General features: G+C 56.5%; 38 protein-coding genes. 10 read left to right on the forward strand and 28 right to left on the reverse strand.

Annotated elements, in window-relative coordinates; all coding sequences use genetic code 11:
• Together DWV16_RS19665 and DWV16_RS14955 are read right to left on the reverse strand one after the other, a co-directional pair.
• The coding region (locus DWV16_RS19665) for an amidohydrolase family protein (RefSeq protein WP_243007338.1) at positions 1 to 446 on the reverse strand (446 nt) is incomplete at its 3' end.
• A 78-nt stretch (positions 447 to 524) separates the two neighbouring features.
• Entirely contained in the window at positions 525 to 1727 is a 1203-nt protein-coding gene (locus DWV16_RS14955) for an acetate/propionate family kinase (protein ID WP_118480020.1), read from the reverse strand.
• Between the two features lie 128 nt (positions 1728 to 1855).
• Between DWV16_RS14955 and DWV16_RS14960 the strand changes: the two genes are divergently transcribed.
• Positions 1856 to 3061 carry a nucleotidyltransferase family protein gene (locus DWV16_RS14960; RefSeq protein WP_158572928.1) on the forward strand — a complete coding sequence of 402 codons (1206 nt, stop codon included), beginning with the start codon at positions 1856 to 1858 and terminating at the stop codon, positions 3059 to 3061.
• Between the two features lie 131 nt (positions 3062 to 3192).
• Positions 3193 to 3837 (forward strand): orotate phosphoribosyltransferase, encoded by a 645-nt coding sequence (locus tag DWV16_RS14965; protein ID WP_066453191.1) that lies wholly within the window; start codon positions 3193 to 3195, stop codon positions 3835 to 3837.
• Positions 3838 to 3875: 38 nt separating this feature from the next.
• On the opposite strand, the gene DWV16_RS14970 is transcribed toward DWV16_RS14965, so the two are convergent.
• From DWV16_RS14970 to DWV16_RS14980, 3 genes are read right to left on the reverse strand one after another with little or no spacing between them, the layout of a single operon-like run.
• Positions 3876 to 4499, reverse strand: a complete 624-nt coding sequence (locus tag DWV16_RS14970; protein ID WP_118480024.1) for an ABC-2 transporter permease — start codon at positions 4497 to 4499, stop codon at positions 3876 to 3878.
• The gene (locus tag DWV16_RS14975) at positions 4499 to 5371 is read right to left on the reverse strand and encodes an ABC transporter ATP-binding protein (protein ID WP_118480026.1); all 873 of its coding nucleotides are present in this window, start codon (positions 5369 to 5371) and stop codon (positions 4499 to 4501) included. Before DWV16_RS14975 ends, DWV16_RS14970 begins: the two co-directional genes overlap by 1 nt.
• A gap of 3 nt (positions 5372 to 5374) precedes the next feature.
• Positions 5375 to 5752 (reverse strand): GntR family transcriptional regulator, encoded by a 378-nt coding sequence (locus DWV16_RS14980; RefSeq protein ID WP_066453185.1) that lies wholly within the window; start codon positions 5750 to 5752, stop codon positions 5375 to 5377.
• A gap of 270 nt (positions 5753 to 6022) precedes the next feature.
• Here DWV16_RS14980 and DWV16_RS19145 point away from each other — a divergent pair, with 270 nt between their 5' ends.
• Complete coding sequence (locus DWV16_RS19145) at positions 6023 to 6199, forward strand: hypothetical protein (RefSeq protein ID WP_158572929.1); 177 nt, start codon at positions 6023 to 6025, stop codon at positions 6197 to 6199.
• A gap of 376 nt (positions 6200 to 6575) precedes the next feature.
• Here DWV16_RS19145 and carB read toward each other — a convergent pair whose 3' ends face one another.
• The 19 genes from carB to DWV16_RS15075 form a co-directional block, all read right to left on the reverse strand.
• Positions 6576 to 9782 carry a carbamoyl-phosphate synthase large subunit gene (carB, locus tag DWV16_RS14985; RefSeq protein ID WP_118480028.1) on the reverse strand — a complete coding sequence of 1069 codons (3207 nt, stop codon included), beginning with the start codon at positions 9780 to 9782 and terminating at the stop codon, positions 6576 to 6578.
• Between the two features lies 1 nt (position 9783).
• Positions 9784 to 10896, reverse strand: coding sequence for a carbamoyl phosphate synthase small subunit (locus tag DWV16_RS14990; RefSeq protein ID WP_066453177.1), 1113 nt, complete (start codon positions 10894 to 10896; stop codon positions 9784 to 9786).
• Positions 10897 to 10960: 64 nt separating this feature from the next.
• On the reverse strand, positions 10961 to 11884 hold the full coding sequence (pyrF, locus tag DWV16_RS14995) for an orotidine-5'-phosphate decarboxylase (protein ID WP_066453174.1): 924 nt from the start codon (positions 11882 to 11884) through the stop codon (positions 10961 to 10963).
• Position 11885: 1 nt separating this feature from the next.
• Positions 11886 to 13178: a dihydroorotase gene (locus DWV16_RS15000; RefSeq protein ID WP_118480030.1), complete on the reverse strand. Its 1293-nt coding sequence runs from the start codon at positions 13176 to 13178 to the stop codon at positions 11886 to 11888.
• A gap of 277 nt (positions 13179 to 13455) precedes the next feature.
• Positions 13456 to 14103: a hypothetical protein gene (locus DWV16_RS15005; RefSeq protein WP_066453167.1), complete on the reverse strand. Its 648-nt coding sequence runs from the start codon at positions 14101 to 14103 to the stop codon at positions 13456 to 13458.
• Positions 14104 to 14202: 99 nt separating this feature from the next.
• Positions 14203 to 15717: a lysine--tRNA ligase gene (gene lysS / locus DWV16_RS15010; RefSeq protein ID WP_066453164.1), complete on the reverse strand. Its 1515-nt coding sequence runs from the start codon at positions 15715 to 15717 to the stop codon at positions 14203 to 14205.
• 120 nt (positions 15718 to 15837) lie between these two features.
• The gene (gene greA, locus DWV16_RS15015) at positions 15838 to 16311 is read right to left on the reverse strand and encodes a transcription elongation factor GreA (protein WP_118480032.1); all 474 of its coding nucleotides are present in this window, start codon (positions 16309 to 16311) and stop codon (positions 15838 to 15840) included.
• A 313-nt stretch (positions 16312 to 16624) separates the two neighbouring features.
• Positions 16625 to 18079, reverse strand: a complete 1455-nt coding sequence (locus DWV16_RS15020) for a S41 family peptidase (protein ID WP_118480034.1) — start codon at positions 18077 to 18079, stop codon at positions 16625 to 16627.
• 48 nt (positions 18080 to 18127) lie between these two features.
• Complete coding sequence (locus DWV16_RS15025) at positions 18128 to 19324, reverse strand: murein hydrolase activator EnvC (RefSeq protein WP_066453157.1); 1197 nt, start codon at positions 19322 to 19324, stop codon at positions 18128 to 18130.
• Positions 19325 to 19404: 80 nt separating this feature from the next.
• On the reverse strand, positions 19405 to 20670 hold the full coding sequence (locus DWV16_RS15030) for a murein hydrolase activator EnvC (protein WP_066453149.1): 1266 nt from the start codon (positions 20668 to 20670) through the stop codon (positions 19405 to 19407).
• A 42-nt stretch (positions 20671 to 20712) separates the two neighbouring features.
• Positions 20713 to 21618, reverse strand: coding sequence for a permease-like cell division protein FtsX (ftsX, locus tag DWV16_RS15035; protein ID WP_066453146.1), 906 nt, complete (start codon positions 21616 to 21618; stop codon positions 20713 to 20715).
• Positions 21615 to 22298: a cell division ATP-binding protein FtsE gene (ftsE, locus tag DWV16_RS15040; protein ID WP_066453143.1), complete on the reverse strand. Its 684-nt coding sequence runs from the start codon at positions 22296 to 22298 to the stop codon at positions 21615 to 21617. The genes ftsX and ftsE overlap by 4 nt, the downstream gene beginning before the upstream one ends.
• Before the next feature lie 153 nt (positions 22299 to 22451).
• Complete coding sequence (locus DWV16_RS15045) at positions 22452 to 23537, reverse strand: CdaR family transcriptional regulator (RefSeq protein ID WP_066453137.1); 1086 nt, start codon at positions 23535 to 23537, stop codon at positions 22452 to 22454.
• A gap of 366 nt (positions 23538 to 23903) precedes the next feature.
• Positions 23904 to 24671 (reverse strand): pseudouridine synthase, encoded by a 768-nt coding sequence (locus DWV16_RS15050; RefSeq protein WP_118480048.1) that lies wholly within the window; start codon positions 24669 to 24671, stop codon positions 23904 to 23906.
• Between the two features lie 142 nt (positions 24672 to 24813).
• Positions 24814 to 25314: a DUF4830 domain-containing protein gene (locus DWV16_RS15055; protein WP_066453135.1), complete on the reverse strand. Its 501-nt coding sequence runs from the start codon at positions 25312 to 25314 to the stop codon at positions 24814 to 24816.
• 142 nt (positions 25315 to 25456) lie between these two features.
• Positions 25457 to 27532 carry an elongation factor G gene (locus DWV16_RS15060; protein WP_066453133.1) on the reverse strand — a complete coding sequence of 692 codons (2076 nt, stop codon included), beginning with the start codon at positions 27530 to 27532 and terminating at the stop codon, positions 25457 to 25459.
• 246 nt (positions 27533 to 27778) lie between these two features.
• A complete protein-coding gene (locus tag DWV16_RS15065) occupies positions 27779 to 30520 on the reverse strand; it encodes a hypothetical protein (RefSeq protein WP_118480036.1) in 2742 nt (913 codons plus the stop codon).
• A 60-nt stretch (positions 30521 to 30580) separates the two neighbouring features.
• Positions 30581 to 31345: a 23S rRNA (guanosine(2251)-2'-O)-methyltransferase RlmB gene (gene rlmB, locus DWV16_RS15070; RefSeq protein WP_066453121.1), complete on the reverse strand. Its 765-nt coding sequence runs from the start codon at positions 31343 to 31345 to the stop codon at positions 30581 to 30583.
• 143 nt (positions 31346 to 31488) lie between these two features.
• On the reverse strand, positions 31489 to 31752 hold the full coding sequence (locus tag DWV16_RS15075) for a hypothetical protein (protein ID WP_066453119.1): 264 nt from the start codon (positions 31750 to 31752) through the stop codon (positions 31489 to 31491).
• Between the two features lie 424 nt (positions 31753 to 32176).
• On the opposite strand from DWV16_RS15075, the gene DWV16_RS15080 reads away from it, so the two are divergent.
• Both DWV16_RS15080 and DWV16_RS15085 read left to right on the forward strand, forming a co-directional pair.
• Positions 32177 to 33025: a DNA-3-methyladenine glycosylase gene (locus tag DWV16_RS15080; protein WP_079988004.1), complete on the forward strand. Its 849-nt coding sequence runs from the start codon at positions 32177 to 32179 to the stop codon at positions 33023 to 33025.
• 127 nt (positions 33026 to 33152) lie between these two features.
• Entirely contained in the window at positions 33153 to 33941 is a 789-nt protein-coding gene (locus tag DWV16_RS15085) for a hypothetical protein (RefSeq protein WP_066453111.1), read from the forward strand.
• Positions 33942 to 34015: 74 nt separating this feature from the next.
• Here the strand turns inward: DWV16_RS15085 and DWV16_RS15090 are convergent, their stop codons facing one another.
• Positions 34016 to 36385 (reverse strand): SpoIIE family protein phosphatase, encoded by a 2370-nt coding sequence (locus DWV16_RS15090; protein ID WP_118480038.1) that lies wholly within the window; start codon positions 36383 to 36385, stop codon positions 34016 to 34018.
• A gap of 223 nt (positions 36386 to 36608) precedes the next feature.
• Here DWV16_RS15090 and DWV16_RS15095 point away from each other — a divergent pair, with 223 nt between their 5' ends.
• From DWV16_RS15095 to DWV16_RS15115, 5 genes are all read left to right on the forward strand, one after another.
• On the forward strand, positions 36609 to 37115 hold the full coding sequence (locus tag DWV16_RS15095) for a pyridoxamine 5'-phosphate oxidase family protein (protein WP_118480040.1): 507 nt from the start codon (positions 36609 to 36611) through the stop codon (positions 37113 to 37115).
• Positions 37116 to 37262: 147 nt separating this feature from the next.
• Positions 37263 to 37577 (forward strand): hypothetical protein, encoded by a 315-nt coding sequence (locus DWV16_RS15100; protein ID WP_118480042.1) that lies wholly within the window; start codon positions 37263 to 37265, stop codon positions 37575 to 37577.
• 206 nt (positions 37578 to 37783) lie between these two features.
• Positions 37784 to 38971 (forward strand): PLP-dependent aminotransferase family protein, encoded by a 1188-nt coding sequence (locus DWV16_RS15105; protein ID WP_066453096.1) that lies wholly within the window; start codon positions 37784 to 37786, stop codon positions 38969 to 38971.
• A gap of 24 nt (positions 38972 to 38995) precedes the next feature.
• Positions 38996 to 40012 (forward strand): tryptophan--tRNA ligase, encoded by a 1017-nt coding sequence (gene trpS, locus DWV16_RS15110; RefSeq protein WP_118480044.1) that lies wholly within the window; start codon positions 38996 to 38998, stop codon positions 40010 to 40012.
• A 64-nt stretch (positions 40013 to 40076) separates the two neighbouring features.
• On the forward strand, positions 40077 to 40439 hold the full coding sequence (locus tag DWV16_RS15115) for an MmcQ/YjbR family DNA-binding protein (protein ID WP_066453094.1): 363 nt from the start codon (positions 40077 to 40079) through the stop codon (positions 40437 to 40439).
• Positions 40440 to 40472: 33 nt separating this feature from the next.
• Here DWV16_RS15115 and DWV16_RS15120 read toward each other — a convergent pair whose 3' ends face one another.
• The 3 genes from DWV16_RS15120 to DWV16_RS15130 form a co-directional block, all read right to left on the reverse strand.
• Positions 40473 to 40694 (reverse strand): helix-turn-helix domain-containing protein, encoded by a 222-nt coding sequence (locus DWV16_RS15120; RefSeq protein WP_195377081.1) that lies wholly within the window; start codon positions 40692 to 40694, stop codon positions 40473 to 40475.
• A 442-nt stretch (positions 40695 to 41136) separates the two neighbouring features.
• Complete coding sequence (locus DWV16_RS15125; RefSeq protein WP_279323659.1) at positions 41137 to 41670, reverse strand: spore maturation protein; 534 nt, start codon at positions 41668 to 41670, stop codon at positions 41137 to 41139.
• A gap of 4 nt (positions 41671 to 41674) precedes the next feature.
• Complete coding sequence (locus DWV16_RS15130) at positions 41675 to 42250, reverse strand: nucleoside recognition domain-containing protein (protein ID WP_066453091.1); 576 nt, start codon at positions 42248 to 42250, stop codon at positions 41675 to 41677.
• Positions 42251 to 42453: the final 203 nt, after the last annotated feature.

Raw genomic sequence — 42453 nt, forward strand, 5'->3', positions numbered from 1 at the left:
AACAGGATCGGCAGGCCCGCCGCTGCGATTGCTTCATACATTGGAAGCGCGGCCGGGTCATCGATGTTGAATTCCTGAAAATCAGGATGCAGCTTGATCCCATGCAGGCCGAGCCCCTTGACCCGTTCGATCTCAGCCTCCATATTTCCATAGCCGGGGTGCATGGTGCCGAAACCGAAAAACTCCGGATGCACCTGGCATTTTTCAGCGACAAAATTGTTGATCATCTCGACCTGTTCCGGCTTGGTCGCGGTCGAACAGACCAGATAACGGCTCACGCCGATCTTCTCGCCGCTTTCGATGAGCAGATGCGAAAGGCCGGTATGCTTCATCGAAATGCCATAAAAATTGCCGATATTTTTGGTCGCTTTTTCAGCGATCTTCTGCGGGAAAATATGCGCGTGCGCATCGATAATTTTCAGTTCCCGCCCATTTTTGTCTTTCATCCCGCAACTCCCCTTGCAAGTGATTTGAAAGAAGCCATCCGCCTGTAAGCGGATGGCTGTCTTTTCATCTGAATCGGCTTATTTCAGGCCGACAAGCTCTTTGGTATCGCGCGCGATCAGCAGTTCTTCATTGGTCGGGAGCACCCAGATCTTGACCTTGCTGTCCGGAGCGCTGACTTCCGCTTCCTTGCCGGAGCATGCAGGATTTTTTTCATCATCGATCTTGATGCCGAGCGCTTCCATCTCGCGGCAGATCATCCAGCGTGCACGGGCGGAATTTTCACCGATACCGCCGGTGAATACAAGCGCGTCAAGGCCGTTCATCGCAGCCATATAGCCACCGATGAATTTCTTGATCTGATATGCGAACATATCGAGCGTGAGGACCGCGCGTTCGTTGCCTTTATCCGCGGCGTCGGAAAGGTCGCGCATGTCGCTCGAGATGCCGGACAGGCCCAGGAAGCCGGATTTTTTATTCATCAGGTCGGACATCTGATCCGGGGTCAGGTGCTCCTTGTTCATCAGGTAGGTCACAACCGACGGATCGATGCCGCCGCTTCTGGTGCCCATGATGAAGCCGTCAAGCGGGGTGAAGCCCATCGAGGTGTCGACAACCGCCCCGTCCTGGATCGCGGCAAGTGAAGAACCATTGCCGAGATGGCAGGTGATGATACGGCTGCCCTTGACCGGGCTGCCGGTAACTTCAAAATACCGTTTGCTGACAAAGCGGTGGCTGGTGCCGTGGAAGCCATAACGGCGAATGCTGTATTTCTCATAATATTCATACGGGACGCCGAACATGTAGGCTTTCGGCGGCATGGTCTGATGGAACGAGGTGTCGAAGATCGCGACCATCGGAGTCTCTTTGCCGAATACTTCCTGGCAGGCCTTCATCGCGGTGGCCTGCGGCGGGTTGTGCAGCGGGCCGAGCTCCGAGAACGAGAAGATGTCGTCGATGACCTGATCGGTGATCAGGGTGGAAGTTTTGTATTTCTCGCTGCCGTGCAGGACGCGGTGTCCGACCGCGGAAATCTCCTTCACCGTGTCGATGACCTTGCCTTCGCCTTCGGTCAGGGTTTTGACCAGCTCGAGAAACGCTTCCTTGTGGGTCGGGAAATCGACATCCCGGTCGATTTTGCGACCGTCCGCAGTCTTGTGGCCAATGTGGCCGCCCGCGCCGATCCGTTCGCAGTTGCCTTTTGCAAGCACGCTTTCATCGGTCATATCGATGAGCTGATATTTGAGCGACGAACTGCCTGCGTTGATAACCAGTACCTTCATTTTTTGTTTGCTCCTTCACCTTTTGTTGAATATGCTTGACAGCTTCACATACGTTTATATATTATTACACTATAATCAAAAATTCAAGTGCGCGTTGTAAAAAAATGCAATTTAGACAGGTGTTTTTCATGAAAGATGCGATTATTGCAGGAATTGTTGCGGAATACAACCCGTTTCACAACGGACACGCCCACCAGATCGAAGCCACCCGCGCCGCCGGGGCAACCCATATCGTCGCTGTGATGAGCGGGAACTTCATCCAGCGCGGCGGGCCTGCCTGCGCGCCAAAGCACGTACGCGCCAACGCTGCCGCCGCCTGCGGCGCCGACCTTGTGCTCGAGCTGCCGCTCCCCTATGCGATGGCCACCGCCGAACGTTTTGCCTGCGGGGCGCTTCAGGTGCTTGGCGGGCTGGGCTGCGTGGATGTACTTTCGTTTGGAAGCGAATGCGGCGACATCGACCTGCTGGTGAAGGCCGCCGAAGCGGTTTCCTCACCCTACTGCGACGAATATACCAAAAACCTGCTCGTTGACGGCATCACCTACGCCCGCGCGCGCCAGAAAGCGGTTGAGACACTTTACGGCCCGGAAGTGGCCGGCGTGCTCGAATCCCCAAACAACACGCTCGCGGTCGAATACCTCGTGCAGATCGGTATGCAGGGGCTGAAGCTCTCTCCGTTTACCGTAATGCGCACCGGGGCGGCGCACGACGCGCAGGCTCCAAGCGGCAGGATTGCCGCGGCTTCCCATCTGCGCAATCTGCTCGATCTCGAGGGGATCGAGGCGATCGCCCCATTCGTACCGCAAGCGGCGTTTGCGGTCTATCGTTCGGCTGCGGCTGCGGGGCTCGCGCCATTCGGTTCCCACAGCCTCAACACCGCTGTTCTTTCCGCACTTCGTGCGATGGAGCCCGAAGCCTTTGCAGCGCTGCCCGACATCTCCGGCGAGGGACTTGACAACCGGCTCCGCGACGCGGTAAAAAACGCGGTCTCGCTCGATGAACTGCTTTCGCTCGTCAAGACCAAGCGCTACCCGCTTTCCCGCATCCGCCGGCTCATCTGGAACGCCTACCTGCGGGTGGATGCGCAGCTGATGCGCACGCCGGTACCCTATCTGCGGGTGCTCTCCTTCAACAAGCGCGGACTGGAAATTCTCTCGGCGGCAAAAGCCGCCATGCTGCCGGTATCCCATTCGCTTGCGAAGCTGGAGGCGCTGGGCGGGGACTGCGAACGGTTCGCAAAACTCGAAGCAAGCGCTGCCGATCTATATACCCTTGGGCTCCCAACCGTACAGCCCTGCGGGAGCGACTACCGGCAGAAAATTTCGGTTCGATGAACATCCGCATAAACAATATATCATGTTTAAAATCGGATCTATTTGTTGAAAATATTTGTGCGATATGGTATAATACAAATACAAGAAGATGACCACGGGATGATTTTACCGACAGATGGGAGGCTTTCGCTATGACTGGTTCTTCGGTGATTCTGCGTTCAACCAACAACCCGGCGCTGGAAATCAGCGCGGTCCCCGGGCATTTTGTGAAGCGTCATTGCCACGTCAACTACTACATAGACGTCACCAACATGCAGCATGATCACATGATGGCCCGTGAGGCGGGCATCGCGCTCGCGGAAATTTATGTCTATGACCGGCCGGTCGACACCATCCTCTGCATGGACGGCAGCGAGGTGATTGCCGCCTTCCTTGCGCAGCGCCTCTCCAAAAATGAGATGCTCTCGATGAACCGCATGAAGGATATCCACATCGTCACACCCGAATCCGACCCGAACGGCCAGATGATTTTCCGTGATAACCTCCAGCCAAAGGTGAATGGTCACAACCTGCTTCTGCTCATCACCACCGTCACCACCGGCCGCACCATCCGCAGGCTGGTCGAATGCGCTAAATATTACGGCGGCAACATCATCGGCGTAGCCGCTATTTTCTCCTCGATCGACGAGATTGACGGTATCCCGGTGCAGCACCTGTTTTCCGCCGCCGACCTTCCCGATTTCGCGGTCTTTTCCCACAGCGAATGCCCGGCCTGCCGGGATAAGGTGCCCATTGACGGGCTGGCAAACAGCTTCGGAATCTCGCGTGTAAACTGAAAACATCCCCCGGCCAAGGCCGGGGGATGTTTTTTTGTTTATTCGGTGAATTGGCGGCGGGAATAGAGCCGCAGCGCCACGAAATAGGAAACAATGAGCAGCCCTGCCGAAACCAGATAGAGCGACGCGGATTGCGGCGGACCCGACACGCCGAAACCGGTTGAGAGGGCCAATACGGTGCCGCCGCCCATAAAAGCGAGCATATAAAGTCCCATAACCCACCAGCGGGCCTTCATGACGCCGAGATAAAGCACCAGCGGCAGGACAACCGCGGCAAAGACCGCGCCGAGCAGAAACAGGACCGGCAGCGCGCCCATGGCGCTTTCCAGCTTCTGTGAAACCGGGAACAGTCCGATCACCAGGTTGATGAGCCCGATCAGGAGATGCGCCGCCAGCAGGACGGCCAGGGCATAGAGGTATTTCGCCTGCACGACCTGTTTGCGGCTGACCGGCAGGGTTCCCAGCAGGTAATTGCCCTTGCTCGCCTCATCGTAGGACATTGGGCCGTACACGCCCATGTACAGAAAGATCATATAGCCGAATGAGATCATCCGCATGTCCGCCGCAACTACCAGCAGGAACAGCAGATACAGGACCAAAACCTTTCCAAGGCTCAAAAGTTTGAGAAAGTCCATTTTGACAAGCTTTTGCACATTTCCCATCAGGACTTCCCCCTTTCCATTTTCGTGTAATTGATAAAGATATCTTCGATCGTGGGTTTTTCATAAATGGCTTCGTCCCCAAGCAGCTCATGGATTTTCCGCGGGCAGTCGCACAGCCCCCGGAACCCAAAGTCAGACCGCTCCACATCGATCATATTTCGCTCAATTTCCGGGGTGAGCAGTTCGATGCGGGCCTTCACCACCCGGTGCGATTCAATCAGGCTGTCTTTGTCCTGGGAAAGGATCAGCCTGCCGCCGTGCAGAAAATGCACATAGTCCGCGATTTTGTCGAGGTCGGAGGTGATATGGGTGGAAAAGAAAACAGTCACGCCTTCCCGCTGCATCTCGTCCGCAAGGATGTCGAGAATCTCCTGCCGCACCAGCGGGTCGAGGTTTGCGGTGGGTTCATCCATCAGGAGCAGACGCGGATGATGGCTGAGTGCAACCGCCAGCGCGAACTGTTTCTGTTTGCCTTTGGAAAGGTCTTTATACTTCTTATTCAAATCGAGCGAGAACCGTTTCGCATAGTTTTCAAACGCGGATTCCTCCCAATCGGAGTAAAACGGAGCGACCATCTTTTTGATGTTTTTAAGCTTTGCCTGGTCAAGATAACCGGGCTGTTCCCCAATATAACTGATCTGTTCCCGGATTTTTTTCCCATCCCGATGGGAGTCGAGCCCGAATACCGAGATGGCGCCTTCATCCGCGTAGATCATATCCATGATCAGTTTGAGCGTGGTGGTCTTGCCCGCGCCGTTTTCCCCAATGAAGCCGGTGACATATCCTTCCTCCACCGCGAATTCCGGCAGGCTGAGGGTAAAGCGGCTTTTGGGAAAGGTTTTGCGCAGAGCGCTGATTTCAATCACATTCATGGTTTATGTTTCCTCCCTGAATAGTGTTTCGGTGATCTCCTGCAGCTCTTCCAGGCGCAGGCCGATCGATTTGGCGGCGTCCACCGCTTCGGACAGCTTCGCTTCAATCTGACTCATGGCCACTTCGCGCAGCCGGTCCAGGTTTGCGAGCGAGACAAAGGTCCCTTTCCCCGGTGTGGTGGTGAGAAAGCCGTCCGCCTCCAGATCGTCGTAGGCGCGCTTTGTTGTGATAATGCTCACCTTGAGCTCTCGCGCGAGATAGCGGATCGAGGGCAACGGCTCGCCCTGCGTGAGATTTCCCGCGAGGATTTCATTTTTGATCTGCTCCTCAATCTGCTCATAAAGCGGCCGCGCGGATGCGTTTGAGATGATGATGTTCAATTGACCGCCTCCATCGTTTTAACTGTATCTATATTATATATACAGTTATATCATTTGTCAATAGGAAAAAAGTAGAACCGCATGCCGAGGGGGTACCCTGCATGCGGTTCTTTTCTTCAGTCCATCAGGGAGACGAACCGGAGTGCCTGTAGTATAGCACAAGCATCCTCCAAAAAATATAACCGCATTTGCAACCAAATGCGGTTATATTTTTCATGCCAGAATACCGGTATAATGGCAGCAGACAACAACGAAGGCCGGAGTGACAGCATGTTTGAGGTAAGCTCGGATTTTCTCAAAGCGAATATGCCGCGCACCATCCGTTTCACCGAAAAGCTCTTCGCGGAGCTCAGCGAGGTCGCGCAGCGGGAGGACGTTTCCTTCAACATGCTCGTACTGCAATGCTGCCGCTACGCGCTCGACCATATGCGTAAAGACGATGAATAGCAAAACGTTCCGAAAAACGCAAGCGTCAAGATGAACGGGCCTGCGGCCCGCGCTTGCCTTTTCCTTCCCGTTTTGCAGCGATACAGACAAGGGCGGAAAGCACCAAAGTGCTTTCCGCCCTTTTAAAATCCGTTTGTCCGCTTTGCGCGCAGCGCATTTTCGCGCCGAGCGCGAAAATATGTCCCGCGCGGTGAGCGCGGCAGGCTTCGTCTTGTCTGCAAGGCGCTGGGCTGGGGGATTTTCAAGGGGGCCGCAGGGGTCCCCTTGAATGCCCTTCTTTGGGTACTTTCTTGGGCAAGCAAGAAAGTACCTCGTCGGCGCGGCGAAACGCGCAAACTCCGGGCGCGCGAAGGGCGCACCCCGCGCCGGGCAGGCGCTAAATCTTCACAATGTCCACCAGATCCACGTCGTCGATCGTCTTTTTCATCATCAGGCAGTTGGCGAGCGCGTTGGCCGTATCGAGCGAGGTCAGGCAGGGGATCGAAAGCTCGACCGCCTTGCGGCGCATCTGCACCGAATGACGTGCGGGCATACGGCCTTTGGCGGAAGTCGAGACGATATAATCGAGCTTTCCGCTTTCGACCAGATCCATCACATGCGGATGATCGCCGTCCATTTTGCGCACTACATTCGTGGCGATCATGTGGCGGTTGAGCACCGATGCGCAGCCCGGCGTCGCATAAAGAGTGAAGCCCAATTTCTCAAATTTCTCAGCGAGCGGGATCATCTCCTGCTGGTCGGAATCCTTAACGGTGAGCAGCACGCCGCCATTTTCAGCAGTTCTCTTGAGCTTATAACCCGCGGCGACCAGCCCTTTGAGCAGTGCTTCCTCAAAGGTTTTGGCGATACCGAGCACCTCGCCGGTGGATTTCATCTCGGGCCCGAGCGCGGTGTCCACGTCATGCAGCTTTTCGAAGGAGAAAACCGGAACCTTAACCGCAACGTAGTCGCCCTCCGGATAGAGGCCGGAACCATAGCCCATCTCACAAAGTTTGTGCCCGAGCAGCAGCTTGGTTGCGATGTCCACCATCGGCACGCCGGTCACTTTGGAGATATATGGGACGGTGCGCGAGGAGCGCGGGTTGACCTCGATGACGTAGACCTCGTTGTTGTAAATGACATACTGGATATTTACAAGACCCACCACCTTGAGCTCCCGCGCGAGCCGGCCGGTGTAATCGATGAGGGTCGCCTTGATCTTCTGCGAAAGGGTCTGCGCCGGATAGACCGAGATTGAATCGCCCGAATGCACGCCCGCGCGCTCAATGTGCTCCATGATGCCCGGGATCAGGTAATCCTGGCCGTCGCAGATCGCGTCGACCTCAATCTCCTTGCCCATCATGTATTTATCGATGAGCACCGGGTTCTCGATGTTGTGGGACATGATGATCCCCATGTATTCGGTCACGTCCGCATCGGAATAGGCGATGATCATGTTCTGGCCGCCAAGCACGTAGGACGGCCGCAGCAACACCGGATAACCGAGGCTGTTCGCGGCGGCGAGCGCCTCCTCGGTGTTCATGACCGTATGCCCCGCCGGACGCGGGATACCGCACCGCTCCAGCACCTGATCGAACCGCTCACGGTCCTCCGCGGCATCGATGCTGTCCGCGCTGGTGCCGAGGATGTTCACACCCTTTTCCACCAGGTGCTTGGTCAGCTTAATGGCGGTCTGGCCGCCGAACTGCACCACAACGCCCCACGGCTTTTCGGTTTCAATGAGGTTGTCGATATCCTCCGGGGTCAGCGGGTCAAAATAGAGCCGGTCGGAGGTGTCAAAGTCAGTAGAAACGGTTTCGGGGTTGTTGTTGGCGATAATCGCCTCGTAACCCTCCTCCTTAAGCGCCCAGACGCAGTGTACCGAGCAGTAGTCGAACTCGATGCCCTGGCCAATGCGGATCGGGCCGGAGCCGATCACCAACACCTTTTTCTTGCCGGTGGGGTGATGCTGGAGGAATTCCGCCGCTTCGTTCTCCTGATCGTAGGTCGAGTAGAAATACGGCGTTTCAGCCGAAAATTCCGCCGCGCAAGTGTCGACCATCTTGTAGGAGGCGAAGCGTTTCCAGGCGGGATCAATTTTGCACCCGGAAAGCTTTTCCGCCGTCTTATCAAGGAAACCGTACTTCTTGGCAATTTTATATTTCTGCTCGGTGAGCGGGCCGTCCGCCAGATAGGATTCGAGATCGACGAGGTTTTTGAGCTTTGCCAGGAACCAGTGGTCAATCATGGTGATTCCATGGATCGTTTCAGCCGGGATACCGCGCACAAGCGCCTCGTAGACCACAAAAATCCGCTCATCGTCGCAGTTATGCAGCAGCGCGACAATCTCATCGTCGGTTTTGTCCTTCAGCTTTTTGTAATCCAGGGTGTCGAGCCCAAGCTCGATTGAGCGGACCGCCTTCATCATCGCCTGTTCAAACGAGGTACCGATGGCCATGACTTCTCCGGTCGCCTTCATCTGGGTGCCGAGCGTCCGTTTGCCGTAGACAAATTTATCAAACGGCCATTTCGGGAATTTGACGACAATATAGTCGATGGTCGGCTCAAAACAGGCATAGGTCTTGCCTGTGACAGCATTGATAATTTCGTCGAGGGTGTAGCCGATCGCAATTTTGGCCGCGACCTTCGCGATCGGATAGCCGGTCGCCTTGGACGCGAGCGCGGACGAACGCGAAACCCGGGGATTCACCTCGATGACCGCGTATTCGAAACTGTCGGGTTTCAGCGCGAACTGGACGTTGCAGCCGCCCTCCACGCCAAGCGACCGAACAATCGTGATCGCTGCCGAACGAAGCATCTGGTACTCTTTGTCAGCCAAAGTGACGGCAGGCGCGACCACGATCGAGTCACCGGTGTGCACACCGACCGGGTCGAGGTTCTCCATCGAACAGACGGTGATGGTGTTTCCCTTGCGGTCGCGGATGACCTCGAATTCGATTTCCTTCCATCCGGAAATGCATTTTTCAATCAGCACCTGGGTGATGGGCGAAAGGCGCAGGCCATTGCGCGAAATTTCGCGCAGCTCGTGTTCGTCGGCCGCGATTCCGCCGCCGGTGCCGCCGAGCGTGAAGGCCGGGCGCACGATGACCGGATAGCCGATCTCCCCGGCGAAAGCTACCGCGTCATCGATCGTGGTAACCACCTTTGACGGGATACAGGGCTGGTTGATCGTCTGCATGGTGTCCTTGAAGATCTGGCGGTCCTCCGCCTTGTCGATCGTTTCCGGATTCGCGCCGAGCAGCTTGACATTGTGCTTTTCGAGGAAGCCCTCCTTCGCCAGCTGCATCGAAAGGGTAAGACCGGTCTGGCCGCCGAGCGTCGAAAGCACGCTGTCCGGCTTTTCCTGCTTGATGATCCGTTTGACCACATCGAGGGTCAGCGGCTCGATATAGATCTTGTCAGCCATCGCCTTGTCGGTCATGATGGTTGCGGGATTCGAGTTGACAAGGACGACCTCCAGGCCTTCCTCCTGCAGCGCGCGGCACGCCTGGGTGCCCGCGTAGTCGAATTCGGCCGCCTGGCCGATCACGATCGGGCCGGAACCGATCACCAGTACCTTTTTGATATCTTCACGTAACGGCATCTCAGTTCCCGCCTTTCTGTGCTTTCATAAGTTTGACGAACCGGTCGAACAGATGCCCGGTGTCGTTCGGGCCGCCGCAGGCCTCCGGATGGAACTGCACGGTGAATATCCGGCCGTCCAGATAGGAGACGCCCTCACAGCTTTGGTCATTCGCGTTCAGATGGGTGACTTTCCCCACTTCCTGCGGGACCGTATCTCCCAACACCTCAAAGCCGTGGTTCTGGCTGGTGACATAGGTCAGCCCGGAGCCCAGGCTGATAACCGGCTGGTTGCCGCCGCGATGGCCGTACTTGAGCTTGGCGGTTTTCGCGCCCTGCGCGAGCGCCATCAGCTGGTGCCCCAGGCAGATACCGAATACCGGCAGGCCGATCTGCGCGATTTCTTTCAGGTTTGCAATGACCTCCCGATCCTCAGAAGGGTCGCCCGGGCCGTTCGAGAGCATTACCCCGTCGTAGCCGCCCGCTATGATATCCGCGGCGGTGGTCAGGCAGGGCAGCACCGTTACGTTGCAGCCCCGCGCGAGCAGCGAACGGCGAATGTTGCGTTTATAGCCGTAGTCGAGAAGCGCGACCTCGAACTGCGGATCGCCGCATTCGTATTTCACCGGTTTTTCGACCGAAACGCTGCGGATGGCATTTTTGATCGAAAAGCTGTTGACCGTTTTCAGAAGTTCTTCCTTTTTGGCATGCACATCCTCAGTGGTGATCATCCCGTTCATCACGCCGTGTTCCCGCAGCTTGCGGGTCAGGGCGCGGGTGTCGATGTCATAGATGCCCACAATCCCATGTTCCTTCAAAAACCAGTCGAGCGTGTGCTCGCAGCGGAAGTTGCTCGGGACCTCGCACCATTCGCGCACGATATATCCCCGCACATAGGAGCTGGACGATTCGCCGTCCTCGCTGTTCACGCCGTAGTTGCCCACGAGCGGGAAGGTCTGGGTGACGATCTGCCCGAAATAGCTCGGGTCGGTCAGCGTCTCCTGATAGCCGGTCATGCCGGTGGTAAAGACCACCTCGCCCACGGTGGTGCCCCGGGCGCCCATCGAAAGCCCCTCGTAAACGGTGCCGTCCGCCAGCAGTAGATAAGCCTTGTCGTGATTCTGTAGTATCTGCATAAACGCCTCCATCTTTCTGATTACCAGAAACGGTATCTCCCGATTCAATTTTTTGTCTGCCGCCTTATCCCACAATCGGCGGAATGGCCGCAGTGATGTCGTTGCGCATCCGGATCGCTTCGTCGCGCGCCGCCCGCGCAAAGTCCGCTTGGGCGCCGGCTTTTTTCCAGGCGGTAAGGATCGCGCGCGAGGAATTCACGATCGCGCCGAGCCCATTTTGATCGAACGCGCCGGCCACATCCTGCGCGCCGCCTCCCTGCGCGCCGTAGCCCGGCACCAGGAAAAAGGTGTGCGGAAGCTTCGCGCGCAGCTCGGAAAGCTGCGCCGGCCAGGTCGCGCCGACCACAGCCCCGACCTGCGAGTAACCATAGGCATTGCAGGTGGCCTCGCCCCATTTTTCGCACATCATCCCCATCGTTTCATAGACTGTCTTATCACCGATCATCTGATCCTGCAGCTCGCCGGACGACGGGTTTGAGGTTTTGACCAGCACGAAGATCCCCTTGTCCGGGTTGCCCGCCATTACGCCCACCAGCGGCTGGATGCCGTCGGTGCCAAGATATCCATTCACCGTCAGCGCGTCGGCGCCGAACGGCGTGCATCGGACGCCGTCGATATCAAGCTCCCCGAGGTGCGCTGCCGCATAGGCCTGCATGGTCGATCCGATGTCATTGCGCTTTCCGTCGGTGATGACGTACATCCCCTTCTCCCGCGCGTATTCAATCGTCTTTGCAAGGCATTTTACGCCGTGCCAGCCGAGCGCTTCATAATAGGCGCACTGTGGTTTCACCGCGGGTACAATATCGCAGACCGCGTCGATGATTCCCTTGTTGAAAGCGAGATATGCCCGCGCCGCGCCGCGGAGGGTTTTACCGAATTCGGCAAAGGCCTCGTCCTGAATCTGCCGCGGGATATAAGAAAGCGTCGGGTCAAGCCCCACAACGGTTGGATTTTTTGTTTCAATGATCCGTTCGATCAGCTTTTTCATTTCAGCGCTCCTTTTCGTCGTCAGTGTATCGGTAGGACGGCTTGCCGTCCAGATAGGTATACTTTACTTTCCCAATGAGCTGCGCGCGGTTAAAGCAGGTGTTCTCCGCCTTTGAGTGCATCCGGCGCTTGTCCACTGTCCAGCGCTCCTCTGGGTCAAACAACACAAAATCCGCCGGGGCGCCCGGCGCGAGACTGCCCGCCTCGATCCTGAGCAGCTTGGCGGGCGCGATGGTCATCATCTCAATCAGCCGTGAAAGGGTGATCACACCCGGCCGCACCAGGTGGGTGAGACCCAGCGCCAGCGAGGTCTCCAGCCCGGTCACGCCGTTGGGCGCCGTGAGGAAATTCTGCTTTTCCTCCTTCGCATGCGGTGCGTGATCGGTAACGATGCAGTCGATCGTGCCATCCGCGATCCCCTCAAGGATCGCCAGCCGGTCGGATTCTTCCCGCAGAGGCGGGGCCATCCGGAAATTTGCATCCCGGCCGAGCAGCATCTCATGGGTCAGGGTGAAATAGTGCGGCCCGGTCTCACAGGTCACCCGCACGCCGCGCCGTTTCGCGTCGCGGATCAGCGCGACAGCGCCTTTCGTGCTGACATGCGCAATGTGCACATCCGTGTCCGAGGCCGCCGCCAGCGCGATCGCCACAGCCGTGCTGCAGTCCTCGCTCGCGCGGTCGACGCCCGGGACATCCAGCTGCCGGCTGACTTCTCCAAGGTGCATGATACCTTTGTTGGTGATATCAAGATCCTCCGCGTGGCAAATGACCAGCAGGCCCTTTTCCTGCGCCTCCCGGAGTGCTTCCAGCAGCAGGCGGTTGTTCTGCACCGGGCGCCCGTCGTCCGAAATGCCGGCCGCGCCCGCCGCTTTAAGCGCGGCAAGATCGGTGCGTTCGCCGCTTTGCAGCCCTTTGGTGACCGCCGCGATGGGGTAGACCTTTGCTTTGGCGTTCTCAGCCTTCTTTTTGATATAAGAAATGACTTCCGGGCAGTCGCAGACCGGGTTGGTGTTCGGCATGCAGGCCACCGAAGTGACCCCTCCCGCGGCCGCGGCCGCGCAGCCGGGGAGAATGTCCTCCTTGTGGGTGTAGCCTGGGTCGCGCAGATGCACATGCATATCCACCAGCCCCGGCGCAAGGATAAGACCCGCCGCATCAAGCACCGGGCAGGTCGATTCGGCCGCAAGAGCGCCGATCCCCGCAACCCTGCCATTTTCAATTTTCAGGTCGCAGACCGCGTCAATCCCCTGAGAAGGATCGCATAGACGCGCGCCTTTGATCAGCAGTTGGTTCATAAGAGCCTCCTTACAGAATCCGGATAAGAAAATACCTACCCATTAAAAATGGATAGGTAATCATAAATGCAAAAGCAAATGGGAAAAGAACGGCTGCATGTAAAGCAGGCATTTCGGTTTTGCATGAACAATCCCCATCACTGTGCGTACTCCTCCGTCTTTGCTTCTTTTTGAATAATTATACATTGCTTTTCCCGTTTTGTCTAGCTGTCAAATCGATGTTTTTTTGCTGATTTCTCGAAAATCTTTTGTGCTCTATCACGTTAGTATGACTTTTTCAGTCCAAGCCCTGCGCAACATATCCAGAAGGAGGGGTACTAAATGCAATATTATTCAAAATCTCCAACTGGTATGCATGTTTTTCCAAGTTTTGTGCATTTTTATTCACGATATTCAATTTTCCGCTCCGCAGCGCCAGATAGAGCTCCGGCAGTTCCTCTAAACCGGACGCCTTTGCGAACGGTTTTCCATTGACTCCATAGAGGAAGTTCCCACTGAGGGCCGGATCTCCCGGATAAAGCGCCGACAGATCCTCAAACAGGCGCTCGTCCCCGAGCATATCGTAAACATAGCGGTCCAGCAGAATCAGATCCGCCGTACCGTTTTTGATCTCGTTCTGCAGCTCCCCGAACAGTTTCGAGGTCTCTCCCGGCTGGCCGTGCGCGGCCGGAAATTCATACACCTTCAGGTTGATTCCGCCGTCCGCGTCGTCCGGCGCATAACCCAAAAACTGGCTGGTGAGCGCATCCTTCTGCTCCACAGAAAGGTATCCGCGCACAGCGACCAGCACCACGTTCCCGGTTGTATCCGGTCCGGCGGTGTAGTAATAGCCGAGCCCCAACAGGACCAATAGGACAATACCGACCACGATCATCCCAAGGTGCCGTTTGCCGCGGATTTTTGTCTCTTTCTGCAGTTCGTCCATCTGGATCCTCCTCTGGTGCGAAGCCGATGCCCACATGGGGAAAGGCGAGCCGCCCTTCCCCATGGACTACATCCGTCTGGGGCCGGTTGTTCTATGCAATCAATCTTTGATTGGCTTCATCGTGGGGAAGAGCAGCACGTCGCGGATCGAAACACTGTCGGTCAGCAGCATCACCATGCGGTCGATGCCAATGCCGATGCCGCCTGTCGGCGGCATGCCGTATTCGAGCGCGGTGAGGAAATCCTCATCGATGTCGCATGCCTCCTCGTCTCCGGCAGCCTTCATCGCGGCCTGGTGTTCAAAGCGTCCGCGCTGGTCGATCGGGTCGTTGAGTTCGGAGAAGGCGTTCGCATGCTCACGGCCCAGGATGAACAGCTCGAACCGCTCGGTGTATTCCGGGTCGGAGGGTTTGCGCTTGGAAAGCGGTGAAATCTCGACCGGGTGCTCGGTGATGAAAGTTGGCTGGATCAGGTGCTCCTCACAGTATTCCTCAAAGAAGAGGTTCAGGATATCTCCTTTGCCGTGCCGTTCCTCGTATTCAATGTGGTGCTCTTTCGCGGCTGCGCGGGCTTCCTCCAGCGTTTTGATCTGGCGGAAATCGACGCCGCTGTACTTCTTGACCGCTTCGAGCATTGAGAGCCGCTCAAACGGGCGGTCGAGATCAATATCGATATCGCCGTACCGGATCTGCCCGGTGCCGAGGACCTGGTGCGCGCAGTGACGGAACAGGCCTTCGGAAAGGTCCATCATGCCGTTATAGTCGGTGTACGCCTCATAGATTTCAAGCAGGGTGAATTCCGGGTTATGGCGGGTGTCAATGCCCTCGTTGCGGAATACCCGGCCGATCTCATAGACCTTGTCAAAGCCGCCGACGATCAGGCGTTTGAGATGCAGTTCAAGCGCGATGCGCAGATACATATCAATATCAAGCGCGTTGTGGTGGGTGATGAACGGCCGCGCCGCCGCGCCGCCCGCGATGGTGTGCAGCACGGGGGTTTCCACCTCGAGAAAGCCCTTGCTTTCAAGATAGCCGCGAATCGCGGTGATGATCTTTGAACGCTTGACAAAGGTCTCCTTGACCTCCGGGTTGACGATCAGGTCGACATACCGCTGGCGGTAACGCAGCTCGGTGTCCTTCAGGCCGTGCCATTTCTCCGGCAGCGGCAGCAGCGACTTGGAAAGCAGCACAATCTTGTGCGCCTTGATCGAGATTTCGCCTTTCTGGGTACGGAACACCTCTCCGGTCAGACCGATAATATCGCCGATATCCCATTTTTTGAAATCGGCATAGGCTTCTTCGCCCACCGCGTCCTGGCGCACATAACTCTGCACCTTGCCGCTGGCGTCGCGGATGTCGATAAACGACGCCTTGCCCATGCCGCGTTTATTCATGATGCGCCCCGCGACCGAAACCTCCTGGCCTTCCATCTCATCAAATTTAGAAACAACCTGATCCGCATAGGCGGTACGGGTATAGGTGGTGATCTCAAAGGGGTTCTTGCCCTCCTCTTTCAGCGCGGCAAGTTTATCCCGCCGGATCTGCAGCACTTCGGAAAGTTTCTGCTGTTCTTCCTCCGGGGTCAGTTCCACTTCATTGTTCTGTGGGTTCTTCATTTTTACACATCCTTACGCAACATTTACATATGGAATTATTATACCAAAAAAGCGGGCTTTTGCAAAGCCCGCTTTTCACAAATATTTCGCCGCATATCAATTTTGATTGATCCAAAGTGATCAAAGGCCGATTTCAAGGATCTTGAGCTTGAAAGTCGCAGCCGGCGCATGGATTTCCACACACTCGCCCACCTTGTGCCCAATAAGACCTTTACCCACCGGGGATTCGTCAGAAATTGTGTTGTCCGAAGCATTCGATTCCACCGAGCTGGCAATACGGTATTCCATCTCCTCATTGTAGTCGAGGTCCAGAATCTTGACGCGGCAGCCAACCGTCACCCTGTCGGTGGCGATTTCCTCCTTCGAGATGATTTTCACATTTTTGAGCTGATCCTCCAGCTTTTTGATCCGCGCTTCCACGACCGCCTGTTCATTTTTGGCCTCATCGTACTCGCTGTTTTCACTCAGGTCGCCGAAACCGCGTGCCACCCGGATTTTTTCCGAGATCTCCCCCCTGGTGACGCTTTTCAGCTCGTCAAGTTCTTTTTTCAGGGCTTCATAGCCCTCTTTCGTCATCAAAAGCTCCGTCGCCATATCCACACATTCCCCTTTACAAGAACATTTTCTTTTGTATATTACAGAAGGCCGCCCTATGGCGACCATCTAGCCAGCAATCTGTTCCGGTGCGCAAGCACCTCCGGTATCACCGTATGTTGCAATGGTTAGTATTATAGTCAAACCGTCCCGAGATGTCAAGTGCAGGTTTTGACATTTTATCAAAATTTTTCATCCCGATCCTATCTTTTTGTTTGTCCTGAACAGTATATTCCAACCATGCCGCAAATATGCCAACGCCGGCGGGCATAAAATGCCCGCCGGCGTTTCCACATTTTTCCTGTTGTACAAATCAGCCGCCAGAAGCCTCCGAACCGGCCAAATCCGAGGAACTGCCGGATGAAACCGCGCTGCTGGAAGCGGAAGAACTGCTTTGTGCGCGGCTGGAAACGGCCGAGCTGGCGGAGGAGTCCACCGGGCCCGACGACGCCGAACTTCTGGAAGAACTTTCCTCTTCATCTTCCGAATCCACATCGGAGGACGAGGATGCAGGCCGGCTTGATGCGGCCGACGAGCTCTCCTCCGGTTCCGAAGCGTCCTGCGCCGGAGTATCCGCGGCGTTCATCGCCACCGAAATAACCTCCATCGCTTTTTTGAGCTGCAGGTCGTATTCCATCGGATCGGCCGCCGCCAGCGCGTCGTCAGTATTGCGCACCTCAAAGTCGGGCGTGACGCCCTCCTTGTCAAAGCTCGGGCTGACCGGCGGGTTGTAGCGCGCCGTGGTCAGGCGGATCGCGCTGCCATCGGTGAGCGGAAAGATGGTCTGCATCGTCCCCTTTCCCGCGGTGCGCACGCCAATGATCTTGCCCTTGTTATAATCCTTGATCGCAACTGCGAAAAGCTCCGCCTCGCCGGAGGTCTTATCGTTTACGAGCACCGCCATCGGCAGCTCCACCTGCCGCGCGTCCGAGGTCTCCAACACAGTGGTCACACCGGTTTTATCGGTCGAGGAGACAAGCACGCCTTCCGGCAATAGCTTATCCAGAACCTGCGCGACCGAGCGCAGGGTTCCCCTGCTCACACCGCGCACATCGAAAACAAGGCCGTATGCGCCTTCGTCGATCAGCCGGTCAACCATTTTGGAGAACTGGTCGGGCGTGCTGTCGTTGAATTCCTTGATTTTGACCATGCCGATGCTCCCGCCGAGCATTGTGGTGGAGATAGACGGGGTTTCCACAAACCGCCTGGTCATCACGAGGGTGCTGTCCTCAACGCCTTTGCGCAGGATGATGGTCATCTGGGTGCCAGGCTTGTCCTTAAGCATCCCGACCGCCTCGATATAGTTGTCCGAAGTGATATCGGTGTCGTCGATTTTGACGATCAAATCGCCCGGCTCGATGCCCGCAGCCTGCGCAGGGGAATCCGGATAGACCTCGGTGACCTCGATATAACCTTCCTCGTTCATCTTGGTCACGATGCCGATCTGCACCCGGTCACCGCTGTAATCCTGCAGCAGCCGGTCATAAGCCGCCGCGTCGTAATAGGCGGCGTAAGGATCGTCCAAGCCGGCGATAAAACCTTTGGCCTCCTCATTCATCAGGAGCGATTCGTCGATGGTACCGATATAATTCTGGCGGGTGATGCTGTCGATCTCCGCAAGCTTGCTGTAGAAGGACTCCCGTTCCCGCAGGTTATTTACCTTGTCGTTAAAATTGCCCATTGAGCTGACCATTGTGACCGAGTAGGTCATTGCCACCATGATTACCGTGAAGGCGATCGCCGCGCCGAGTGAAATCTTTTTGTTCATCCGAGTCTCCTTTGTTCGCTTTTCTCATCTGCCCAACCCGGCGCGCCGTCAGCCGCCAAGATAGCTGATGGGATTCTTCGCGCTGCCGTTGACGCGCACTTCAAAGTGGATATGCGGGCCGGTTGCCCAGCCGGTCGAGCCGACTTCGGCAATCTTCTGTCCGGTGGCCACGACATCCCCCACCGATACGGTGAGCCTGCTGCAATGCCCGTAAAGGGTCTGGATACCGCCGCCATGGTCGATAATCACATAGGTTCCGTAGCCTTCGTTCGGCTTGGTGTTGGCAACGACCACCGTCCCGGTGTTCGCAGCGAGCACCGGGGTGCCATAGGCCCCGTTGCCAGCAATATCGATGCCCGTGTGGTAATCGCTTCCGCCGAAGCGGGAGCCAAAATTGGAGGTGATGCCGGTGAGTACGTTCGAAGGCCACTGCATCTCGCCGCCAACATACGGGATCTTGGTGGAGGTCTTGTTGATCTCCCGGTAGATCTCGTTGATCTCAGCCTGGACCGCGGCCATTTTTTTCTGCATTTCTTCCTTATTGGCCATAAACTGCTGTTCGAGCGCGGAAACGTCGTGCACACGATTGCGGGCTTCGGCCTCCTGGACGCTCAGGTCCTCCCGCTTGGAGTCAAGCTCTCCCTTGTCCTCCTCCACCAGGCGTTTGCTGGTTTCGATGATTTCTTTAACCTCTTCAAGCTCCTGTCGCTCCGCGGCGAGCCGGTCCATGATCTCCCGGTCATACTGGGCGATCCGGGTGGAGACTTCGGTGCGGGTAAGCACCTCGGAAAAATTGTCCGCGCCGAGCACAAGCCCGAGGGTACTGGTATTCTGCGCGGCGGTCATCGCACGAAACCGTTGTTTGAAAAGGGCATAAGTCTCGTCATAGGCCGCCTGCTTTTCCGCAAGTTCCTCCTCCTTGACCGCAATGTTGCGGTTGAGGTGCTCGATGCGCTCATTCAAAACCTCGATCTGGCTGAGGGTGGTGTTGAGCTGGTTATTGAGCTCCTGCTGGACGGCCTGAAGCTTTTTCTTTTCCCCCTGCGCGAGCGAAAGCTTGCGCTGGATCTCTTTCTGCTGCTGCTGCAGATCTTTATATTGGTCGCTCAGCGCATCGATCTCCGCCTGCCCGTCGGAGTATTCGTCGGCCTGCGCCACAAGCGAAACCGTCGGCACAATCAGCATCAGCGCCATCAAAGCGGCCATCAGCCACGCAAAAATCCGTTTGCCTCTCGGTGAAATCACGCTGCGAACACTCCTCTCTGTCCTCTGCAAAAGCTGTTTTTAAAATAGGCTGCCCGTTCCGCGCTGATGCCGGAGGGGCGTTATCTGCCCAGGTATGGACGCGGCGGCTGGTGCTTGCCGTTGACACGCACCTCAAAATGGACATGCGGCCCGGTAGACCAGCCAGTCGATCCGACCTCCGCGATCTTCTGGCCGCGGGAGACTTTCTCCCCCACCGAAACATTGATCGCGCTGCAATGGGCATAAAGGGTTGAAATCCCGCCGCCGTGGTCGATGATCAGATATTTTCCGTAGCCGTATCCCGGCGTAACCGCCGTATTGACAAAGGCTACCGTCCCAGAGTTTGCCGCGACGATCGAAGCACCATAAGCGCCCCCGCCGGAGATGTCGATGCCGGTATGGTAATCGCTTCCGCCGAAGCGGGAGCCGTATTCCGAGGTGACCATCGAAAGCCCGGGCGCCGGCCAGGCCATCTGGCCGCCGCTGTAGACTGAATTGGCCGAATTTTTGTTGATTTCATCGTAGATCTTGTCAATTTCCGCCTGCACGGCCGCCATCTGCTTTTGCAGCTCAGCCTTGTTTGCGAGGAATTCCCGCTCCATCGCGGCGATATCCTGGATGCGCTCCTGCGCTTTGGACATCTGGGTATCGAGGTCGTTTTTCTTGACGGCCATATCCGCTTTGTCCCGCTCGACGCCTTCCTTGCTCTCTTCGATCTTGTCCTTGATCTCTTCGAGTTCCCGCTTTTCCGCGAGCAGCGCGTCCATCATGGCCTGGTCGTATTTGGCAATCCGGGTCGAAACCTCGGTGCGGGTCAAAAACTCGGAGAAATCCTCCGCTCCGAGCACCAGTCCCAGGGTACTGGTGTTCTGTGTCGCGGTCATCGCACGGAAACGCAGCTTGAACAGCTCATAGGTGTCGTCAATCTCAGCCTGTTTCTGGTTCATTTCCTTTTCCTTCGTGCGGATCTCGTCCTCCAGAAGGGCAATGCGTTCATTGAGCAGGTCAATCTGCTGCAGGGTGTTGTTGATCTGGTTATCGATCTCCTGCTTGAGGGCCTCCTGCTGTTTGCGCTGGCCCTGCGCGGCGGTGATCTTCGACTGGATCTCGTTTTGCTGCTGCTGCAGCTGCTTATATTTATTATTGAGATTGCTGATCTGGTTCTTTTCTTCTGTGAAGTCCGGCTGTGCCGCATCTTCGGAACCTTCCGCAACCAGCTCTTCTTCATATTCGTCCTCATCGTCGGCGGCGTCCACCATCGCAGAAAGCGATGGGACCAGCACCATCAGCGCCATCAGCAGAGCCATCGACCATGCGAAAATCCGTTTTGCCTTTGGGGATAACAAGGTGTGGAACACTCCTCTCTGGGAAGCGGGAAAGCCGCCTTCTTATACCTTCAAATATTTGCTCACGAAGAACATGCTTCCAAATACGCCGATCCCGATGCCGCCGCAGGCAAACCATGTGAACAGCCTCAGCGCCATGTCCGGGAAGGGAATCATATTCTGATACGCCTGCAAAATCCAGGTGCTCTGGTTCTGGGAGATGATGTCGAGCACCTGGTTGTATCCGAGCCACAGAAGCCCGAACGCGATGAGCGCCGACATAAGCCCCAGCATGAACCCTTCAATAAAGAACGGCAGGCGGATGAACGAATCGGTCGCGCCGACATATTTCATGATATTGATTTCCTTGCGGCGATTGAATACGGTCACCTTGATGGTATTCGCGATGATCACCAGCGAAACTACAATCAGGATTGCCACAATGAAAAAACCGCCGGTCGCCACCGCATGCTTGATGCTGGTGACGATCTCCGCCACCTCGGTCTGGGCGCGCACCGCCGTCACGCCCGGGATGCTTTCGAGCTTCATCACGGTGGAGGCAAGCTGGCTCGGATCTTTGATTTTCAGACGGTAGGAGTTGTAGAGCGGGTTCTCCCCGATCTCCTCGAACGGCGCGAGCAGCTCCGCCAGATCTTCCGACTTGGCCTGCTGTTCCTTTAAAAGCGCATCCTTGCTGATATACATCCGGTCGTAGACGTTGTCGATCAGCGAAATCTGCTTATCGATATCCGGCAGCTCGTCCTCTTCAATGTCATCCGCCAGCTCGACCTCAATCTCGTTTTGCTCCGAAACATAACCGATGATCTGGTTGACGTTCATCGAAAAGAGCAGCGAACTGCCGATGAGCAGCATACACGCCACCAGCGTGCCGATCGAAGCGAACGACATCAGCCGGTTGGCGACGATGTTGCGGAAGCCTTCCTTAATCAGGTACCAAAAACTGCTCATTCGCTGTAAAACCTCCCGTTCCCGTCATCCGAAACGACCGTCCCTTCGTCGATGCAGATGACCCGGTGGTTGAATTCGCTGACCAGCGAATGCTCATGGGTGACCATAACGACCGTCGTCCCGCATTTGTTGATTTCACTGAGCAGGTCGACGATCTCGAACGAGAGGTCCGGGTCGATGTTCCCGGTGGGCTCGTCCGCGATGATGAGCGAAGGATTATTCACCAGCGCGCGCGCAAGCGCGACGCGCTGCTGTTCGCCGCCGGAAAGGTGTTCGGGCAGGCTTTTCGCCTTGCCCGCGAGGCCGACAAGCCCCAATATGTACGGCACCCGGCTGCGGATCTCCTTTGCGGAGACATTGGTCACCCGCAGCGCGAACGCGACGTTGTCATAGACATTCATGGTCGGGATCAGGCGGAAATCCTGGAAGACGACGCCCAGCGTACGCCGGAAATGCGGCACCTTGCGGCGTTTCATCTTCACCAGATTCTGCCCGTTTACATAAATTTCCCCCGACGAGGGCTTCTCCTCGCGCATGAGCAGCTTGATAAATGTGCTCTTTCCCGCGCCGGACGGCCCGACGACAAATACGAATTCCCCTCTGTCAATACTCACATTGAAGTTGTTGAGCGCATGCGTCCCTGTCTTATAGACTTTCGAGACGTTGACAAATTCGATCACTGGTACACCGCCTTTGAAAAGGCCTGTTTTGCAACAGGCCGTTTGCCCGCCGGATGAGCGCTTCCCGGCGGGGGATTTTTCGGTTTAATATGCGGGCGCCCGGGGATATGCCCAAACGCCCGCGTGCTGCGGCGCGCCGTCAGAACGCGCCGGTCAATATTTGACAGGGTTGGCTGTGAGGTATTTTTTCACCATCAGCGCCACCTTGAAGATGATCGCATGGTCGAATTCACGCAGATCGAGGCCGGTGAGTTTCTTGATCTTCTCAAGCCGGTAAACGAGCGTGTTGCGGTGGACGAAAAGCTTGCGGGAGGTTTCGGAAACGTTGAGGTTGTTCTCGAAAAACTTCTGGATGGTGAAGAGTGTCTCATGATCGAGGCTTTCGATCGAGCCCTTCTTGAACACCTCCCGCAGGAACATGTCGCACAGGGTGGTCGGCAGCTGATAGATGAGCCGCGCGATGCCAAGGTTGTCATAGCTGACGATCGCCTTTTCGGTGTCAAACACCTTGCCGACCTCCAGCGCCACCTGCGCCTCTTTAAAGGAGCGCGCAAGATCCTTCACCCCGACAATCGAGGTGCCGATGCCCACGACCACCTTGGTGTAAAACTCGCTGCCGAGCGTATCGACGATCGAGCGGGCAAGTTTTTCGAGGTCTTTCGACTCAATGCCGGGTTTTGTCTCTTTGACCAGCACGATGTCGCTTTCAGAGATATTGAAAACAAAATCCTTCTGCTTGTCCGGGAAGAGGTTCTGGATCACGTCAAAGGCGGAGATGTCGTTGCTGGCAACGATCCGGATGAGCAGCACAACGCGGGTCGAGTCGGTGTTGAAATGCAGTTCACGGGCCTTGACATAGATGTCGCCGGGCAGGATATTGTCCAGGATCACGTTCTTGATGAAATTGTTGCGGTCATACTTCTCGTCGTAATACTGTTTGATGGAAGCAAGCGAGATCGCCAGCAGGTTGCAGTATTTCGCCGCGGGTTCGTCCACGCCTTCGACAAATACGGCAAATTCAGGTTTCATTTTGTTGCCGAACGGTTTGTAGGTATAACCGTCCCGCACAAAAACCTCGTTCATATCGCCGGCATCAAACGTAAAGAAGTCGCTGGTTTCCCCAATCTTGGTCAGATCGCTGCACGAAATGATCGTGGCGCTGTCGTCCACAACGCCAATCACACGGTCGATACAATCCCGCATCTGATGAACGATTCCCTGGAAAAGCCTGTTTGACATTTCTATCCCCTCTTTACTCGTAATAGATTCATCCTTCTCCGCACACAAATTGCGTTTATGCGCGTCAACCGCCGTGTTTTCAGGCCCGAAATCCGGACATAAAACAGCAGCATTTTATTTCTCACAAGCCATTACGAATATTTTACAACAAATTTGTGTAATTTGCAACACAAAATATCATTTTTGTTGTGGAAAAATCATCGGATTTTTCATTGTAGAATTTTGGGGCAAATTTTCAGGCTTTTCGTATATCATACTATACTTTTGCCGGGAATGTATGAAGAAATTTTGTCCGTAATTTTAACAGCTTGCCCCAATTTTTCCTCTTTTTCCGCGCAAAGCGCGCTCCCACGCGGTTTTATGGCTTCACCCCTCAATTGATTCTACCTCAATTTTACTTAATTCCCTGCATTTCCCAGGCTCCAGTCCCGGATCAAGCGCGAGCCCGCCGATCTTTTCCCGTCGCAGCGAAGTAACCGTAAGCCCAAACGCCGAAAACATCCGCTTTACCTGGTGATAACCCCCCTGCCGTATCACCACCCGCGCCGCTGTCCGGTCCTCGCCCACAAAAGAAAGCTGCGCGGGCAGGCAGCGGGTTTCCCGGCGCTTTTCCGGCGCGCTCCCACGCTGTTCGCCGCGTTCAGGCGGCAGCGTCACCCCTTTTGCGAACGCCTGTACGAGTCCTTCCGGCGCGGGCTTGTCCAATCGGGCAAGATAGGTTTTCGGCACATGGCTTTTCGGGGACAAAATCCTGTGGGCAAAGTCGCCGTCGTTGGTGATCAGCACAAAGCCGGTCGTATCCTTGTCGAGCCGCCCCGCTGGAAAAAGTCCGGATCGGCGCAGTTCGTCCGGCAGAAGATCGATCACAGTCGGCAGGGCCGCGTCGCTCACCGCGCACACGACCCCGGCCGGCTTATTCATCATGAGATAACTGTACCGTTTTAACCGCAGCGGCTTCCCCTCCAGCAGCACCTCGTCGTTTTCGAAATCCACCCTGCTGTCAAAGCTGCGTACCGACTGCCCGTTCACCAGGATCTGCCCGCGGCTGAAAAGCCGGTGCACATCCTTGCGTGAGAGCTTTGTCTGCGCCGCGATCGCCTTATCGAGCCGTTCCAGCCCTTTTTGAAACGCCATGCGTCCGTCCTCCGTTTTGTTTCCATATCCGGCGCCCTCATTGCGCGGCTGCATGCGGCAAAGCCAACGCATCCGCCAGGCTTATATAAGCCCTGCGGGACAGCCGTGTCTGCGGCTATTCTATCACAATTTTACCGTCCGTTCAATCGCCCTCGGGCGCAAATCCGTGCATGAAGCCGTCCAGTTCAACCGAGCAGACATCCCCGCCAATAATTTTGCCATTGTAGGTCACAATGTTGGCGCGCACATTTTCCGGCTGGTCCGGATAGTTCAGCACGATATAGGTGTAACGCTTGCAGCGTTTGCCGCCGTACTTGGTCAGGTCGCAGCCCTGGGACTTCTGGATTTCATTGTACTTCTCGTAGACCTCGTCAAGTTCCTTCGGGATCTTCACCTCGAGGATTTCCTCCTCTTCCGGCTCGACCTGCCAGCCGAACGACTCAAGGAATGTAATCCGCTGTTCGTTGGTTTTTCCGGCTGCCTTTTCTACCTTGATCTCAGACGGCGCGGGCGCCTGCGCCGCTTTTCCGTCCGTTTCGGAAAGGGCCGAGCGCAGCCAGACTCCTCCCGCGAACGCCAGCACCAGTACCGCTGCCGCCGCTGCCACCTGCCGTTTGGTCACTCTCCAGGTAATTGTAAACATCAAATTTCCTCCCCGCACACAATCTGTTCCATTCCCAGATATATGCGGCGCGAGAACCGATTATGCGCGGCACCGCGGCCAAAAACACATAAGGCCGCCAGGCGGAAATCCGCCTGGCGGCCTGTCGTTTGTCCCCTTGTGCTTATTCGGCTTCACTCAGCTCTTTGGCTTCCTCGATGACCGCTGCTTCCAGGTTTGAGGGCAGCAGCTCGTAACGCTCGAAATCAAAGGAGAAGTAACCCCTGCCCTGGGTGGTCGAACGCAGGACGGTTGCAAAATCGCCCATCTCGCTCATCGGGACTTCGCCTTCGATCATCTGCAGGCCGTCATCCGCCGGGTTCATGCCCAGCACGCGGCCGCGGCGTTTGTTGAGCTCGGAGATCATGTCGCCGGTGTTGGAATCCGGGACATAGACCTTCAGGTTTCCGATCGGTTCAAGCAGCGCCGGAGAAGCCTGCGGCATGGCGGTCTTGTAGGCGATCGAGGCCGCCATCTTGAACGCCATTTCAGACGAATCGACCGGATGGTAGCTGCCATCGACCAGAACAGCTTTCAAGCCGACCATCGGATACCCTGCCAGAATGCCGTGCTTGACGCAGTCCTGCAGGCCCTTTTCCACCGCCGGGAAGAAGTTTTTCGGAACCGAGCCGCCGAAGACGTTCTCCTCAAAGAGGAGCCCTTCGCTGTCGCAGGGAGAAAACTCGATCCACACATCGCCGTACTGGCCGTGGCCGCCCGACTGCTTCTTATGCTTGCCCTGCACCTTGACCGGTTTGCGGATCGTTTCACGATACGCAACGCGCGGCTTGGACAGGTTGATATCCACGCCGAATTTGGCTTTCAGCTTCGACACAATCACATCGATGTGCTGCTCTCCGAGGCCGGAAATGACCTGCTCCTTCGTTTCCTTGTTCTGCTCAAAGCTGATGGTCGGATCCTCTTCGATGAGGCGGGCCATCGCCTGCGCGACCTTGCCCTCGTCGCCCTTGTTCTTGACCTTGACGGCCATCGAAAGGCATGGTTTCGGGAAAGCGGTTCCCTTGAATGAAACGACCTTCTTCGGGTCGCAGAGGGTATCCCCTGTGACCGAAGCGGAAAGCTTGGTCACCGCGCCGATATCGCCCGCTGAAATGAACGCGGTCTCCTCCTGCTTTTTGCCGGTCATATAGATCAGCTTGCCCAGGCGTTCCGGTTCGCCGGTGCGGGCGTTGACCGGAATCAGCTCGTTCGAAAGCTTGCCGGAGACGACCTTGAAATAGGACAGTTTTCCAACAAACGGGTCGGCGACCGTCTTGAAGATATAAGCGGCCAGCGGAGCCTCGTCGGTGCAGGGAATCTCAATTTCTTCACCGTCCGCGCCGACCGCCGTTTCGGCGCCCGCTTCCCACGCGGAAGGCAGGTGGTCGACCAGGCTGTCGAGCAACATGTCGATGCCCTCGAGGGTCATCGCGGAGCCGCAGAGCACCGGCGCGATGGTGCCGCTGTGCACGCCGGCATGGATGCCCTTGATGATCTCGTCACGGGTGAACTGTTCGCCCGAGAAGTACTTCTCGAAGAGCTCCTCATCGGTTTCGGCGACCGCTTCGGAAATCGCGGCGGTCAGTCCTTCCAGACGGTGTCCGGTGTCCGGCATCGCGACCTCGGAGGGCTCGCCCTTCTCGTTATATTTGTAGGCCTTGTTATCCACGAGGTTGATGTAGCACTGCACCTTGTGGTTTTCAACCACCGGCACCACGATCGGGCAGACCGACGGGCCAAAGGCGGCTTTCAGCTCCTCAAGGGCTTTATAGAAATCGGCATTTTCCGTATCCATCTCATTGACAAAGAAGAGTTTCGACTTGCCCATTGTCTGCGCGAGCTTATAGGCCTTCTCGGTGCCGACGCTCACGCCGGCGCGCGCGGAAACACAGATCAGCACGCTCTCCGCCGCGCGCACCCCCTCATAGAACCCGGCCGCGAAGTCAAACAGTCCGGGGGTGTCGATCAGGTTGATTTTCACGCTGCCCCAGGCGAAAGGGGCGACCGCGCTTGAGACAGAAACCTTGCGCTTGACTTCCTCGGGGTCGAAGTCGCAGACCGTGTTGCCGTCGGCGGTTTTGCCCAAACGGTCGGTAGCGCCTGCCTTGAACAGCAATGCCTCCGCCAGCGAGGTTTTGCCGCTGCCGCCGTGTCCTGCAATCGCCACGTTTCTGATCTTGCCAGCCAAGTATTGTCTCATAAAATATACACTCCTTTTTATTGCGTAACAATAATCGCGTTAGTCATAATGGATAGAACACCCCTGATGTCCTGAAAACATTATATTGACATTATACAGTTTCTCGTCCACATTCGCAAGCGGATGTGGACGCGGCGGCTGTATAAATAATTGCAAAAATACTATGCAATTTGTACATCTAAGTGTGAAAATCAAAGGGGATGTTCTACATATCCGTAGAACATCCCCGCATTTTACAGGTTTTTCCTATTTCTTGACGACCAATGCCGACACCCAGCTCACCGCCAGCAGCGCCAGATTGAAGAGGATCAGCACCCCATACGAGGCGGACGCCAGCGATCCGGTGAATGCCATGAAGGTCACCAGACCGTACCCGGCGATGATCCCGATGAGCTGCACAATCGTCCCATGCATCACCGAGCCGCGGATCGCCGCAGCCGCTGAAAGCAGCCGGCTCATTCCCCGCAGCCCCCCCGCGTAGCAGCCGTCTGCGTTCACCTTTTCCTTCGGCTGGGAGAGGACCGCATATTCGCTCTGCAGCTTCGCGGGCAGAATGCGCACATGGGTGCGCTTGATCCCAAAGGTGAGCGAAAGCAGCTCCGGCGTCACGTTCGGGTCGGTGGAATTCACAATCAGCGAAACCCCGCGCCGTTCGAGCGAAAGCAGCGTGTCCATCACCTCGGGCGCCGCATTGTAGCTCACGACGAACATCGCGGACAGCTCCCCGGAATTGGCGATGTAGAGCACCTGCCGCCCATCGCGGGCATAACGGCTCTCAAAATCCTTTGAAGGGCAGTCGATCCCATGGCAGCGCATCAGCTCCTGGCTGCCGATCAGCACCCGTTTGCCGTCCACCCACGCGGAAAGGCCCATACCGTCCTCGTATATCAGGCTGTCGACCTTTTTGAGCATCCGCCGGTTGCCGCCGACCATGTTGAGGAACACCCCGGACATGATCCCGTCACAGGAGAGGATCACGCTCGCCGCGTCGAGGATCGCCTCGTCGATCCTCTTTTCCGCGAACACCTTCATCCCGTGCAGCATGACGCTGTCCCCCGCAAAGAGGTCCTTGTCCGAAATGATGACCGCGTTGGTCTCGGAGTAGTCCTCCGCGGCTTCATAACCCGGAATCATCGCCCCATGGCGGGTCAGGCGTTTCGACATCCGCGCGAGCATTACCTGCGGGACAATCGCGCCCGAAAACGGCGCGGTGATACAGACAAGCCCCGCAAACGCGGTGATGGCCGAAGCGGCGTCCTTCGCCAGCACGCCGCTCACAACCGAAACGACCAGCGCCAGCGCCAGCACGATCGGGGAAACCAGACGGCTGAACTGTTCGCTGTAATCGGAGGAGTAGCTGCGGTCGAGAAAGCCGGTGATAAAATCGGTTTTCGCCGTGTAAGCCACCCGGTCGACATCCGCGCCGAGTCCACGGGAAAGTTCCCGCGAAAAGTCGCGGTTGCGCACCTGCAGGAAGGCGTATTTCTCAGCGTCGGAGATGAGGAAGTTGAAGTTGCGCTCCACCCGCCTGATCAGCATCTTTTTTCCGATCAGATTGAAGAACAGGGCAAACAGCGCGACCGGGAAGTACAGGCTCAGGTCGGGGTTGTCAATCAGCGCGTCCGGAATGACCGCCAGCACAATCCCCTGAATCAGTACCGCCAGCACCGCCAGCGCCGCGGGCGAATCGTTGTCCGCGCGCAGCTTCACCAGCGAGAGGATTCCGCCGCCTACAATGTTGCTGCAGACAATCGCGCCCAGCACACATACCACCAGGTTCACGATCAAAAAGAGCCGCATATTCACTTCCGGCGCGATCGCCGTGGGAAGCGGAAGCAGGAAGTTCTTATCGAGCCCCAGCTGCTCCGCGAACGGCAGCACCTTCATCGAAAGCACAAGATAAAACGACAGGATCGACAAAAAGCCCGTCAAAACCAGCCGCACAGTCAAGCCGATACGGATCGATTTGATGTCCTTTGCCACGATCGGCGCGTCCTCCGGCGAGGAGAAATCGTCCTCCGCCGGTTCCTGCTGTCCGAGCAGCTCCTGCGCCGCCATGCTCTGTTTCCATCCGGACTGCTGCACCATCCGGCTCTCCGGCGGCGCTTCGCGGCGCTGCACGCGCCGGTCGGGTGCGGGCGGCTCAAGCTCCTGGGTGTAACCGCTGTCCGGCATTGGGGCTCTGCGCACGCGCGGCAGATCCATTCGGGTCCCGTCCGGGATAGGGATATCCTCCGGCGCCACGCCGAAACCCGGATCGTCCCAAGCGGGTTCTTCCGGTTCGCCGTCATCGAAGCTCGGCAGGGCAAAATCATCCTCCAAAAGCCCGGACGGCGCATCGGCCTGAAACGTAAACCCATCTGCCGGGCCGTCCCGGTAGGCAGGGTCCGGACGTTCCGGTTCGGGCGCCGGCTGCTGCTGGTTCATCCTCCGCGGTTCTTCGGAAGTATCAAAGTCAAAAGCCTGCTGCCGTTTTTCACGCGGCGGCTCCGCCGTCCGGCCCAAAGTCCGATCGCCAAAGCCCTGCCGTGCGCGTGGCTCCTGCGGTTCGCCCACATCGAACGAAAACCGTTCGCGCGCTCCGGCCGCCGGCCGCCCATTCTGCGGGACATCGTCAAATTGCTGCCGGGACACCGGCCGCTGGTAAGGGCTTTCCTGCCGCCGCACCGGCGCGCGGCCTGGATAGCCCGCCGGCCGCGGCGGGCGGCGGGGGCTGTCCCCGTATTCCAAAGACGGGCTCTCCGACCGGCGATCCGGGGCGGGCTGCTGCGGCTGCCTGCCGCCCGGATAAGACGAACGGCGCGCGGCAGGTTCTTCCCGGTGGACGTCGCGCGGCCCGGGACGCGCCTGCCGCGCGGGGCGCGGGGCGCGGGGAGAGTAAGGTTCTTCATCGTATGTACCGCCGCCCTGCACAGGGGGCTGTGAGGAACCGCCTTTCTTGCGGCGGATCTCTTCCAGGATGTCGTCAACATTGTAATCCTGCGGCATGACTGCTTCCACTCCTCAGTAAAGATCGGGTGACACGGACCTTCTGTTCTTCTCTATCCTTCATCGGGTGCGCTGGCGGACCGCCTCATACATGAGGATGCCCGCCGCCACCGAAGCGTTGAGCGAATTGATTTTCCCGCACATCGGCAGCGAGAGGATCCCGTCGCAGTTCTCCCGCACCAGCCGCGAGATGCCGAACCCCTCCGAACCGATCACCAGCGCGAGCGGGCCGGTCAGGTCGACTGTCTCCCAGCGCGCACCGTTCATATCCGCGCCGTAAACCCAGACGCCGCGTTCCTTGAGCTCCTTAATGGCGCTGACCAGGTTGGTAACCCGCGCCACCGGCAGGTGTTCAACCGCGCCGGCGCTGGTACGGCCGACAATTGCTGTGAGACCGACGCTGCCGCGCTTGGGGATCACAATTCCATGCGCCCCGGCCGCTTCAGCGGTGCGGATGATCGCGCCGAGGTTGTGCGGGTCCTCGATCGCATCCGCAATGATGATGAAGGGCGCTTCGTCCCCCGCTTTCGCAAAGATATCCGAAAGGGTGCTGTATTGGTAAGCGGCCGCGCGCGCGACCACACCCTGATGGCTGAGCCCGTTTGAAAGGTTGTCGAGCTTTTTCGCGTCCACCTTTTTGACCGGTACGCCGGCGTCCTTTGCCATTGCGACGATCCGTGAGATCGGCTGGCCCCTGGCGGGCGTATCGTCGCAGATATAGACGCACTCCACCTGCCTGCCTCCCTTGAGCAGCTCAACGACCGCGTTGCGCCCGACGACGGTCAAATCGTCCGTCAGGTCCTGCTTGGGGTTGGAATTTCCCATTTGGCGCTCCTTCCAGCGTGATACAAACCACGACAAAAATATACATTTTGTTTACACATGGTTTATTATAACACATCTGGCAGTATTGTGCCAGTTATTCCGCGCGAATTCCAAAAATATTTGTATTTTTATGCCGAACCCTGTCAAAGCAGGAAAAACATGCAGGCAATCGCTGCCCCCGCAAGCACCCCAAGAGCGATTTTGACCACTTCGGGCAAAGACGATTTTTTCGGCGTATGGCCCGCCGGATTATAATTTATCTGCGCCAGATATTCGCCCGCGCGGGTTTTAAGCTTTGCTTTATCCTCCTCCTGCGCCGCCGGCCGCAGGAATAAAATCGCCTTTTCAAAATAACGGTTGTCTGTATGCACCACTTCGATCACTTTCTGGCTCACACCTTTGAGCATATTTCCCACTCCCATCCTGAATTTCACTGCTTTTTTATTTTAATCTGGAAAGGAGTATTTATTCCCTTGTCAAGTGTCCATTTTATACAAAAAATCCTGCGGCCAGTTTTCAACGAGTTATACTTGAAGTATTATCCTGATGTGGAAAACTTCGCTCTCAAAACAGTTTTATGTGGAAAACTTGGTTGAAAGTGTAGAAAACTCCCTGTTTTCCACGCCTTCTACTTTCTGGAAAAGGGTTGAGAGTGGTTTTCCATGCGAATTTTACTCTGCGCTTACAAATTACCAGGAGTAGATTGTTTCCCAGCGGAAACCGTCTCTTTTTGTACAGCATCACAAAAATTCCAACTATTTTTTTGTTTTATTCCGTGCATTCATCTGTTATACTGGAAAAAAAGATTCTCACTTTTAAGAGGTTCGCTTTATGACTCAAATCACTGCAAATTTTTCCAATTCCTTATGCGAACGCCCGCTTGCAATCGACGGCATTTCCGATTTTGACCTTGCAGAGACGCTCGACTGCGGACAGGCGTTCCGCTGGAATCCCGCTCCGGACGGGAGCTTCACCGGTGTCGCCGCAGGCCGGGCCTGCCGTGTTGCCCGCCGGGGAAACGAGCTGCTGCTCTACGGCGTACCGCAGGAAGATTATGACCGGTTCTGGTTTTCCTATTTCGATCTCGGGCGAAATTATCGTCAAATTAAACAAGAGCTCTCAGCTGATCCGGTGCTGGCCCGCGCCGTGGCCTATGCGCCGGGCATCCGCGTGCTCAACCAGGACCCGTGGGAGGCGCTCGCCTCATTCATCATCAGCCAGAACAACAATGTAAAACGCATCAAAGGGATTATCGAACGGCTCTGCGCGCTCTGCGGCGAACCGATCGAAGGCGGTTTCTACGCCTTCCCCACCCCCGAGGCGCTCGCCGCCCGCACGCCGGAGGACCTCGCGCCGGTACGCGCCGGCTTTCGCGCGCGCTACCTGATTGACGCCGCGCAGAAGGCCGTCTCCCGTCAGATCGATTTGGCCGCGCTGCGAACCCTCCCGCTTCCCGAGGCGCGCGAAATGCTCATGCGGATCACCGGCGTGGGCGTGAAGGTCGCCGAATGCGCGCTGCTTTTTGGCTGCGGACGGGTGGAGTGTTTCCCGGTCGACGTGTGGATCGGCCGGGTGATGCGGCAGCTTTTTCCAGATGGGCTCCCCGCCTGCGCCGCAGGATATGAAGGCATCGCACAGCAGTACCTTTTCCACTATGCGCGCACCTCCGGGATGCTATAAAAAATGGAAAAAGCAGGCCGGTTCCCCCTCCTGCTTTTGTTGACTTTATTCGACAGTGCATTATAATAGGAATCAAACGACACCTTATAACCGATCAGAATTTTTTGGGAAACGGGCGGTGGCTGCAATGACCTTTGCTGATTTCAAACGCATGAAGCCCAAGTATAAACTCCGGTTGCTTGCGGTGATCCTCGTCGCGCTGGCTTTGTTCATCGGGATCCTCTATGCGATTTCGTTCGGATTTTCCGCGCTGCGCACCCAGCTGAGTACCACCAAAATAGACGGCGTGACCGCCGGCAATGTGCTCACCAAACCTGCAATGAATGAAATCCTCACCATTATGAAACAGGAGGACTCCGCCAATATCCTTGTGCTTGACAGCGCGGTCACCATGAACGAAACCGGCGGGGTCACCGGGGTGGGGATGAACTTCGTAAACTTTAAGGACAAGGGCACCGCCGAATACTGGCAGCTTTATGCCGACGGCAAAAAAGCCTGGCTGCGCAAGAACGAAACCAAATATGAAAATCTCAGCAACGCCCTGCGGATGCGCAAGGTCGAATTCAAATCCTATTATCCCGCCCTTTCGCGGATCATTTCGCCCAATCTGCTCAGCTACCTTTCCGAAAAGGCCCCGGTCGGCGCAAGCGGCAGCTACACCTTCACCGACAATTTCGGCGACAACCTGAATCCCGACTACACCGCCAAAATCGACAGCGGCCTTGTCGGGCTGTGGGTTTCGAAGATCGGCTCGGTCAACGAAATCCAGGACAATTTCATTCCGCCCGCCGACTGCGCGCCCACCATCGTTTCGGTCAGCGCGGTCAAAACGGAAAAGGGACTTTTCGGCAGCCGCCGGGTGCTGCAGGACCCGGAAGACAAATACGTCGTCCTGCTGGAGGTCGGCCCGTTCTAAAATAAAAATGAAGGCCGCCGGTGCATTCGTACCGGCGGCCTTTTTCAAACCCGCTTACTCCCGCTGCGCACAGATCAGATCCCCCGTTCGAGCAGGGCGGCGATCACCGTGATATCGTCCTCATGCCCGTCGCTGCGGCGGCATTTGGCCGCGGCGGCAAGCCGTTCAGAAAGCTCTTTCGGGTCGTCGCCCTCAAAGTGCTCGATATCTGATATGATCCACTCGTAGCCGCTTGCGACCGCGCCGTCCGAAACCATGACGATCCAATCGCCGTCCCGCAGGGTGATCGCGTTTCGTTCAAAGCTAACGCCCCCCAGGATACCAACCGGCAGCGAGCTCGACTCCACATAGCCGCCTTTACCGGATTTTCGCAGGAAGGTCGGCGCCGCGCCCGCTTTGTAGAATTCCACTTTGCCGGTGTAGAGATCGATTCCGGTGATATCGATGGTGGCAAGCGATTCGTCCCCGGACTTCACAAGCAGCGCGGAATTGACCAGTTTGAGCGCCGCGTCGAGGCTTACGCCCGCCTCAATCAGCCGCTTCAGAAGTTCGGCGGTCATGGTCGAATCGACCGCCGCCGCTCCCCCGCTGCCCATCCCGTCCGAAAGGATCAGGTTCACATGGCCTGTACGGCTGTCCACATAGCTGTAGCTGTCCCCGCAGAGCCGTGAACTGCTGTTCCCGAGCTGAGTCGCGCCCCACTTCACCGTATAGGTCGCCTTTTCGGTAAACACCAGCGTAGTCAGTGTCTGCACGGCATGCCCGCGCTGGGAAGGCAGGTCAAAATCCCGCCCGCAGATATCTGAAAGGGTCAGCGTGAGCTCGGTCATATCAAGCCGTGTGAGCTTGTAGACCGGAATGGTCATCTCAAGCGTCATGTTGGCCTCCCCGTCCACCACGCAGGAGACCCTGTCCGGAAAAACCTTCATGGTATGCATATATTCCCGCACCTTCCCGGCGGTTGCATTGTCCTGGGTGGCCAGCCCGTCAAGCTCACGGCCCATTGAATCGATCATCAGCGCCATGCCTTCAAACTGATCGGTGACTACTCCGCGCACCTGCGCCACCTTGCGCCGCATGCTTTCCCGCGCTGCAAACTCACAGAACAGCTGGTTGATCCTGCCGTTAAGTTCGGGCAGATGCTGGCAGGCGGCGGAAAAATATTCCGGATAGTCCCCCAGCGTGACTGCGCCTTTGCGCCGCAGGATTGTGATCATATCGTTAAAGATATTGCAGGTATCGGTATATTTTAACTGCCAGCAGGTGGTTTTTCGCGCGCAGCCCCGGCAGATCTGATCCGCGGCGCACTGGTAAACCGAGGAAACGTCGCCGCTCACCAGCCCGGAAAGCTTCTCATTTACCTGCCGGGTGGTATCGGCCACCTCCCGCAGCGCCTGGGAAACATAACCGATCCGGTTGGCAAGCAGCGCCTTGTAGGTTTCCCCCGCGACCGCCTCGCCCTGCGGCGCACGATGCAGGAAAGACTGCACCAGACGCGGCGGAATCAGCATGACGATAACGCCGGCGATGAAGATTTCGACGAGCAGGTTCTGCCCCGCAAACGCGCGGGAAGCAAGCAGTGCGAAAAGGTTTACAAGGATGAACGCCCCCGCCGAAGCCAGCCGTCCAAGCGGCGCAAACACGCCGGCAAGCAGTCCGCCAAAGCCATAGGTGCCCATCAGGAAGGAGTGGCTGCCGCCAAGGATCCCGGCAGCCACCCCGGCGGCGACTCCGGCGATTGCGCCGCCCGCTTCCCGGGCGAACTGCGCGGCGAGCAGGATCACTGTGACGGCGAGGACCCTGCCGATTGAAAGGCCAAAGACGGTCAGGTTGATGAGCGCGAGGATGATGATGCAGAAGGTGATCAGGATGGAGGTGATATCCGTCTGCTTGAGGTTGTCAATGCCAAGGTCAAACGCTTCGATGGTGCGGGAAAAAAAGTATGAGGCACAGCAGGCAAGCATCACTTCGGAAATCCCAAGCACCGCGTCGTAGACGCTGCCGCCGGTCACAAAGGTGATCGCGAGCGAGGGCGTCCCAAGCGACACCGCGCAGATGAGCTGGCGGGAGACCCTTGTCCATTTGGTGAGGCTGGAGGTGGAAAGCCCCCACCGGATAAGGAATACCAGCAGCATGGCGATCACATATTTGATATTGCCCATCACGTCGAATGAGAGCAAGTATCCGAGCGCCGCGCCAAGCGTCGCGGCGGCGGCATATTTGGCTTTCGCGGCCGACGCGAAAGCCACTCCGAACGGCGCGAGGCCCCCCAGCACAAACGCATTCGCGGATACGAACCCGACGAGGATATAGCCCAGATACGCCGCACCCATCCGGTGCGCGCGCAGCGATTGGCGCGCACGTTCCATCAGGGCGATCCCGCCGGGTCTTACGCTGTTTTGCATAATTGTCACCTTTTTCTCATAGGATACTAGGTTATCCATATTGTATAATCCATTGTAGATATGAGCATCTGCATATTTTGTCGCAATCGGGAGGCTGTCCGATTTTTTTGCCTGGCAGTCACAAAATCCATGCCTCCAAAAACGCTCTTGGGGAAGCGATGCGCCGCGCCGCAGCCCATTTTATCCGCATGCGGCGTTGTATCCGGCGCAATTCTGTGTTAAACTCATCATTGATAAATTTTATTCGTGGAGGAAAATCCAGATGTTCAGAGAAATGCGCCGCAAAAAACAACTGTTATCCCCGGAAGAAACCGCCGCCATCCTCAAGCGCGGGACATCCGGCGTGCTCGCGGTAATTGGCGACGGCGGCTATCCCTACGCCGTGCCGCTCAGTTATGTTTACGCGGATTCCAAAATCTATTTCCACTGCGCAAAAACCGGTCACAAGCTGGACGCGATTACAAAAGATGGCCGGGTGTCCTTTTGCGTGATCGATCAGGATCAGGTGGCTCCTGAAAAATACACCACCCTTTTCAGAAGCGCAATCGTCTTTGGAAAGGCCCGCGTTCTCGAGGACGACGCGCAGAAGAGGCGCGCCATCGAAAAGCTCGCGGAAAAGTATTCCCCGGATCAGGGAGAGGGCCGCGGGGAGGAGATCGAACGGCAATTTGCACGGCTGTGCATGGTCGAATTGACGGTCGAACACATGACCGGCAAACAGGCCATCGAACTGACCCCGCCCCAAAGTCATCCGGGCAGTAATTTGTGACCCGCCTGAAACGGCATCCATACCGCAAGGAGAACCCGCATTTTCTCTTTTGATCATCGGTGTCTGGCAGAAACGCCGATTTCACCAGTCGTTTGCACTGCAAACAATTCAGTTGTATCGTGAATAAAACCAGGAAGGTATTACAGAGTGAAAAAAATGACCTGTTTTGTCCCGGGAGTCCTTGCATTGCTGTTTTATTGTGTCATTGGATTTTTCGGAAGCTTTCGTGCCATCAACCCTTTTGCATGGGGGTGTGTTGCGCTGTTGTTCCTTTCAGGGGGCCTTTTGACTCAAAAACAATGGTGGGGCTGCTTTCCAGGCATTTTTGTGGGGGCTGTGTTGATTTATATGAGCACCCAATACACCGGTCAGATCATCAATATTGAAGGGCCGTCCGGAATCATCCTTTGTGTGTTTTATCTGGTTTGTGGTATACGGATTTATCTAAGGAAAGATCGATAGCCTCCACTTATTGGGCAGTCACGATTCTAAAGTGACTGTCTTTGTTTGTCCCGGAAAAGGAAACGAAAAGCAGGCTCCCTGCGTAAAAATTCAAACAGAGGAACCCGCATTCCCGCATTGAAATGCGGCATATCCTGTGGTAAAATGAGGGGTAGTTTGAATCGTGAAAGAATCAGGCCGGACACCCGGCGGAAAGGATCCTATTTATGAACTACCAATTTTCTGACAGGATGGCTGCCATGCAGCCTTCTCTCGTGCGCGAGATTTTAAAGGCGACCGCCAATCCCGCCATCATCCCGTTTGCCGCCGGCAATCCCGCTCCAGACGCTTTTCCGGTGGAGGAAGTTCGCCGCATCACCGCCGGCATCCTGCAGGAGAACCCCATCGGCGCCCTGCAGTATTCGGTGACGGAAGGCTATCCGGCGCTGCGCGAAAAGGTCAAGGAGATGCTCGAAAACCACTATGGCATCCCCACCAAGGACAACGACCTGATCATCATCTCGGGCGCGCAGCAGGGCGCCGACCTTGCGACCAAGGCGCTCGTCAACGAGGGGGACACGGTGCTCTGCGAGGACCCGTCCTTTGTCGGCGTGCTCAACTGCTTCCGCTCCTACCACTGCAACCTCGTGGGCGTCGAGATGGAATCGGACGGCATCAACCTGGAAAAGCTCGAAAAGGCCATGCAGGAACAGCCGAACGTCAAACTGCTCTACCTCATCCCGAATTTTCAGAATCCGACCGGCATCACCACCAGTGAGGCCAAACGGCGGGAAGTTCTGCGGCTCGCCAAAAAATATAATGTCATGATCCTCGAGGACAATCCCTATGGCGACCTGCGGTATTCCGGTACGCCGCTCCCGTCAATCAAATCCTTCGACGACGCGGGCCAGGTCATCTATATCGGCAGTTTCTCGAAGATCCTCGCCCCGGGCATCCGCGTCGGCTTTGTGCTGGCTCCGAAACCGATCATCGAAAAGATGACCGTCGGCAAACAGTGCGCCGATGTCCACACCCCTATTCTCGTGCAGATGATCGCCGAGCGGTTCCTTTCCACCTGCGACCTCGCGGCGCATATCGAGAAGATCCGCAGCCTCTACCGCGGTAAGCTTTCGCTGATGCTCGACGGCATCCAGGCGGAATTCGCGCCGAGCATCGCCTACACCCGTCCAGAGGGCGGTATGTTCCTCTGGTGCACCCTACCCAAAGGCGCGGACATGATCGATTTCTGCAACCGCGGCATCGCGGAAAAGGTCGCGGTCGTGCCTGGCGTAGCGTTTCTGGCAAAAGAAACCGACCCCTGCCGGTCGTTCCGCATGAACTTCACCACTCCAACTGACGAAGGCATCGTCGAAGGCATCAAACGGCTGGGCAAGCTGACCCGCGAACTTTTTTAACCGCACACAGAAAGGTTGTTATTGATGGAAAATACCCAGGTTCAAAAAGAACATAAAAAGATTATCTTTTCGGGCATCCAGCCCACCGGCATCATGACGCTCGGCAACTATCTGGGCGCGGTAAAAAACTGGGTCGCCCTGCAGGATGAATACAACTGCTGTTATTCGATCGTCAACCAGCACGCGATCACCGTTCGGCAGGATGCCAAAGCGCTGCGCGAGAACACGCTGGCCGCCTACGCGCTGATCCTGGCCTGCGGCGTTGACCCGGAAAAATCGATCGCCTTCATCCAGAGCCATGTGAAAACCCACGCGGAACTCTCCTGGGTGCTCTCCTGCTACACCCAGTTCGGCGAGCTTTCCCGCATGACCCAGTTCAAGGATAAATCCCAAAAGCATCCGGAAAACGTCAACGCGGGCCTCTTCACCTATCCGGTGCTGATGGCCGCGGACATCCTGCTTTACCAGGCGGATCTCGTTCCGGTCGGCATCGACCAGAAGCAGCATCTCGAGCTTGCCCGCAACATCGCGCAGCGCTTCAACGGTATCTATGGGAATGTGTTCACCATTCCGGACGGCTACATCCCCAAGACTGCCGCAAAGGTCATGTCGCTGCAGGACCCGACCAAAAAGATGTCCAAATCGGACGACAACCCGAAATCCTTCGTCGCCATCCTTGACAAGCCTGAGACAATTATTAAAAAGTTCAAAAGCGCTGTCACCGATTCGGATGCGCTGGTCGCTTACCGCGACGGCAAGGACGGCATCAACAACCTGATGTCAATCTATTCGGTGGTCACTGGCAAGTCCTACGAGGAAATTGAAAACGAATTTACCGGCAAAGGCTACGGCGACTTCAAAATGGCGGTCGGTGAAGCGGTCGCCGAAACGCTGCGCCCGGTGCGCGAGCGGTTCGACGCTTATATGAAGGATAAAGCATATCTCGAGCAGTGCTACAAAGCGGGCGCAGAACGTGCGCTTGCGCTTTCCCAGCGCACGCTTGACAAGGTCTACAAAAAAATCGGTTTTCTGCCCCGATAAAAACAAAACGGCGGCCCGGGAGATTCCAGGCCGCCGTTTTTAATAAGCGGAAGGATTTGAAAAGATGAACTATGAGTGGATCGACGGTTTCTGCATGAAAATGCACGGTGTGACAAAGGATTACAAACCAGAATGGGATGCAAACCGGTATTTCCTCGGCGGAAAGATGTTCGCCATGATGGCTTCCAATAAGGAAGGCAGGCCGATCTTCACCATGAAATTGGAGCCGCCCTATGGGGAACTCCTGCGCAAGCAGTATCCGGCGGACATCGTGCCCGGTTACTACATGAACAAAGCGCATTGGAACTCGCTGCATCTCGAAGGGACGGTTCCAAACGAGGTTGTGGAGGAAATGCTGCGGGAATCCTATCAGACCATGCTGAAAGCCCTACCGAAAAAGGTGCAGGCCGAGCTTGCAAACGGATAACGGAAACGGTCCATGCGAACGCATGGACCGTTTTTATTTCTTTCTTGGCGGCGGGGTTGGGATGTCGGTCAGGCCGACAAGATAATCCAGGCTGATGTCGTAATAGACCGCCAGCTTGACGGCCAATTCCAGCGGCAACACACGGAGCCCCCGTTCATAGGAGGAATAGGTGTTCCGCGCGACGAATAGGATCTTTGCAATCTCCCGCTGCTTTTTGTCATGATCTTCGCGCAGGTCCCGGATTCTTAGAATCATTTTCATCACCGCGACCAGTATATCATGTGACGGGGATGTTGTGTGGATTTAGGACAATATGTGCCCTCAGAATTTAAGCACCGCTCCTCGTTCCTTTTTTCTTGAAAAAGGAACCGAAAAATCGCTTCAAGTGGCGCTGCGGCGCAAGCCGCGGGGGCGCTGCCCCCGTGACCCCCGCAATTTTTTGAAAAAAATCGAGTAAAACTTTGAAATGAGATTCCGGACAGATAAATGCGGGGAGCGCATAGCGCAGCATTCAGTCCTGAGCTGACCGTTTCATTGGGTGCATAGATGGCGCAGGTTCTGGCAAGGCGCCTGCGGGGTTTCCGAAGGGGCGGCTAGCCCCTTCGGCGTGTTCTTTCGGCCCTTTCTTGCACGAGCAAGAAAGGGCCTCGTGGTGCGCGGCGAAACGCGCAAAAGCGATGGCGCGGCGAAACGCGCATCAATAGAAGAACAGCCGTACCATGAACGCCGACATGATGAACCCCGTCAGATCGGCGGACAACGCCGCCGGGACCGTGTGCCGGGTGTTTTTGATCCCGGCGGCGCCATAATAGAGCGCAATGGTATAGAACGTGGTCTCGGTGGAGCCCTGCATCACGCTCGCAACCCGGCCGATCAAACTGTCCGGGCCGTATGTAGAGATCAGGTCGTTAAAGATTACAAGCGCGCCACTGCCCGAAACTGGCCGCAAAAGCGCCAGCGGCAGCACCTCCCGCGGCAGGCCAAGCAGCCTCCCAAACGGTTCGAGCGCCCAGGTGAGCAGATCGAGTCCGCCGGATACCTTGAACATCCCAACCGCGGTGATCAGTCCCACCAGCGCGGGCAGGATGTTCACCGCGACTTCGAGGCCCTCCTTCGCGCCTTCCACAAAGGTTTCAAAGACCGGGACGCCTTTTACAAAGGCATAGCCGATAATCCCCGCAACGGTCAGCGGGACCATCAGCGTTCCCAAGTTCATCAGCATCCCGTTCATCCCTTCACCTCCAAAACGGCGCGAGCAGCCGCGCCATCACAACCCCTACTGTAATCGATACCGCCGAGGCGATCCACACGGGCGGCAGGATTTCCATCGGCGCGGCAGAACCGTTCTGCATGCGCAGCAGCGCTGTGGTCGTGGGAATGAGCTGGATTGAGGCGGTGTTCAGCACGACCAGCATCGCCATATTGTTGGTTGCGCTGATCCCTGCGTGTTCCTCCTTCGCCATTTCACACATCGCCTTGATACCCAGCGGCGTGGCCGCATTGCCAAGACCGAGCAGATTTGCCACCATATTCATCGAGATGGCGCTGGCCGCCGCTCCGTTCGGATCGAGCCCGCGAAAAAGAATTCTGGTGATGGGTGAAAGCGCTTTACACAAATGTTTCGTAAGACCCGCTTCCTGCGCAACTTTCATCAGCCCACTCCAGAGGCAAAGCATTCCCAGCAACGACAAAACCAGTGTTACCGCGCCTTGGGACTGTTCGAGCACCGCTTGGGAAAGCTGATCGATTCGGCCTGTCAGACAGGCGAACACAAATGAAAAAAGAATCATTCCGCCAAAGATGAGATTCATATCCGCTAACCACCTCGATTATTTATATTACTATTACACAGTTTCTTTGCTTATGTTTGTCCAGATCTCACAATTAGCAAATCTTTACGATCTATTTTATTTACATTTTTCCATTTTTACGATATATTGAAAGAAAGGTTTTACTGGAAAGACCTGCTAACAAAAGTCAAGTAGAAATTTCAGGTTTTGGGAGCAGCGAAAAA

Origin of the sequence: Anaerotruncus sp. AF02-27 (assembly GCF_003465835.1) — a bacterium.
GTDB lineage: Bacteria > Bacillota > Clostridia > Oscillospirales > Ruminococcaceae > Anaerotruncus > Anaerotruncus rubiinfantis.

Excerpts from the sequence above, each read along its gene's own strand:
- DWV16_RS14960 (WP_158572928.1), top strand. The coding sequence starts at position 1,856 with ATGAAAGATGCGATTATTGCAGGAATTGTTGCGGAATACAACCCGTTT.
- DWV16_RS15000 (WP_118480030.1), bottom strand. The coding sequence starts at position 13,178 with ATGAACCAACTGCTGATCAAAGGCGCGCGTCTATGCGATCCTTCTCAG.
- DWV16_RS15130 (WP_066453091.1), bottom strand. The coding sequence starts at position 42,250 with ATGAATCTCATCTTTGGCGGAATGATTCTTTTTTCATTTGTGTTCGCC.
- DWV16_RS15115 (WP_066453094.1), top strand. The coding sequence starts at position 40,077 with ATGAACTATGAGTGGATCGACGGTTTCTGCATGAAAATGCACGGTGTG.
- carB (WP_118480028.1), bottom strand. The coding sequence starts at position 9,782 with ATGCCGTTACGTGAAGATATCAAAAAGGTACTGGTGATCGGTTCCGGC.
- DWV16_RS15085 (WP_066453111.1), top strand. The coding sequence starts at position 33,153 with ATGACCTTTGCTGATTTCAAACGCATGAAGCCCAAGTATAAACTCCGG.
- DWV16_RS15090 (WP_118480038.1), bottom strand. The coding sequence starts at position 36,385 with ATGGATAACCTAGTATCCTATGAGAAAAAGGTGACAATTATGCAAAAC.
- DWV16_RS14975 (WP_118480026.1), bottom strand. The coding sequence starts at position 5,371 with ATGAATGTGATTGAAATCAGCGCTCTGCGCAAAACCTTTCCCAAAAGC.
- DWV16_RS15075 (WP_066453119.1), bottom strand. The coding sequence starts at position 31,752 with ATGCTCAAAGGTGTGAGCCAGAAAGTGATCGAAGTGGTGCATACAGAC.
- DWV16_RS15095 (WP_118480040.1), top strand. The coding sequence starts at position 36,609 with ATGTTCAGAGAAATGCGCCGCAAAAAACAACTGTTATCCCCGGAAGAA.
- DWV16_RS15055 (WP_066453135.1), bottom strand. The coding sequence starts at position 25,314 with ATGTTTACAATTACCTGGAGAGTGACCAAACGGCAGGTGGCAGCGGCG.
- DWV16_RS14990 (WP_066453177.1), bottom strand. The coding sequence starts at position 10,896 with ATGCAGATACTACAGAATCACGACAAGGCTTATCTACTGCTGGCGGAC.
- rlmB (WP_066453121.1), bottom strand. The coding sequence starts at position 31,345 with ATGGGAAATTCCAACCCCAAGCAGGACCTGACGGACGATTTGACCGTC.
- pyrF (WP_066453174.1), bottom strand. The coding sequence starts at position 11,884 with ATGAAAAAGCTGATCGAACGGATCATTGAAACAAAAAATCCAACCGTT.
- DWV16_RS14955 (WP_118480020.1), bottom strand. The coding sequence starts at position 1,727 with ATGAAGGTACTGGTTATCAACGCAGGCAGTTCGTCGCTCAAATATCAG.
- DWV16_RS19145 (WP_158572929.1), top strand. The coding sequence starts at position 6,023 with ATGTTTGAGGTAAGCTCGGATTTTCTCAAAGCGAATATGCCGCGCACC.
- DWV16_RS15060 (WP_066453133.1), bottom strand. The coding sequence starts at position 27,532 with ATGAGACAATACTTGGCTGGCAAGATCAGAAACGTGGCGATTGCAGGA.
- DWV16_RS14970 (WP_118480024.1), bottom strand. The coding sequence starts at position 4,499 with ATGGGAAATGTGCAAAAGCTTGTCAAAATGGACTTTCTCAAACTTTTG.
- DWV16_RS15105 (WP_066453096.1), top strand. The coding sequence starts at position 37,784 with ATGAACTACCAATTTTCTGACAGGATGGCTGCCATGCAGCCTTCTCTC.
- DWV16_RS15080 (WP_079988004.1), top strand. The coding sequence starts at position 32,177 with ATGACTCAAATCACTGCAAATTTTTCCAATTCCTTATGCGAACGCCCG.
- DWV16_RS15125 (WP_279323659.1), bottom strand. The coding sequence starts at position 41,670 with ATGAACGGGATGCTGATGAACTTGGGAACGCTGATGGTCCCGCTGACC.
- DWV16_RS15065 (WP_118480036.1), bottom strand. The coding sequence starts at position 30,520 with ATGCCGCAGGATTACAATGTTGACGACATCCTGGAAGAGATCCGCCGC.
- lysS (WP_066453164.1), bottom strand. The coding sequence starts at position 15,717 with ATGAAGAACCCACAGAACAATGAAGTGGAACTGACCCCGGAGGAAGAA.
- DWV16_RS15020 (WP_118480034.1), bottom strand. The coding sequence starts at position 18,079 with ATGAACAAAAAGATTTCACTCGGCGCGGCGATCGCCTTCACGGTAATC.
- trpS (WP_118480044.1), top strand. The coding sequence starts at position 38,996 with ATGGAAAATACCCAGGTTCAAAAAGAACATAAAAAGATTATCTTTTCG.
- DWV16_RS15045 (WP_066453137.1), bottom strand. The coding sequence starts at position 23,537 with ATGTCAAACAGGCTTTTCCAGGGAATCGTTCATCAGATGCGGGATTGT.
- greA (WP_118480032.1), bottom strand. The coding sequence starts at position 16,311 with ATGGCGACGGAGCTTTTGATGACGAAAGAGGGCTATGAAGCCCTGAAA.
- ftsX (WP_066453146.1), bottom strand. The coding sequence starts at position 21,618 with ATGAGCAGTTTTTGGTACCTGATTAAGGAAGGCTTCCGCAACATCGTC.
- DWV16_RS15120 (WP_195377081.1), bottom strand. The coding sequence starts at position 40,694 with ATGATTCTAAGAATCCGGGACCTGCGCGAAGATCATGACAAAAAGCAG.
- DWV16_RS15050 (WP_118480048.1), bottom strand. The coding sequence starts at position 24,671 with ATGGCGTTTCAAAAAGGGCTGGAACGGCTCGATAAGGCGATCGCGGCG.
- DWV16_RS14965 (WP_066453191.1), top strand. The coding sequence starts at position 3,193 with ATGACTGGTTCTTCGGTGATTCTGCGTTCAACCAACAACCCGGCGCTG.
- DWV16_RS15005 (WP_066453167.1), bottom strand. The coding sequence starts at position 14,103 with ATGGACGAACTGCAGAAAGAGACAAAAATCCGCGGCAAACGGCACCTT.